Origin of the sequence: Sediminihaliea albiluteola (assembly GCF_014077625.1) — a bacterium.
GTDB lineage: Bacteria > Pseudomonadota > Gammaproteobacteria > Pseudomonadales > Halieaceae > Sediminihaliea > Sediminihaliea albiluteola.
Map to the genome: position 1 here is coordinate 56,550 of NZ_JACFXU010000015.1, position 48,451 is coordinate 105,000.

The 48,451-nt window shown below is 53.5% G+C and carries 46 protein-coding genes and 1 tRNA gene (1 of these 47 running past the window's edge); 37 read left to right on the forward strand and 10 right to left on the reverse strand.

Annotation, left to right across the window (positions count from 1 at the left end; translation table 11 throughout):
- Together H2508_RS11435 and H2508_RS11440 are read right to left on the reverse strand one after the other, a co-directional pair.
- Positions 1-700, reverse strand: partial view of an SDR family NAD(P)-dependent oxidoreductase gene (locus tag H2508_RS11435; RefSeq protein ID WP_182173626.1) — the 5' portion only. Its footprint begins 74 nt before the window's first position; only the first 700 of its 774 coding nucleotides appear in the window; the start codon lies at positions 698-700; its stop codon lies beyond the left edge, outside the window.
- 31 nt (positions 701-731) lie between these two features.
- Positions 732-1,952, reverse strand: a complete 1,221-nt coding sequence (locus H2508_RS11440) for an acyl-CoA dehydrogenase family protein (protein ID WP_182173629.1) — start codon at positions 1,950-1,952, stop codon at positions 732-734.
- Positions 1,953-2,200: 248 nt separating this feature from the next.
- Here H2508_RS11440 and H2508_RS11445 point away from each other — a divergent pair, with 248 nt between their 5' ends.
- From H2508_RS11445 to H2508_RS11465, 5 genes are all read left to right on the forward strand, one after another.
- Entirely contained in the window at positions 2,201-2,704 is a 504-nt protein-coding gene (locus H2508_RS11445; RefSeq protein ID WP_182173632.1) for a nuclear transport factor 2 family protein, read from the forward strand.
- 130 nt (positions 2,705-2,834) lie between these two features.
- On the forward strand, positions 2,835-4,070 hold the full coding sequence (locus tag H2508_RS11450; protein WP_182173635.1) for an acetyl-CoA C-acetyltransferase: 1,236 nt from the start codon (positions 2,835-2,837) through the stop codon (positions 4,068-4,070).
- A 232-nt stretch (positions 4,071-4,302) separates the two neighbouring features.
- On the forward strand, positions 4,303-6,543 hold the full coding sequence (locus tag H2508_RS11455; protein ID WP_182173638.1) for a lipopolysaccharide kinase InaA family protein: 2,241 nt from the start codon (positions 4,303-4,305) through the stop codon (positions 6,541-6,543).
- 139 nt (positions 6,544-6,682) lie between these two features.
- On the forward strand, positions 6,683-6,946 hold the full coding sequence (locus H2508_RS11460; RefSeq protein ID WP_235965302.1) for a DUF3144 domain-containing protein: 264 nt from the start codon (positions 6,683-6,685) through the stop codon (positions 6,944-6,946).
- A gap of 19 nt (positions 6,947-6,965) precedes the next feature.
- The gene (locus H2508_RS11465; protein ID WP_182173641.1) at positions 6,966-8,480 is read left to right on the forward strand and encodes a pyridoxal phosphate-dependent decarboxylase family protein; all 1,515 of its coding nucleotides are present in this window, start codon (positions 6,966-6,968) and stop codon (positions 8,478-8,480) included.
- A gap of 66 nt (positions 8,481-8,546) precedes the next feature.
- On the opposite strand, the gene H2508_RS11470 is transcribed toward H2508_RS11465, so the two are convergent.
- Positions 8,547-10,061 (reverse strand): FMN-binding glutamate synthase family protein, encoded by a 1,515-nt coding sequence (locus H2508_RS11470; protein ID WP_182173644.1) that lies wholly within the window; start codon positions 10,059-10,061, stop codon positions 8,547-8,549.
- 179 nt (positions 10,062-10,240) lie between these two features.
- On the opposite strand from H2508_RS11470, the gene acnA reads away from it, so the two are divergent.
- The 7 genes from acnA to H2508_RS11505 all read left to right on the forward strand — a co-directional run bounded on the left by acnA (position 10,241) and on the right by H2508_RS11505 (position 16,684).
- Positions 10,241-12,967, forward strand: a complete 2,727-nt coding sequence (gene acnA / locus H2508_RS11475; protein ID WP_182173647.1) for an aconitate hydratase AcnA — start codon at positions 10,241-10,243, stop codon at positions 12,965-12,967.
- Positions 12,968-13,328: 361 nt separating this feature from the next.
- Positions 13,329-13,565, forward strand: a complete 237-nt coding sequence (locus H2508_RS11480; protein WP_408014941.1) for a CPXCG motif-containing cysteine-rich protein — start codon at positions 13,329-13,331, stop codon at positions 13,563-13,565.
- Positions 13,566-13,674: 109 nt separating this feature from the next.
- The gene (locus H2508_RS11485) at positions 13,675-14,103 is read left to right on the forward strand and encodes a PaaI family thioesterase (RefSeq protein WP_182173650.1); all 429 of its coding nucleotides are present in this window, start codon (positions 13,675-13,677) and stop codon (positions 14,101-14,103) included.
- Between the two features lie 46 nt (positions 14,104-14,149).
- A complete protein-coding gene (locus H2508_RS11490) occupies positions 14,150-14,380 on the forward strand; it encodes a hypothetical protein (RefSeq protein ID WP_182173653.1) in 231 nt (76 codons plus the stop codon).
- 219 nt (positions 14,381-14,599) lie between these two features.
- Positions 14,600-15,340: an SDR family NAD(P)-dependent oxidoreductase gene (locus tag H2508_RS11495; protein ID WP_182173656.1), complete on the forward strand. Its 741-nt coding sequence runs from the start codon at positions 14,600-14,602 to the stop codon at positions 15,338-15,340.
- Positions 15,337-15,780 carry an acyl-CoA thioesterase gene (locus H2508_RS11500; RefSeq protein WP_182173659.1) on the forward strand — a complete coding sequence of 148 codons (444 nt, stop codon included), beginning with the start codon at positions 15,337-15,339 and terminating at the stop codon, positions 15,778-15,780. Before H2508_RS11495 ends, H2508_RS11500 begins: the two co-directional genes overlap by 4 nt.
- A gap of 217 nt (positions 15,781-15,997) precedes the next feature.
- Positions 15,998-16,684 carry a DUF3592 domain-containing protein gene (locus H2508_RS11505; RefSeq protein WP_182173662.1) on the forward strand — a complete coding sequence of 229 codons (687 nt, stop codon included), beginning with the start codon at positions 15,998-16,000 and terminating at the stop codon, positions 16,682-16,684.
- A 106-nt stretch (positions 16,685-16,790) separates the two neighbouring features.
- On the opposite strand, the gene H2508_RS11510 is transcribed toward H2508_RS11505, so the two are convergent.
- Positions 16,791-16,877, reverse strand: a tRNA-Leu gene (locus H2508_RS11510).
- A gap of 191 nt (positions 16,878-17,068) precedes the next feature.
- Here H2508_RS11510 and H2508_RS11515 point away from each other — a divergent pair.
- From H2508_RS11515 to H2508_RS11545, 7 genes are all read left to right on the forward strand, one after another.
- Complete coding sequence (locus H2508_RS11515; protein WP_328799362.1) at positions 17,069-17,299, forward strand: hypothetical protein; 231 nt, start codon at positions 17,069-17,071, stop codon at positions 17,297-17,299.
- 88 nt (positions 17,300-17,387) lie between these two features.
- The gene (queA, locus tag H2508_RS11520; protein WP_182173665.1) at positions 17,388-18,470 is read left to right on the forward strand and encodes a tRNA preQ1(34) S-adenosylmethionine ribosyltransferase-isomerase QueA; all 1,083 of its coding nucleotides are present in this window, start codon (positions 17,388-17,390) and stop codon (positions 18,468-18,470) included.
- Positions 18,471-18,484: 14 nt separating this feature from the next.
- Positions 18,485-19,588 (forward strand): tRNA guanosine(34) transglycosylase Tgt, encoded by a 1,104-nt coding sequence (tgt, locus tag H2508_RS11525; RefSeq protein WP_456238870.1) that lies wholly within the window; start codon positions 18,485-18,487, stop codon positions 19,586-19,588.
- Positions 19,589-19,590: 2 nt separating this feature from the next.
- The gene (locus tag H2508_RS11530; RefSeq protein ID WP_182173760.1) at positions 19,591-19,917 is read left to right on the forward strand and encodes an NGG1p interacting factor NIF3; all 327 of its coding nucleotides are present in this window, start codon (positions 19,591-19,593) and stop codon (positions 19,915-19,917) included.
- A complete protein-coding gene (locus tag H2508_RS11535; RefSeq protein ID WP_182173671.1) occupies positions 19,914-20,498 on the forward strand; it encodes a CoA pyrophosphatase in 585 nt (194 codons plus the stop codon). The genes H2508_RS11530 and H2508_RS11535 overlap by 4 nt, the downstream gene beginning before the upstream one ends.
- A gap of 56 nt (positions 20,499-20,554) precedes the next feature.
- The gene (locus tag H2508_RS11540; RefSeq protein WP_182173674.1) at positions 20,555-21,079 is read left to right on the forward strand and encodes a gamma carbonic anhydrase family protein; all 525 of its coding nucleotides are present in this window, start codon (positions 20,555-20,557) and stop codon (positions 21,077-21,079) included.
- Positions 21,076-21,267, forward strand: a complete 192-nt coding sequence (locus H2508_RS11545; protein WP_182173677.1) for a DUF1289 domain-containing protein — start codon at positions 21,076-21,078, stop codon at positions 21,265-21,267. Before H2508_RS11540 ends, H2508_RS11545 begins: the two co-directional genes overlap by 4 nt.
- Positions 21,268-21,291: 24 nt before the next feature.
- Here H2508_RS11545 and H2508_RS11550 read toward each other — a convergent pair whose 3' ends face one another.
- Entirely contained in the window at positions 21,292-22,545 is a 1,254-nt protein-coding gene (locus tag H2508_RS11550; RefSeq protein ID WP_182173680.1) for an HlyC/CorC family transporter, read from the reverse strand.
- An 87-nt stretch (positions 22,546-22,632) separates the two neighbouring features.
- Complete coding sequence (locus H2508_RS11555; protein WP_182173683.1) at positions 22,633-23,433, reverse strand: cytochrome C assembly family protein; 801 nt, start codon at positions 23,431-23,433, stop codon at positions 22,633-22,635.
- A gap of 122 nt (positions 23,434-23,555) precedes the next feature.
- Here H2508_RS11555 and ffh point away from each other — a divergent pair, with 122 nt between their 5' ends.
- The 14 genes from ffh to H2508_RS11625 all read left to right on the forward strand — a co-directional run bounded on the left by ffh (position 23,556) and on the right by H2508_RS11625 (position 38,378).
- Entirely contained in the window at positions 23,556-24,935 is a 1,380-nt protein-coding gene (ffh, locus tag H2508_RS11560) for a signal recognition particle protein (RefSeq protein ID WP_182173686.1), read from the forward strand.
- Positions 24,936-25,118: 183 nt separating this feature from the next.
- Complete coding sequence (gene rpsP, locus H2508_RS11565; protein WP_182173689.1) at positions 25,119-25,364, forward strand: 30S ribosomal protein S16; 246 nt, start codon at positions 25,119-25,121, stop codon at positions 25,362-25,364.
- A 14-nt stretch (positions 25,365-25,378) separates the two neighbouring features.
- Complete coding sequence (gene rimM, locus H2508_RS11570; protein WP_182173692.1) at positions 25,379-25,930, forward strand: ribosome maturation factor RimM; 552 nt, start codon at positions 25,379-25,381, stop codon at positions 25,928-25,930.
- A 38-nt stretch (positions 25,931-25,968) separates the two neighbouring features.
- Complete coding sequence (trmD, locus tag H2508_RS11575; RefSeq protein ID WP_182173695.1) at positions 25,969-26,727, forward strand: tRNA (guanosine(37)-N1)-methyltransferase TrmD; 759 nt, start codon at positions 25,969-25,971, stop codon at positions 26,725-26,727.
- A 59-nt stretch (positions 26,728-26,786) separates the two neighbouring features.
- The gene (gene rplS, locus H2508_RS11580) at positions 26,787-27,143 is read left to right on the forward strand and encodes a 50S ribosomal protein L19 (protein WP_182173698.1); all 357 of its coding nucleotides are present in this window, start codon (positions 26,787-26,789) and stop codon (positions 27,141-27,143) included.
- Between the two features lie 136 nt (positions 27,144-27,279).
- The gene (gene xerD, locus H2508_RS11585; protein WP_328799364.1) at positions 27,280-28,188 is read left to right on the forward strand and encodes a site-specific tyrosine recombinase XerD; all 909 of its coding nucleotides are present in this window, start codon (positions 27,280-27,282) and stop codon (positions 28,186-28,188) included.
- An 83-nt stretch (positions 28,189-28,271) separates the two neighbouring features.
- Positions 28,272-29,021, forward strand: coding sequence for a DsbC family protein (locus H2508_RS11590; RefSeq protein WP_182173701.1), 750 nt, complete (start codon positions 28,272-28,274; stop codon positions 29,019-29,021).
- 151 nt (positions 29,022-29,172) lie between these two features.
- On the forward strand, positions 29,173-30,363 hold the full coding sequence (alaC, locus tag H2508_RS11595) for an alanine transaminase (RefSeq protein ID WP_182173704.1): 1,191 nt from the start codon (positions 29,173-29,175) through the stop codon (positions 30,361-30,363).
- Positions 30,364-30,415: 52 nt separating this feature from the next.
- The gene (locus H2508_RS11600) at positions 30,416-31,723 is read left to right on the forward strand and encodes a homoserine dehydrogenase (RefSeq protein ID WP_182173707.1); all 1,308 of its coding nucleotides are present in this window, start codon (positions 30,416-30,418) and stop codon (positions 31,721-31,723) included.
- Between the two features lie 15 nt (positions 31,724-31,738).
- Entirely contained in the window at positions 31,739-33,136 is a 1,398-nt protein-coding gene (thrC, locus tag H2508_RS11605; protein ID WP_182173710.1) for a threonine synthase, read from the forward strand.
- A gap of 33 nt (positions 33,137-33,169) precedes the next feature.
- On the forward strand, positions 33,170-34,918 hold the full coding sequence (recJ, locus tag H2508_RS11610) for a single-stranded-DNA-specific exonuclease RecJ (protein WP_182173713.1): 1,749 nt from the start codon (positions 33,170-33,172) through the stop codon (positions 34,916-34,918).
- A gap of 159 nt (positions 34,919-35,077) precedes the next feature.
- Positions 35,078-36,176 (forward strand): peptide chain release factor 2 gene (prfB, locus tag H2508_RS11615; protein WP_182173716.1). Its coding sequence is split into 2 segments (ribosomal slippage): positions 35,078-35,152 and positions 35,154-36,176, totalling 1,098 coding nucleotides; the frame shifts between segments, so codons are not numbered across the junction.
- Between the two features lie 11 nt (positions 36,177-36,187).
- Entirely contained in the window at positions 36,188-37,684 is a 1,497-nt protein-coding gene (gene lysS / locus H2508_RS11620; RefSeq protein WP_182173719.1) for a lysine--tRNA ligase, read from the forward strand.
- A gap of 58 nt (positions 37,685-37,742) precedes the next feature.
- Positions 37,743-38,378, forward strand: coding sequence for a hypothetical protein (locus H2508_RS11625; RefSeq protein WP_220463758.1), 636 nt, complete (start codon positions 37,743-37,745; stop codon positions 38,376-38,378).
- Here H2508_RS11625 and H2508_RS11630 read toward each other — a convergent pair.
- The 3 genes from H2508_RS11630 to H2508_RS11640 are packed head-to-tail and all read right to left on the reverse strand — an operon-like array spanning position 38,329 to position 41,701.
- Positions 38,329-39,858: a sensor histidine kinase gene (locus H2508_RS11630; protein ID WP_182173722.1), complete on the reverse strand. Its 1,530-nt coding sequence runs from the start codon at positions 39,856-39,858 to the stop codon at positions 38,329-38,331. The genes H2508_RS11625 and H2508_RS11630 overlap by 50 nt on opposite strands.
- The gene (locus H2508_RS11635) at positions 39,855-40,229 is read right to left on the reverse strand and encodes a response regulator (RefSeq protein ID WP_182173725.1); all 375 of its coding nucleotides are present in this window, start codon (positions 40,227-40,229) and stop codon (positions 39,855-39,857) included. The genes H2508_RS11630 and H2508_RS11635 overlap by 4 nt, the downstream gene beginning before the upstream one ends.
- On the reverse strand, positions 40,226-41,701 hold the full coding sequence (locus tag H2508_RS11640; RefSeq protein ID WP_328799365.1) for an adenylate/guanylate cyclase domain-containing protein: 1,476 nt from the start codon (positions 41,699-41,701) through the stop codon (positions 40,226-40,228). Before H2508_RS11640 ends, H2508_RS11635 begins: the two co-directional genes overlap by 4 nt.
- 199 nt (positions 41,702-41,900) lie before the next feature.
- Between H2508_RS11640 and H2508_RS11645 the strand changes: the two genes are divergently transcribed.
- Positions 41,901-42,548, forward strand: a complete 648-nt coding sequence (locus H2508_RS11645; protein ID WP_182173729.1) for a Crp/Fnr family transcriptional regulator — start codon at positions 41,901-41,903, stop codon at positions 42,546-42,548.
- Between the two features lie 194 nt (positions 42,549-42,742).
- Here the strand turns inward: H2508_RS11645 and xseA are convergent, their stop codons facing one another.
- Positions 42,743-44,137, reverse strand: coding sequence for an exodeoxyribonuclease VII large subunit (xseA, locus tag H2508_RS11650; protein ID WP_328799366.1), 1,395 nt, complete (start codon positions 44,135-44,137; stop codon positions 42,743-42,745).
- Between the two features lie 90 nt (positions 44,138-44,227).
- On the opposite strand from xseA, the gene guaB reads away from it, so the two are divergent.
- From guaB to H2508_RS11665, 3 genes are all read left to right on the forward strand, one after another.
- The gene (guaB, locus tag H2508_RS11655; protein WP_182173733.1) at positions 44,228-45,697 is read left to right on the forward strand and encodes an IMP dehydrogenase; all 1,470 of its coding nucleotides are present in this window, start codon (positions 44,228-44,230) and stop codon (positions 45,695-45,697) included.
- Positions 45,698-45,771: 74 nt separating this feature from the next.
- Positions 45,772-47,349 (forward strand): glutamine-hydrolyzing GMP synthase, encoded by a 1,578-nt coding sequence (gene guaA / locus H2508_RS11660; RefSeq protein WP_182173736.1) that lies wholly within the window; start codon positions 45,772-45,774, stop codon positions 47,347-47,349.
- A gap of 111 nt (positions 47,350-47,460) precedes the next feature.
- Positions 47,461-48,451: transposase zinc-binding domain-containing protein (locus H2508_RS11665; protein WP_182168459.1), on the forward strand; the 991-nt coding region annotated here is incomplete at its 3' end.

The window sequence follows — 48,451 nt, forward strand, 5'->3', positions numbered from 1 at the left end:
CCAGCAATATAATGGGCCCCAGCAACTCCTCCAACTGCCCTAGACGTTGCGCAGGCATTTGTTCAATGTAAGCTTGACCGGCGGGTGAATCGAAATAGTCACTGTTAATTTCGGTTTTAAACCAGCCAGGTGCAATGGCATTGACGCGTATGTTGTGACGCACCAAGTCCAGCGAAAGACTTTTAGTGAGCTGAATAACTGCGGCTTTGGAGCTGCAGTAGCTGGTCTGCCCAGGGTGAGCGGCTAGACCAAGTACTGAGGCAATATTGATTATGCTGCCAGGTAGCTGGGCGGCAAGCAGCCGACGGGAAGCTTCTTGCGCTACATGCCAGACACCTTTGAAATTGGTGTCCATGACAAAGTCCAGCGAGTCATCATCAATCTTCAAGAAGTGTTTGGGGTCGGCCACGCCAGCGTTATTGATAATCACATCGACAGTGCCGAGGGCTACCTCGGCCTGATTAAAAGCTGCTTCAATACTCGCTTTGTCAGTGACATCCATGGTGACGGCTAAAGCTTTGCCGCCTTTGTCTTCAATCTCTCTCACCAGTGACTCAAGTCGTTCCACACGGCGAGCAGCCACCACGACGGAGGCCCCAGCCTCTGCCAAGCCTTTTGCTACGGTATAACCAATACCGCTTGATGCGCCAGTCACCAGGGCTATGCGCCCTGTTAGCGAGAACTGTGCCATTACACTCATACTTTGCCTCCTCTAACTCTGGTATTGATCTTTAAGCGCTGTAGCGTTTGATGACTTGTTTACCAAGGGCCATTTGATGTACTTGATCTGGGCCATCGGCTTGCCGGCACCAGCGAGCATAGTTGAAGGCCTCTGCCATACAGTAGTCCTCGGTTAACCCTCCGGCGCCGTGCATTTGCATGCATCGGTCGATAATGGTCTGGGCCATTAAGGGCACGGATATTTTACTGGCAGCGATAAGGTCCATGGCAGCCTTAGGGCCCACTTCATCCATGCGTTTGCAGGTTTTAAGAACTAGCAAACGAGCCATCTCAATTTCGGCGAAGCTTTTGGCAATGTCTTCACGTACCGACTGGTGTTGGCTGAGTTCGCGACCAAAAGTGCTGCGCGATGTCACACGCTGACAGGCCAGTTCCAGCGAGCGCTGGGCAGCGCCAATCAGGCGCATGCAGTGGTGAATACGGCCAGGGCCGAGACGCCCCTGGGCAATTTCAAATCCCCGGCCAGGTCCTAATAAAATATTCTCTAAGGGAACGCGGACATTGTCGAAGAGCAATTCTGCGTGGCCGATAGGGGCATCGTCATAGCCTAATGTGGTAAGTGGGCGCACTATGCTTAAGCCGGGCGTGTCTCGAGGGACCAGAACTTGAGACTGCTGCTTATGACGGTTGCTGTTATGGGGGTCAGATTTTCCCATCACGATAAAAATAGCGCAGCGCTCGTACATGGCCCCGGTAATGAACCATTTACGGCCGTTTAAAACCCACTCATCACCGTCTTGTTCGATGCGCAGTTCAATGTTGGTGGCATCGCTAGAGGCGACCTGTGGTTCAGTCATTGCATAGGAGGAGCGAATATCACCTGCTAGCAGAGGCTTGAGCCAGCGCTCTTGCTGTGCAGGTGTTGCGTACTTCATGAAAACTTCCATGTTGCCGGTGTCGGGCGCATTGCAATTGAAGACCTCGGGGCTCCACAGCACGCGGCCCATCAGTTCAGCCAGTGGCGCATAGTCAAGATTGGATAAACCTTGGTGATCACAAAACTCGGCAAGCGAGGGAGGAATAAACAAGTTCCAGAGTCCCGCATCTTTTGCCTTTGCCTTTAGCTCATCGATCAGCGGTATAGCAGCAAAGCGAGAGGGTGATTGTTGTAGTTGTCGTGCGTAGTGTTCTTCGTTGGGGTAGATGTGCTGATCAAAGAACTCTGACAAGCTATTTTGGTATTGTTGGGATGCTTCACTGAAACTGAACATGGGGGCTCCAAGTGGCTGAGTCAATGCGATGCATGACAGCATAGAGCTGAAGCGTCTGTCTTCCAAATTTATTATGCTGAGGGCTCGTATTGATGCTAAATGACCTTGTCCTGAGCTTTGAAGCGAGGGTTCAGCTTTAGAAAAGCTTGCTTTGGCTCAGTGGGTGCTGATACTAGATGCCTATAAAACTAAGGGCTGCAGCTATGGGGCCTTTCTTACACAATAACATCTATGGAGTTGAAGTTAATATGTCAGAGCAAGTAATACGATCTGCATTAGCGGATGAAGCAGCAATCCGCCAAGTACTGGCGCGTTACTGTCGCGGTTTAGATCGCATGGATAAAGCCATGGCTTATGCAGTTTGGCACGAGGGTGGCACCGCAAATTACTATGATATTTTTCAGGGTAGTGGCCGCGGTTTTGTTGATTGGGTTTGGGAAGCACATGCTGAAATGGAGCGCCACTCCCATCAAATTGCTCAATCGGTGATTGACTTAGATGGCGATACCGCATGCAGCGAAACCTACGTCACCGTTGCGCTTTGGACCAATCCCGATGAGCAGGGTGAGCAGCAAGAAATTATTGGTCGAGGTCGCTACTTGGATATGTGGTCCCGTCGTGAGGGGCGCTGGGCGATAGATCACCGCGAGCATGTGCTTGATATGCAAACAGTGCAGCCATTACGGCGAGGCTATGTCAGTGATGTGTCGCAGCGTGATAGCACTGACCCTTCATATAAAGTGCTCGGCTAAATAAAAACTTAGGCCATGCTTTAGTGCTTGTTTTACATTTGCACAGTGCCGGTCTCGGCTGTTGTGCGATTGCCTAGAGTTCATTGTAATATCTCTGCTCCGAATACAACGATAATAGGAAGGAAGTAGTATGAGTGAAGCTTGGATCATAGATGCCTGTCGCAGCCCGAGAGGTATTGGTAAAGCAGGAAAGGGGGCCCTGGCCTCATTTCACCCGCAGCAATTGGGGGCTACTGTTTTGAAAGCCATCGCCGAGCGAAACAGTATTGATACGGCGGCGGTGGATGACATTATTTGGGGAACCAGTTCCCAGCGCGGCGACCAGTCAGGTGACTTGGGCCGCATGGCGGCCTTGAGCGCTGGCTATGATGTGCGCTCTTCGGGGGTCACCCTAGATCGCTTTTGTGGCTCAGGCATCACCGCCGTCAATCTAGCGGCAGCAACTCTGATGTCGGGTATGGAAGATCTGGTGATTGCCGGTGGCACCGAGATGATGTCGCACTACGGGCAAGACGGCAGTCAGCCATCCATGTTCCTCGATAACGGTAATCTAGCACTGCGTGCTATCCATCCACAGCCGCATCAGGGTGTTTGTGCCGATGCTATTGCCAGCCTAGAAGGCATTGATCGCCAAGCCTTAGATGAACTCGCTCTGCTATCACAGCAGCGCGCGGATCATGCTATACGCAATGGTCACTTTGCTAAGTCTCTGGTGCCGGTCTACCACTCCGATGGCAGTTTGGCACTTGATCAGGAGGAGTTTCCGCGACCGGAAACTACCCTTGAGGGCCTGTCGCAGCTAAAAGCCTCTTTTGCCCCAGTGGCGGACTACCCTCTCGACGAAGAGGGTACGACCTACCGCAAATTAGTGCAGATGAAGTACCCCGACTTGCAGATCGAGCACGTTCACCATGCCGGTAACTCTTCCGGTGTGGTAGATGGCGCTGCAGCACTTTTATTGGCATCCCCAAGTTATGCTCGATCTCAGGGCTGGAAGCCTCGAGCACGAGTAGTGGCAATGGCCAATATGGGCGATTCTCCGACCCTGATGCTGAATGCGCCAGTGCCGGCTGCCCGCAAGGTCTTAGCAAAGGCTGGCTTGACTGTGGCGGACATTGATTTGTTTGAAATTAATGAGGCCTTCGCCGTCGTGGCAGAGAAGTTCATTCGTGACTTAAAGCTGGATCGCGATAAGGTCAATGTGAATGGTGGAGCGATGGCACTCGGTCATCCCATTGGTGCTACCGGCTCTATTCTAATCGGTACCATGCTGGATGAGTTGGAGCGCCGCGACTTGCAGCGGGGGCTGATTACTATGTGCGCCGCCGGTGGTATGGCCCCAGCGATTATTATCGAGCGCTTATAGCGCTGCACTTACTCGGGTTTGTCTGCTTGTGCGCTAGACAAACTCGAGCAGTAGAGACATCAATAAAGCGAGTTTTACTCAGTTCTTAGGGCGGCTTGTTGTCAGCTCAGGCCCTGTGCCACTGCGGCAACAATACAATTGGCGCTGGATTGGCTGGGGCTAAGGACTGACGAGAGCAGCTCTTGGATGGTACACTCGCCGAAAATTCCCAAGCAGCGCCACTGAGCATCCCTTGAACAAGTATCTCCATCCCTTCTACGGCTACCCCCTAACCGTTCTGGAGCTTGGCCGCGCCATTCTCCAAATACCCCGCTGGTTATCACTTTCTAATCAGCCTTTGCCCAGTGTCACCCTTTCTAGCGACTGCTTTGGCGTGAATGTCGCCCCCGGAGAATCTGAGGCTGTTGATGACTACACATTAGCAGCTCTGAGCGAGCTCGGTGTGCGTCATGTGCGGCTCGATTTCAGCTACTGTGCTCAGGAAGCGCGTGCAGAGGAGTTTCTAGAGCGCTTGTTAGCAGAAGACTACCAAGTGCTACTCAGTGTGTTTCCGCCACTTAGCGCCGCTCAGAAACTACTCGAAGACCCAGCTGAGGCACAGCGCTGGCGTGATTTTCTACGCGCAACCTTCACGAAATATGCTGGCCGAATAGCCCATTTTGAAATTGGCAATACGCCGAATCGGGGCCGCTGGTCGGGGTTTTCGTCCCGTGCTTTTGTGGTGGCTTGGCAAATAGCTGCTGAAGAGGCCGCTACTTATCAACTTTGCTTAGCTGGCCCCAATGTGTCCGATTTTGAGCCGCTGTACAACGCCGCTTACTTGGGCATGTTCAAGCGTCTTGGCAGTATCCCGAGTTTGCATACGGACAATCTTTTTGTCGAGCGGGTGATGGAGCCAGAGGCGCTAGACCACCGCGCGATGGGCCGCGCTATGCGCGGTTTAACTAAATTAAACTTAATCAAGAAGGCTCGGGTACTACAGCAGATCGGTGCAGACCGCGGCAGCCCATTCCTTGTCAGTAGTTATACCTGCTGGACTATCAAACGGCTTTCACGTCGCGGTGCTTGGCCAGATATCAAACGGGTCGACTATTTGTTGCGCTACTTGGTGCTGGGGCTTTCCAGTGGTGCCTTGCAGCGGGTGTACTGGGGGCCTTTGATTTGTAATCGCGATGGCTTGGTGGATGACCAATGTAGGGATTACCCAGAAATAGACCAGGTAAGCTTTTATCAGCGGGTTCGTGGGCAGCTCGAGGATTTTTCAAAAACACCAGCATTCGATGCTTTGGCGCACAGTGTAAGGCGCCTGCAAAACGCTCAGCTAATTGCCGTACACCACAACCCCGCTGGCCTTAGTCTCTTTCGCCTGGATGATTTGTCCAACAGCCTGAACAGTCGTTATGTCGCATGGTGTCGCGATAGTCGTGCCTTGCCTCTGGCTGCTTTGTTCCAAGCGGAAGATCTGCAGCGGGCAAGCTTTGAAGACGCCACAGGGCAAAGCATAGCGCCGCCGTTGACGGTGACTGAGCACCCGATATTTATCAGTTTCGATGAGCGCCCAGTGGCCCTGCAGTGGCAGGAGCAAAACGAAGCGAAGTTCTTGCAGTGTCGACACTTAAGTACGCCGGAGCTGCAGTCCATCTATTGGCAGGACTTGCAGTGGCGCGGTGCTTTGACCCTGCGCAGCGATACTCAAGCGACTGATTTGAGTTTGGCTGAAAGGCTGGTGCCGGAGCGCATTATTCAGGCGCCGGAATTGCGCGTATTGCGGGATGTGCGCAACCGTCTGTGGAACATTGCGGATCCGCGTGGCCTATGCCAAGAAGTGACCGTCAAGCTCAATCGAGTAGCTGGACTGAAGAAACTGACTTATCGCTTTCGGCCTAGCAAAGGCCGCCGGCATTGGAATAATGCCTGCTTGATGTTGCATCGCGGTGTGCGTACGCCGACGCCACTGGCTTACTTTGAGCGGCACGACAGCCCAGGAAATCGTGACTCCTGGTACCTCTGTGAGTTTTTGCCCGAGGCTTACTCAGTGCGCGAAGTGTATGCCGCCTTCCGGGAGGGGGCTGAGCAGTTTCGCGGACTCAATAAGGCAAGCTGGCTGAGCTTAATCGCCGACTTTGTTTGTAATATGCACAATATGCAGATACTGCACAGAGATTTGTCCGCAGGTAATTTGTTACTGCAGGATAAAGATGGCTATCCGCAAGCTTGGTTAATTGACATTGGTAGGGCCAGGATATGGGAAGGGGCCGGCTCTCGCTTGCGCGATCGTCATCGCTTCCAAGATTTAATTCGCATTGCCTATAAGTTGAACTGGGCAGACCGCGAACTGTTTTTGGCGGCCTACGAAAAATCCTTGGGAAGAAAGCTCTCTTCTTTATGGCGAATACCTTTTCATTACTATGACAACAAGCAACGCTTTAAAAAATCACTGAAGGGCAAACGGCGCAAACGCACCCAGCGTTAAGCCAATTGATTAGTGCCAGAAAACTGCAAAAGCGAGTGCTTTTAAGCTTTCTTCCTCACTGATGGGGCTGCTTTGCAGTCAACAAGCGATACCCGAAGGTGTTAGAATTTCGGCCATTCAATCTAAATGGAGTCTAATGATGTCTGATCAACAATCTGAGCAAGAGCAACATCAGCAGTGCATGCAGCGCTTTATTGATGTTGCCAACACGCTGAAGAATGAAGGAGTGTCAACGCGGGTTATTTCTGCGGCACTGATGACAGCTTCAGGTGTTTACACAACCTACACCGTGGCCGGAAATGCTGGCGGGCTTAATGAATCAGGCGTAGAGAAAGTGACTGAAGCCTATCGCCAGAGCTTGCAGAATATTCAGCGAGCTAAGCGTGAAGAGCAGGGGCAGTAAGAGCCTTGGGTCTATACATATGAGCAATACTTTGCTGGATCTGGATGCACCTTCACTGCTGGATCCTGAGGACTGGGCTGATTTTCGTGCACAAGCTCACGCCGCACTTGATACGGCGCTAGAGTTCATTGAACAGCGTCAGCAGGGCGCTGTATGGCAGGAGCTGCCAAGCTCTGTCACAGCGCTGGATCAGCCGCTGCCCCGCAAAGGCGCGCCGCTCGATTCGCTGGTGAGCGATGTGCAGAAGAAGATCATGCCTTATACCCTGGGCAATACCCATCCGAGGTTTTGGGGCTGGGTGCACGGCAGCGGAACCCCCAGTGGGCTGGTAGCGCAAATGATGATGGCCGCTATCAATGCCAATATGGGTGGCCGCGAGCACGCTCCTATCTATGTTGAGCGGCAGGTCATTCGCTGGTTGGTAGAGTTGTTTGCCCTTCCTGAAGGGGCCAGTGGGGTGATCTGTACTGGTACTTCGACGGCGACGCTATTGGGCCTGTCTGTTGCTCGGCACAAGAAAGTTGGCCAAGTGCTGCGCAGTGCAGGGAATGCTGCGATGCCGGGTTTGCGCGCCTACGCCTCTGGTCAAGTGCATGTTTCCGTCAGTAAAGCACTAGAGCTCATGGGCTTAGGCACGGAGGCGCTTTGTGCTGTACCGGTGGCATCTAACTACAGCATGGATGTGAATGCCCTAGAGGCCCAGCTACAGGCTGATATTGCCGAGGGCCTAGAGCCTTTTGTTGTTGTATCTTGCGTCGGCAGTGTTAATTCTGGTGCCATCGATGACCTGCAAGCGATCAACCGCCTGTGCCGAAAGTATGGTGTTTGGCATCATGTAGATGGCGCTTTTGGTGCTCTGAGCATATTGTCAGAGTCCTTGCGCCCGCGTATCGCGGGGATTGAAGAGGCCGACTCGATTGCCTTTGATTTTCATAAGTGGATGCATGTGGGCTACGCTGCCGGCTGTTTACTAGTGGCAGATGGGGAGCAGCATCGAGCCACATTTGCCACCTCGCAAGCCTATCTTAAGGCTGAGTCCCAGGGCGAGCGTGTAGGGATGAGTGGCGGTGCGCCTTGGCCCACAGATTTTGGTGTGGAGCTATCCCGCGGGTTCTCAGCCTTGGCAGTGTGGTTTCAATTGCGCGAGATGGGCACCGAGCGTCTTGGACGTGCGATCTATCGCAACTGCTTGCAAGCAAGCAAGCTGGCCGAGGCTGTTACTGAGCAGCCGGAGCTGCAATTATTGGCCCCGGTCTCGCTCAATATTGTGTGTTTCCGCTACGCGCCGCAGTTCCTGTCGGAAGAAGCCTTAAACGACTTAAATCGACGTATAGTGATTGAGTTGCAATGTCGCGGGATAGCGGCGCCGTCCTCCACAGTATTAGATGGGCGAACTGTTATCCGGGTAGCCATTACCAATCACCGCACTAGATGGAGTGATTTGCAAGCGCTACTAAATGAAACCCTAGCACTAGGTGCAGAGTTGCAAGCGGATGCTGGCCTGACAAGTTCAGTCTTATCGGCGAATTTTTAAGGTCAATCAAATGCCGCCAAGTACTGCGCCTGATTGAAGGCGAAGCATTTGGCGGCTGTCGTTTCTTTAATGCCGATACTGTGACTGTGTTTCTTTGTCTGGGTAAAGGTTGCTGAGAGGTTCAGGTAGCCCCTGCTCGCTAATGATTTGGGCGTGACTGCGATTGAGTAAGCGCGGTTCGGCGACGCCGCAGGAATGGGCAATTATCTCCACTTCGTGCATCAGGTTTTTCGCGTAGTTAGCGACTCGCTCTGCTTTGTCGGTCGGGTCGAGCCCTTGCTGCAAGTCAGGGTCGTGGGTGGTTACACCTGTGGGGCAGGTGTTCTTATTACATTGCAAGGCCTGTATGCAACCGAGAGCAAACATAAAGCCGCGGGCTGAGTTAACACAGTCGGCGCCCAGACAAAGCGCTGCAGCGACCCCTGAGGGGTTGATCATTTTTCCAGAGCAAATCACTCGAATGCGCTCGCGCAAACCGTACTCGATTAATTTATCTACCACCAAGGGCAGACTGCGCCTCACTGGCAGCCCCATCAGGTCGATAAGGCTTTGCGGTGCGGCGCCAGAACCGCCATCAGCGCTATCGATAGTAAAGAAGTCCGGGGCGTACTCTAGGCCCAGCTCGTGGATGCGCTGGCAAAACTCATCCAGCCATGCGATTTGGCCGATTGCGGCCTTAATGCCGACCGGCTTGCCACTGACCTCGCGCACATGGTGAATCATGTGCAACAGGTCGTTGATGTTGTGAATCTCGCGGTGCCGATTGGGGCTGATGGAGTCTTCACCAGCGGGAATGCCTCGGGTTGAGGCAATGACATCGGTCACCTTGTTGCCAGGCAGGATTCCGCCCTTACCAGGTTTGGCGCCTTGGGAGAGTTTAATTTCAAACATTCGAACTTGCTCGTGACTAGCGATTTCGCGCAGCCGCTCATCGCTTAGCCGGCCCTGAGCATCACGGACACCGTACTTAGCTGTGCCAATCTGAAAAACGATGTCGCAGCCGCCCTCATAATGAAAGGGCGAGATCCCGCCTTCACCGGTGTTAAGCCAGATGCCCGCTTTTCTTGCGCCACGTGATAGAGCACTGACGGCCGGGGCTGATAGCGCTCCATAGCTCATAGCCGAGATGTTGAAGAATGAACTACTTGAGTAGGGGGTGCGGGCAAAGCCATCGCCAAAGCTAATGTGGCTGCGTACGCCGACCTCTTCCTCTAGGGGCGGAAACAGGCTATTGAGAAACAGAAAGTCGCCGGGTGTATTCAAGGGCTGGGTCGAGCCAAACGCGACTGTCGAGTCGACATTTTTGGCTGCGCGATACACCCATGTACGTTGAGCTCGGTTGAAAGGAAGTTCTTCACGGTCTAAGGCGAAGAAGTATTGACGAAAAAATTCGCCCATGTGTTCAAAAAAGTAACGAAAACGCCCGATCACTGGATAATTGCGGCGAATACTGTGCCGAGTTTGCCTGATATCCGTCACATACATCCAAAGCACCACGCCGATAAGCCCTACAATGAGCAGCGCGATAACGACTGAGCTGACTCCTAGGAAGCCAATGGTGAACTGTTGCAGGGGGGTCATCTATTATATCTCCGATTAAATATCCGTTAATCCACAGCGCATTTTCGCATAGTCTATTGCGATAGGAAGGGCTGAGATCACTAGGAAGATGTTTTCTACAGCTGCTATAGTGTCAGACATAATTAAGCGAGTAAGCAAAGCTCGCATCGTCTTTCTATTTAAATTGCCTGGAGGTTCGAATGAGCACTCGTCACAGTAAAACCCAGACTCTGGAAACAGCTGGTAAGCAGTACCAAATTTATCCTCTAGAGCATCTTTCGAGTCTCGGCGATGTCGAGAGCTTGCCCTATTCGCTGAAACTTCTGCTTGAGAACCTTTTGCGTCACGGCAAGGAGCAGTATGTCACCGACGATGATGTAGAGGCGCTAGTCAATTGGGACCCCAAGGCCGAGCCGAGTCAGGAAGTGGCCTTTGTGCCGGCTCGTGTGCTGTTGCAGGATTTTACTGGTGTGCCGGCAATTGTCGACCTAGCAGTGATGCGCGACGCGATGGTAGAGCTTGGTGGTGAAGCAGGGCAGATTAATCCCTTGTCACCGGTGGAGTTGGTCATTGACCACTCAGTGATGGTGGATCACTTTGGCAAGGAAGGCTCGCTGGAGAAAAACACAGATATCGAATTACAGCGCAACCTCGAGCGCTACAAGTTTTTGCGTTGGGGACAGGATACCTTTAGCAACTTCCGCGTGGTTCCACCGGGTACAGGTATTGTCCACCAAGTTAACTTGGAGTACTTGGCTCGCGGTGTATTTGCCGGCGAGCAGGATGGCAAACCCACAGCCTATCCGGATACTTTAGTTGGGACGGATTCGCATACCACCATGATTAACGGCCTTGGTGTGCTCGGTTGGGGGGTTGGTGGCATCGAGGCCGAAGCCGCAATGCTCGGCCAACCGGTTACCATGCTGATACCCCAAGTGGTTGGCATGCGTCTCGATGGCCGCTTGGCCGAAGGCGCGACAGCTACCGACCTAGTACTGACTGTTACTCAGCTGTTGCGTGAGCACGGCGTGGTGGGCAAGTTTGTTGAGTTCTTTGGCCCAGGCTTGAAGCACCTGACGCTGGCTGATCGGGCCACCATTGCCAACATGGCGCCAGAATACGGAGCTACCTGTGGGATTTTCCCTGTCGACGCCCAGACCATTGAGTACTTGAAGCTCACCGGGCGTGATGAGGAGCAGTTGGCCTTAGTAGAAGATTATATGAAGACCATGGGGCTGTGGCACGATGACGACACCAAGCCGGCCCGTTATAGCGCGACACTGGAGTTGCAACTTGACACAGTTGTACCTTCACTGGCGGGGCCTCGGCGCCCCCAGGACCGCATTGCGCTCACTGATAGCAAGGAAAACTTTAGCCGCGTCTTGCGAGAGTACAAAGAGCTGTCGGTGGTGACTAAGACAAAAGATGACTGGGAAGATGAGGGCGGTCAGCTGAATGAACACCTAGAAGCCGTCAACGGCATCCATATTGAGCGTCCAGAGGGCAACTTTAGTTTGCGCCACGGTTCAGTGGTGATCGCGGCGATTACCAGTTGCACCAACACCTCCAACCCCGAGGTGCTGATCGCTGCTGGCCTGGTCGCTCGTAAGGCAAGAGAACTGGGCTTGGTCTCCAAGCCTTGGGTGAAAACGAGTTTGGCGCCGGGTTCCAAAGTTGTTACCGGCTATCTAGAGCGCACTGGCTTAATGGAAGACCTTGAGGCGCTGGGCTTTTATCTGGTGGGCTACGGTTGCACGACCTGTATTGGTAACTCTGGGCCACTGCCCGACGATATCAGCGATGCCATTCGCGAAGGCAACCTCATGGTGGCCTCAGTCTTGTCAGGTAACCGTAACTTCGAGGGCCGAATTCACCAAGACGTGCGGGCGAATTACCTCGCATCGCCGCCCTTGGTAGTGGCCTATGCGATTGCCGGGCGAATGGATATTGACCTCTATAATGAGCCGATGGCAGAAAGTGCTGATGGCAAGCCAGTGTTCCTGGCTGACCTGTGGCCTGACAATAAAGAAATTAACGAGATCCTAGTCGGTGCACTGGATACAGAAATGTTCCGCGAGCGCTATTCCGATGTCTACACCGGCAACGAGAGCTGGAATAAACTGCCCGTTGAGGGTGGCGAGCGCTACCCTTGGCCCGAGTCGACCTATGTACGCAAGCCGACCTTCTTCGAGGGTATCGCCGATACCAAGCCCGGCGTTAGCGGTATCCAAAATGCTCGTTGCTTAGTGAAGGTTGGCGACAGTATCACCACTGACCACATTTCCCCAGCCGGTGCGATTGCGGCTGATAGCCCGGCGGGTAAATATCTGCAAGAGCAGGGTGTTGAAGTCAAAGACTTTAACTCCTACGGCTCGCGCCGAGGTAACCACGAGGTGATGATGCGCGGTACCTTTGCCAACGTGCGGATGAAAAACCAGTTGGCGCCGGGCACTGAGGGTAGCTGGACGACTAACTTGCTCAATGGCAATCAAGAGTCCATTTATGATGCCTCGGTGGCTTACCGCGAGCAGGGGATCCCTCTGGTCGTGTTGGCAGGGCTAGAATACGGCACGGGCTCATCCCGTGACTGGGCAGCAAAAGGCCCCTCGCTGCTCGGTGTTCGCGTTGTGATTGCGCGTAGTTACGAACGTATTCACCGCTCCAACCTAATCGGTATGGGTATTTTGCCGCTGCAGTACAAAGAGAATGAAAGTGCTGAGAGTCTCGGCTTAGATGGCACAGAATCCTTTAGTATCGAAGCCGTGAAACCCGGTCAGGAATGGGCAGAGGTTGTCGCAGTGAAACAGGGCGGAAACACCACCCGTTTTGATGCATTGATACGCATCGATACGCCCAATGAGTTTTCCTATTACGAAAACGGTGGCATCCTGCACTACGTACTGCGTCGTATGGCTGGAAGAATTTGAGCTCAGTCTATTCTAAGCAGTGAACCGCCATCACCTCTGTGATGGGCTGATAAATGCCGCTACTTGAGTTGTCTTTTCAAGTGGCGGCATTTTAGTTTGTGCCACTCGTTTTTCTTCTCTCGACGAGCCCGATTCCAGCTATCCATTTGTGACACAGAGCCGCCTGCTCGGCGTTTTTCACTGTAGTTTTCAATTTCTGTTTTGAGCTTTTGGCAGCGCTGCACACGCTGCTCATCCTGGGCAAGTACTGCTGTGATAGACAGTGAGTATAAGAGGCAGCATAGTGTAGTGAAGCGCATGATTCATCTCTAAAGTACTGTGTGCCTTCAAGTCTAGCGTCTGGGACTAAGTGCAGTGGAAGATGAGCAAATATGACCAAATGCATGAACAAATGGGAGATTGTCCTATGTTGGGACTAGCAGAGCGCAAAGTGGCTTGCCCTTATTGTGCTGAGCTCATAGTGGTATTGATTGATACATCAATGGCCGAGCAGCAGTACATTGAAGATTGCCAAGTGTGCTGTAGCCCGATTGAATTTACTGTGCAGGTTCACAGTGAGGAGGCTATTGACTTGTGGCTGAGGCAGGAAAACGAGTAGTTATCTCTCAGGCCTCGCTGGAGCAATAGCCTTGCGCAGCGAGGCTGGTTGCTTTGTAATGGCCGGTGTTAATATTCCAAGCCCTAATATAATTAGCTAAGGATCTGCAGTGAGTAAGCAAGATGAAATTGATCAACTGAATACATTGATTCCGCCCTGCCTGGAAGTGCTTAATGGGCGCTTAGTTGATTTTGACCTCGAAGAACAAAGCTGTGAGATGGCCTTCGATGTGTCCGAACAGTACTGTCACTCGATTAATGTCGTTCAGGGAGGCAATGTCACAGTCATGCTGGATGCAGCTATGGCTCACGCAGCCTTTATCGTAGACAGAGATATTGTTGCTTTGCCCTCACTGGAAATCAAAGTTAGCTTCTTAGAGCCCACACTAGCTGGTCCGCTGCGCGCTCGGGGCAAGGTTATTAAGCTTGGTAATAGCATCGCCTTTCTCGAAGGCAGCTTGATCAATGGCGCTGGTGAAGTGTCTGCTCGTGCGACTTCCACTGCCAAGTTAGTTCGGCGCACTAAAAAACTATCTTAAGGCTGCAATTGAACGGCCTATCTCTATGCCAAAAAAGGAAATTAAGTTGAGCGGAAATAGCGAACAGCGGCGCCGAGGGCAGGAGCTTGCTGCCGATGAGCGCTCCGCTTATCAGCAAGCTCAAGCGGCAGGCGCTAGGGATAATCCTCTGGAAGCGATTAAAAAAATGCGCCTGAAGCAGCTGGCTGCCTGTCGTTTGAGCTCAGAGAAAGAGATGCAGCTGAGGCGGCATAAGCGCGATTCAAGTGACAGTGACGAGGAGGTCGCAGCTAAATAAGCGCTGCTTTGGCTTAGCATTTATTCGCTACTTTTAGCTGCCTAATCTTAGCCTGAGCCGCGGTGTTCTTTTAGGGAGTTCCAATGGCTCTTATTGTAAGGCAGCTAATAAAAAGCACTTATCAAGCTTTGCCACTTTCGTATTAGCTACGCGCCTTAGAGATCACAAAAATTCTATAGTTAAAATCTAACTTAATAATTCTTTTTTAAGGAGTAACCGGTGGCTTTGCAGTTTGGCTTTACAGCAGGCGATAGCATTCTCATCACTGGTGCGGCCAGTGGCATTGGTCGCGCCACAGCGCTTGCGGCGGCAAGACAAGGCTTAAATGTTGCCGCTTGGGATCTACAGGCAGAGCCTCTCGATACGCTAGTCGAAGAAGTTCGCGAGCTGGGAGTGCTTGCTCATGCTGAAGTAGCTGATGTGTCTGAACAAGAGGCCGTACTTGAAGCTATGGCGGCAACAGTAAGGGCTCTTGGACCGATTCGCATGCTGCACAACAATGCAGGGCCGCCATCGAGCCTGCCATTGGATTTTAGCGAAGGCTTGCGCATCTCAGTAACCAGCATGCAGATGGTGACGGAGGCCTGGATACCTCATCGTCCCGACGCTGAGTCCGCGATGGTGCTGACCTCTTCGGTGGCCGGTAATCTTATCGGTACTGACAATAGCTGGTACTCGGCATCTAAAGCGGCACTGGTTGGATACGTTCGGCACCTTGCGGCCTATCGCTCGGCAGAGTTTCGCAGCAATGCGCTTGGTCCTGGCATGACTTTAACACCGCGTATAGCTACTTTTGCTGACAGCGAGATAGGGCAGCAAGTACTTGAGCGGATTCCCCTGCGGCGCATGGCAAGTCCCGAAGATATTGCCAACGCGGCGCTTTTTTTGCTGTCGCCCTCGGCGGCTTACATCAACGGCGTTTTCCTTCCTGTAGATGGTGGCTGGGGGGTTACGCAATGACAAAATCGCCAATCCTTCACGTGCAGCATATCCGGCTTAGTTACGCTGATACGGACCCAGCAGGGATTCTTTATTTCGCCGCTTGGTTCCCCAAAATGGAGGGGCTTCAATCGGAGTTCATGTACTTGCAGGGCTTGCGGCAAGACACACTAAAAAAAGAGCGAGGTTGGTGGACGGTTACTCGGGCTACCGAGTGTGAGTATCTAGCTGCGGCAGAGCTCTATGACCTGATTCGAATGGAGCTCAGTATTGGCAGAATTGGTAATTCGTCTTTCGCCTTTGAGTACCAGATGTGGCGTGAAAGCGATGACTTGCTTGTGGCGCGTGGCTCGATAACGATAGTGGCGGTGTCACCTGAACAGGAAACGGTTCCTCTGCCTGGGGACCTTCGAGCGCTTGTTGAACGCTGGGCAAGCGAGGGCGCGCTTAGGCCTAGCTAAGCTCCTTTCGGGAAGTCCAAATCTAGCGGCCTGAGCCAGTGGGGCCGCTAGCAGCCTGTACTGCGCTGTGCGCAGGCTCCTATTGGCTGCTTACTTTGAGGAACTGGGTTATGCTTAACTAAGAGATGCTCTACATTGCAGATTCAGGCCTAGGCTGTGTTGGCTGCTTATCTCATGTGACGATAAATACTATTAATTGCATGTGCTGAGGCTGTTCATGGGAAAGATCGCTTCTGTTCTTAGTGCCCTGTCTACCAAGTGGTCCTCGGACCTGGGGGCGCGTGGTGCTGCTAAAATGGCAATGGGCGGCGCCTTGGTAGCTGAAGGTTTATTCGGTGTTGTGCGAGGTGGCAGTAAAGGTGGAGGCTTAATGGCTGCTTTTATTCCATTGATCGTGGGCGCTGTTTTTACCGCTATTGGTGTTTTCATGGCGCCTAAGGAATACCCAGATGCTGTGCACATTACGGGGAGCATAGTTGATGTGGTGCCCGTTCGAGACTCCGATGGTGACTCAATGTATTCAGCCATCTATAGTTACCGTGTCGATGGTGAGGATTACAGCTTAAGGTCCTCAGGCCGTTCGAGTAGTCGCTCCACAATCGGCGCCCCCATTAAGATTGTTTATTCCGCCTCTGAGCCGCGCAATGCTTATCGCAGCGACGGTATCGACGGCAACTTCCATTACATTTTTTTAGGCTCAGGTATCCTTGCTCTCATTCTAGGTGGTTGGGCCTTATTGATGAGCATCGTATTGGTTGCTATCGGTATCTGGTTATTCCAAAGTGGCCGCAGAGACCGTGCCAGTTCGGGCAACAACACTGGTTTTTTCCGCGACTTGATCTCTTTTGTCGCCAGCAATAAGAAGCCAGATGCCGCCCAAGAGCAAGTGGCTCCAGAGCCATAGAGGCGCAGCATCACTTTGGGCTGCTCTTCCTAAAGCCCAGCAGGGCTCTGTGCTTGTGGTGTTTCTAGGAGTTTTAGGTGCTGGCTTATAAGCTAGCAGAAGGGGATGGTACCGGTGGGCGGACTCGAACCGCCACGCTTTTAAAGGCGGGGGATTTTGAATCCCCTGTGTCTACCAATTTCACCACACCGGCACAACATATAGCAGGGAGATCAAGCCTCCCCGTTTGAAGCGCGCGATTATAGCAACCGCGGAACAAACTGCAACAGTTTTACACTTAACCCCGCTGCTGATTCCCTGTAAACTGCGCCTCGGCCCACTTATAGTGGCAGAATTGAACAGGTCGCCACGGTGGCGATTTCTGAGTATCGAAGGAGAAAAGATATGGCGATGAAGCTGGTTAAGAAGACAGCCGAATACAGCATTTACAAGCGTGGTGATGAGCGTTACGCAGTTAAGGATGCCAATAAGAAGGCTATTAATGGCGAAGAGAAGGCGAAAATTCTGGCTGCAGAAGGCTTGATCAAGCTGACAGCCCCTTCACCGAAAGCTGAAGAGCCTGCCGAAGACGCAGCAGAAGAAGCTGCTGAAGCCGCTGAAGACAGCGCAGAGTAAGCTAAGCTTTACGCAGTACGATGGAGCCGGCCCCTGCGCCGGCTTTTTTATTGACAGGCAATGCCTGCCAGGGCAGTGGCACTAGAGTATGAAACGCAGCGACTTTTTTTATGACCTTCCCCCCTCACTGATTGCCCAGCACCCACTGGCCCAGCGCAGTGATAGCCGTTTGCTGTGCCTTGACGGTTCAAGTGGGGCGATCGAGCACAGTTATTTTCATTCGCTTCTGAATTACCTCCGCCCTAATGACTTGTTGGTATTTAATAATACCCGGGTGATTCCAGCTCGATTGTGGGGGCAGAAAGAAACTGGTGGCCGTTTAGAGATTTTGATTGAAAGGTTGACTGGGATCGACACAGCCCTGGCACACATTCGCAGTAGTAAGTCTCCCAAGCCTGGCAGTCGAATCTTATTATCTGCCGAGCAGGGCGCTGAGCCCGGTCCTTTCTCGCTGGAAGTGATCGACCGAGTGGGCGCATTGTTTGCACTGCGTACGCCTGAGGGGCAGCCCCTGAGTGAAGTGCTACAAGTGATTGGACACATGCCTTTGCCGCCCTATATCGAGCGCAGCGATGAGGCCTTTGATCAAGACCGCTATCAGACCGTATATGCCGAGCGTGAAGGAGCGGTGGCGGCGCCAACGGCCGGATTACATTTTAGCGATACACTTTTGCAGGCCTTGGAGCAGCAGGGTATTCGCCGCAGTTTTGTGACTTTGCATGTGGCGGCAGGGACTTTTCAGCCAGTGCGCGCTGAACAGATTGAGGATCACCACATGCACGCTGAATATCTGGAAGTTGATGCTGAGGTCTGCGAGGCGGTGGCCCAGACCCGTGAGCGGGGGGGCCGGGTGATTGCGGTGGGCACTACGGCGGTGCGGGCCTTAGAGACCGCTAGTGCCGAGACCGGCCTGCCTCAGCCCTATTGTGGCGACACTGATATCTTTATTTACCCAGGCTATGACTTTAAAGCGGTAGATGCCTTAGTGACTAACTTCCATTTGCCTGAGTCCACTTTGTTGATGCTAGTCAGTGCCTTTGCCGGCCGCGAGGCTATTATGGCGGCTTATTCAGAGGCAATAGAGCAGTCTTATCGCTTTTTTAGTTACGGCGATGCCATGTTTATCACTGCAGCAAAGCATGCCGCAGTTAAAGAGGAAATGCGCTCATGAGTCGCGAATGCGGGATGCGCTTTGAACAGTTCGCCACAGATGGCAGTGCGCGCCGTGGGCGCTTACATTTTGCCCGCGGTACGGTGGAAACACCGGCCTTTATGCCGGTGGGTACCTACGGCACAGTGAAAGGCATGTTGCCGCGTGATATCCGCGAAATTGGTGCTGAGATTGTGCTCGGCAATACCTTTCACCTGTGGCTGCGTCCAGGCACAGAGATTATTGAGCAGCATGGTGATCTGCATGACTTTATGGGCTGGGATGGTCCCATACTGACCGATTCAGGTGGTTTTCAGGTTTTTAGTCTGGGCGAAATGCGCAAAATTTCAGAGCAGGGGGTGAAGTTTAAGTCCCCGGTTGATGGTTCGCCGGTTTTTCTGGATCCAGAAAAATCCATGGCTATTCAGCGCAGCCTAGGTTCTGACATCGTGATGATTTTTGACGAATGTACGCCCTATCCCGCTACTGAAAAAGAAGCGCGTGACTCCATGGAGTTGTCTTTGCGTTGGGCCGCTCGCAGTAAGGCCGCCCACGGCGACAGCCCCTCTGCTTTGTTTGGTATTGTGCAGGGCGGGATGTACCCGAACTTGCGCGCAGAGTCTCTGGCTGGGCTTAGGGATATAGGCTTTGACGGCTATGCCATTGGCGGTCTTTCGGTGGGAGAACCCAAAGAAGATATGCTGGCGGTGCTCGAAACCATGCAGCCCATTATGCCGCAGGATAAGCCCCGCTACTTGATGGGGGTGGGAACACCTGCTGACCTGCTTGAGGGAGTGCGTCGGGGTGTTGATATGTTTGATTGTGTGATGCCAACCCGCAATGCACGCAATGGCAATATCTTTACTTCGCGCGGTCAGTTGAAGCTGCGCAATGCGCGGCATAAGACTAGTACTTTACCACTGGATGAGGATTGTACTTGCTATACCTGCAGTCACTTCAGTCGCGCTTATCTACACCACTTGGATAAGTGCAATGAAATTCTCGGGTCACAGCTCAATACCATCCATAACCTGCACTTTTACCAGCAGCATATGGCGAGCATACGCAGTGCCATCGAGCTGGGTCAGCTGGATCAATTTGCCGAGCAATTTTATGCGCAGCAGGCAAGGGGGGTATAAGACTGTATAAGTTATGTTTTTATGTGCCCGAGAGTCATCTTGAGGCGGTTAAAGAGGCGGTGTTTGCTGCCGGTGGTGGGCGTATAGGCGATTATGATCGCTGCTGTTGGCAGGTGCTCGGCGAGGGTCAGTTTCGCCCGCTAGCCGCTGCCAAGCCTTTTATCGGTGAAGCTGGACAGGTGGAGCGAGTCAGTGAATACCGAGTCGAGCTGGTCTGTGATGCAAGCAGTATTGCGGCGGTTGTTGCGGCATTGAAGTCTGCGCATCCCTATGAAGAGCCAGCATTTGATATTTTACAGGTGATCACTAGTTTGCCGGAGGCTCCTTGAGGGCAAGTGAGCTGCTCGCTGCTTTGGCGCAGCGTTTTCCGCCGCGGGTTGCTGCCTGGCAAGGTCAGGGCCGCCAAGCTGGGGTGCTGGTTGCTCTGACCGATGAGAGTCAGCCTCAGGTGGTGCTAGGGCGTCGTGCGCTGCACCTGCCCTTGCATCCGGGGGAAGTGGCTTTTCCCGGCGGCAAGCGTGAACCCCAAGATCGAAGTATTTGGGATACTGCCCTGCGTGAATCGCATGAGGAAGTGGCACTGCCACCCAGTCAGGTCAACGCTCTTGCCCAGTTGCCACCCCTGCAAACCCGCAGTAGCTATCAAGTGCACCCCTGTGTGGGCTTGATACCCCCAGAGCAGCCACTGATGGCGGACCCGGCGGAGTTCGACAGCGTATTTACGCTACCTCTGTTACAGTTTGCCGAGCGCGATAGCTTTCGCTTAGAGCTGATGGGCTATCAGGGTAGCGAGGTATATGTGCCGCATTACGAGATTGCTGATGTTCTGGTCTGGGGGGTTACTGCCACAGTATTGGCCCAGATAGTGAACGTTGTTTACGATGCCGGCTTGGATCTCAAGCGCGCTTAGCTTCGGCTTCTGTTGGGTAGAAGTGAGGGTGAGTGCTAAAGATATGAGGATTGACGATGAAGTACAGCTTAGGTGACAAACAGGTACAGCTGCAGGGTGAGGGGCATTTTATTGCTCCTAACGCCGCAGTGATTGGCGATGTGAGCTTGCATGAGCGAGTCAGTATTTGGTTTAGCTGCGTTCTACGCGGTGATGTGGAGCGTATCGAAATAGGTGCCGGTAGTAATATCCAAGATGGCACAGTGATTCACGCAGATCCAGGCTTTCCCACTGTGGTGGGGCGCAATGTCACCGTTGGGCATAATGCTATGCTGCACGGCTGTACTATTGGCGATGGCTCATTAGTGGGGATCGCTGCAGTGGTGCTCAATGGTGCCAAGATAGGCAAGAATTGTTTGATAGGCGCCAATGCTTTAGTGACTGAGGGTATGGAGATCCCCGATGGCAGTTTGGTGCTCGGTGCGCCGGCTAAAGTGCGTAAGACCTTGAGCGAAGACGAGCAAAAAATGTTGCAGCTCAATGCCGAATACTACGTAAAAAATGCTGAGAATTTCAGCGCCAATCTAAGTCCGCAGCAGTGAGTGAGTCAGAGCCCAAGTCACCCTGCATCTCGGTCTGCGTGCTGAATGCAGAAGATGTCTGTCTGGGCTGTTATCGCAGTGCAGAGGAGATTACTGATTGGTTTATGGCCAGCGCCGAGGACAAGCGGGCCATTATTGAGCGTGCGCGCCAGAGAATGCTAAAAGACAAGCCTGTGCGCCTCAGTTAGCGCTATAGCGCTAGGGCTTGGCTTTTAGTGAACAGAAGCCCTGACGGTCTGTACGACATTGCCCTGTAATTCCAGAATCTCCAAGTGATAGCCATCCAGCGATAGTCCGGCATTGGCATCGGGGAAGGACTCGAGATACTCGAGAATCAAACCGCTCATCGTTTTAGGGCCGTCAGTGGGCAGTTCCCAGTCCAGTGTTTTGTTGATCTCACGAATATTGGCGTTGCCGGTAATGATGTAACTGCCGTCGCGCTGTGGGAAAATGGTGTCAGCGGTATCCACGAGGTTGGAGGTGAACTCACCAACAATCTCTTCGAGAATATCTTCTAGCGCCACCAGGCCCATAATCTCGCCATATTCATCGACCACTACGCCCAAACGCAATTTATTCTTCTGGAAGTTCAGCAGTTGCGTGTGCAGAGGAGTGCTCTCGGGAACAAAGTAAGGGCTTTCCATTTCCCGCTCTAGGGCCGCACGGTCTAAGCCTTGCTTGTCGATGATACGGCTGATATTGCGCATATGCAGTACGCCAACGATTTCGTTGATGTCATCGCGCCATACTGGCAGGCGAGTATGAGAGCTGTTTTGGATGGTGCGCAGAATTTCTTCGTCTGAGTCGTCCAAGTCAATCCCGTAGACATCGTTGCGCGGCACCATGATGTCATCGACGGTGACTTCTTCTAAGTCCAAAATGTTTAGCAGCATGCCCCGGTGTCGCGTGGGAATAAGGGCGCCGGCTTCGGTAACGATGGTGCGCAGCTCTTCGCTTGAAACGTGCTCATCGCCGCCGCTAGTGGGGTCAACCCCCATCAGGCGCAGCAGGCCATTGGTTATGGTGTTTACCAGCCATACCAGCGGATACATCACGCGCATTAGGGGCAGCAGGATGATACTGGCCGGGAAGGCGACTTTTTCCGGGTGCAGGGCAGCAATGGTCTTGGGAGTGATCTCAGCAAAAATTAGAATGACCATGGTCAGGCCAGCAGTGGCGATTGCAATACCTGCATCGCCCCACAGCCGAATAGCGATTACCGTGGCAATGGCTGAAGCCAGAATATTGACTAAGTTATTGCCGATCAGGATCAGGCCAATCAAACGGTCGGGGCGTTGCAGGAGCTTGCTGGCTCTGCGGGCGCCGCGATGTTTGTTTTTCCTGAGGTGTTTCAGCCGGTAGCGGTTAAGGGACATCATGCCGGTCTCAGAACTTGAGAAGAAACCGGAAAGCAATATAAGGGCTACGAGAACTGAGCTTAAAAGACCCAGCGGTGCTTCGTTCAAATCAGGATAGAACCTTTGAAGTGCGAGAAGTCGTTATCTTGAAGAAAAATTGCAGGCGGGGCAAGCCCGCATTTCAGTGATTTTCCCCTAGTTTAGGATTAGCTCCAGTACTAGTTTGGAACCGAAAAAGGCCAGCATTAAGGCTAGAAAGCCTGCCAGTGTAAAGCGCACAGCGGTCTGACTGCGCCAGCCGAGCTGGTAGTGTCCCCACAGCAAGGTAGTAAAAGTAATCCAAGCGACGATGGTGAGCGCTGTTTTGTGGACCAGGTGCTGGGCGAACAGGTCATCTACAAAGATGAAGCCGCTAGCAATAGCGAGAGTGAGGAGGATGACTCCGGCCCACAGCAGCTCAAAGAGCATAGTTTCCATGAGCTGTAATGGGGGCAGTAGGCGCACAATGCCGCCTGGATGGCGGTGACGTAACTGGTAGTCTTGAATGGCCACCAGAGCGGCCTGAATCGCGGCGAGACAAAGGACGGCATAGGCCAGCACTGAGCTGCCGATGTGAGCTAGCAAGCCCGGGCTCTGTGACCCACCTTGAATATGGGTCTGTGGCCCAAAAGTTGACACCAGCACCGCCAGCGCGGACAGCGGAAAAATAATGAGCAGTAGGTTCTGTAGCGGCCGGCGTAACAGGATGCTGGCCAAACAGAGGATATTAGTAGCCAAGAAGATAAGCGCCGATATTTTATAGAAGCCAAGGTGTAAGCCAGTCCCTGAGGCTATGCTGTCCCAGGCGACGATGGCATGACAAGCAAGCGCTGCCACACAGAGCGCAATTAAAGGGCGACTGATGTGTTTGCGGCGCTGCAGCATATTCAGTAATTGCAGCCCGGTTGCCACGAGATAGAGGAGTGCGGCCAGGGTGGCGATAAAAGGAATAGGCATGGGTTTGGGAGATGAGCTCGGGTGACGTATACTGCGTTCCTTTGTACCGACTTGTCTCTCTGGAATCAATAGCAGAGGGGCAGTCTTAAAGCGCAATGGCCTGTAAGTAAGAGTTATTCCTCATGTTTGAGAGTCTGTCAGATCGTCTGTCTCATAGCCTGCGCAGCGTCACCGGCAAAGCGCGGCTAACTGAAGACAATATTCAAGATACCCTGCGCGAAGTGCGTATGGCGCTGCTGGAGGCCGATGTTGCCCTGCCGGTAGTCAAAGACTTTGTCGACGCAGTAAAAGTGCGCGCGCTGGGTCAGGAGGTTATGAAGAGCCTCAGCCCAGGCCAAGCCTTCCTGAAAATCGTCCAGACCGAGCTCGAATCGGTAATGGGCAGCGCCAACGAAGGTCTCAACCTGTCAGTGCAGCCGCCAGCGGTGATTCTGATGGCTGGCCTACAGGGTGCAGGTAAGACCACCTCGGTGGCTAAGCTCGCCAAGCTGCTTAAAGAGCGCGATAAAAAGTCAGTGACCGTGGTGAGTGCCGACGTCTATCGTCCTGCCGCGATCAAGCAGCTGGAAACATTGGCGGCTGAAGTAGGGGTTGATTTCTTCCCCAGTGATATCGCACAAAAGCCAGTAGACATTGCTCGAGCGGCTATCGACCACGCGCGCATCAAGTTCTCCGATGTGGTCATTGTTGACACTGCCGGTCGTCTCGCCATCGATGATGCGATGATGAAAGAGATTGCCGAGTTGCACCGTGCGATCAATCCGGTGGAAACGCTGTTTGTGGTTGATGCGATGACCGGTCAGGATGCCGCGACTACAGCTAAAGCCTTTGGCGAGGCGCTGCCACTGACCGGCGTGATTCTAACCAAAGTGGATGCCGACTCCCGCGGTGGTGCTGCGCTCTCTGTTCGCACCGTAACCGGAAAGCCAATCAAGTTCCTAGGTGTGGGTGAAAAGACGACTGCATTAGACCCTTTCCACCCGGATCGATTGGCCTCGCGTATTCTCGGTATGGGCGACGTCATGTCGCTGATCGAAGAGGCCGAGCAGAAGGTCGATCGCAAGAAAGCTGAAAAGCTGGCGCGCAAGGTCAAAAAAGGCCAGCGCTTCGATTTGGAAGATTTTCGCGATCAGTTGCAGCAAATGAACAATATGGGCGGCATTACCAGTCTGTTGGATAAGCTGCCAGGCATGGGCAATATGGCCCAGGTGGCTCAGCAGAATCTGGATGTGAAGATGTTTGCCCGCATGGAGGCAATGATTAACTCCATGACGCCCCTAGAGCGACGCAAGCCCGAGTTGATCACCGGTGGCCGCAAGCGCCGTATTACTGCCGGTTCGGGGACCCAAGTACAGGATTTGAATCGACTGTTGAAGCAGCACAAGCAGATGCAGAAGATGATGAAAAAAATGAAAGGCGGCGGCATGGAAAAAATGATGCGCGGCCTTGGCGGTATGATGCCACCAGGCGGTGGCGGTGGTGGAGGTTTCCCCTTCCGCTAGAAGATTTAGTGTTGGGCGCTGTGAGCGCCCGGTAAGAGTGAGGAAAAAGCGGTCTTTGGGCTTTCCATAAGGCGGCTTTTTCCGTATGATACGCCACCTTTCCGGCCCCTGTGTCGGTATTTGTCGTGGATTGCTTGCTATTTTGCAGCGGTTTCCCACTATTTTTTTAGGAATTTACGGAATATGGTAACAATTCGTTTGTCACGTAGCGGCGCCAAGAAACGCCCTTTCTACCACCTGACAGTGACTGATAGCCGCAAACCACGCGACGGTCGCTTCATTGAGCGAGTGGGCTTCTTTAACCCTGTTGCTCGTGGTCAAGAAGAGCGTCTGCGTATCGACACTGACCGTATTGAGTACTGGCAAGGTCAAGGCGCGCAGCTGTCTGAGCGCGTTGCTAAGCTGTTGAAGGCTGCTGCTGCCGTTTAAGCTGGTACGGCCTGATGGGTGAACAAGCCGCTAAAGAGCTCCTGACAATTGGTAAGTTTACCGCTTGTTATGGCCTTAAAGGCTGGCTCAAGGTTCATTCTTACACCGATCCCGAGGAAAACTTCCTCGACTATGGTGGTTGGTTAGTGCAGCGTCGAGGCAAGCTCGAGCCGATTGAGATAGATGCCGGCAAGCGCCATGGCAAAGGCTTGGTGGTTCACATAAAAGGTGTGGATGACCGTACAGCGGCTGAGGCTTACGAAAAGCTTGAGGTGGCAGTGCCGGCGGATAGCCTGCCAGAGCTGGAAGAAGGTGACTTCTACTGGCGCCAGCTGGAAGGCTTGGAAGTGTGGTGCCGGGTTGAGGGTGAGGCTGTAGAGCGGGTGCTGCTCGGTACGGTCGACTACCTGATCGAAACCGGCGCCAATGACGTGCTAGTGGTTAAGGCCAGTGAGCACAGTATTGATGAGCGGGAGCGGTTGATCCCATATCTACCTGGTGACGTAGTGACTCATGTAGATATAGAAGCCGCCAGAATAGAGGTAGACTGGTTCATTGACGACTAGTCTTTGAACTGGTTAGCGGGCACGCAGAGGCGGGCATCATGCAGATTGCAGTAGTGAGCCTGTTTCCAGAAATGTTTGACGCAGTCACTGCCTATGGCGTGACGGGGCGAGCGGTTAAGCTGGGGCTGGTGAGAGTATCGCACAGTAACCCGCGAGACTTCACTGTTGATAAGCATCGCACGGTGGATGACCGGCCCTACGGCGGCGGCCCGGGCATGTTGATGAAGATTGATCCGCTGCGGCAGGCTATCGCTGCAGCGAAAGAGCAAGTCAGAGCTCAGGCTCGGGTGGTATACCTATCGCCCCAGGGGCAGCGTTTTGATCACCGCAAGGCGGTGGAGATGGCGCAGGAGGAAGCTCTGATTTTGGTCGCCGGTCGCTATGAGGGTGTGGATGAGCGCCTGATAGAGACCGAGGTGGATGAGGAGCTCTCCATCGGTGACTATGTGCTCAGTGGCGGTGAGTTAGCCGCTATGGTGGTCATCGATGCGGTGACTCGCCAATTGCCCGGAGTGTTGGGTCACGGGGCCTCGGCAGAGGAAGATTCCTATGTCAACGGCCTTTTAGATTGCCCACACTACACTCGGCCAGAGGCCTTTGCTGGACGTGTGGTGCCGGATGTATTGCTCAGTGGTGATCACGAAAAGATTCGCCGCTGGCGCTTGAAGCAGGCACTGGGCAGGACCTATGAGCGGCGCCCAGATTTGTTGCAAGGCCGGGTGATGACGCCCGAGGAACAAGAATTACTGGCCGACTACCTCAGTGAGAAAGCAGCCACTGAAACAGGCGGCCACTAGTACAAACTTTGATTATCGCTAGCTGTGAAGCTACGAAACTGAAACGACAGGAGCGCACCATGAGCACCAACAAAATTATTGCTCAGCTTGAAGCTGAACAGATGCAAAAAGAACTGCCTGAATTTGGCCCCGGTGATACCGTGGTAGTTCAGGTTAAAGTGAAGGAAGGTACCCGCGAGCGTCTGCAGGCATACGAAGGAGTGGTTATCGCTAAGCGTAACCGCGGCCTGAATTCAGCTTTCACTGTGCGCAAAATCTCACACGGTGTGGGTGTTGAGCGTACTTTCCAGTCTTACAGCCAGCAGGTCGACAGCATCACTGTGAAGCGTCGCGGTGATGTGCGTCAGGCTAAGCTCTACTACTTGCGTGATCGCAGTGGTCGTGCAGCTCGTATCAAGGAAAAGCTGGGCAAATAAGCCAGTCTGTCTGAATACTAAAAGCGGCTTTTTAGCCGCTTTTTTCGTTGATAAGCTTTTTATCTCTGAGCCGCGCCACGCTGTCAGTGGCTCTGCTGGAGTTCTACCTTGGTGCTGGGCGTGCTAAAATCTTCCGGTGCCAAAACCTGCCCTTCCAGATCATCCCGAAATCGAACGCTATATCGACGCTATGTGGATCGAGAAGGGCCTCAGTGACAACACTTTGAGCTCATATACTCGCGATCTGCGGCAGTTTAATCAGTGGCTTATCAATGAGCGTGGCGTCAGCATATTGGCAGCGGAGCGCGCCGATTTAGAGCGTTACCTAGGTGCTCGCTTGCAGCAGGGGCAGTCACCCCGGTCTAGCGCACGTTTCCTGTCATGCGTGCGTGGCTTTTATCGCTTTTTATTGCGTGAGGGTCGCCTGCAGCTTGATCCTACCCTTGATATTGATAGCCCCAAAATTGGGCGGCCTCTACCTAAGTCACTGTCAGAGGCTGATGTCGAGCGACTGCTGGAGGCGCCTGACCTGGAAAGCCCACTGGAGTACCGTGACCGCACTATGCTCGAATTGCTCTATGCCTGTGGTTTGCGGGTCAGCGAGTTGACTAGCTTGCAACTGGTTCAGGTCAGCATCAACCAGGGGGTGGTGAGGGTGTTTGGTAAGGGCAGCAAAGAGCGCTTGGTGCCGATGGGAGAGGAGGCCCAAGCATGGTTGCAAAGCTATATGCGCGGTGCCCGGGTAGACTTGCTAAAAGGTGTGCCGAGTGAAACCTTGTTCCCCAGTAAGCGGGGCACTACTATGACTCGCCAGGCCTTCTGGTATCGTATTAAACTGTACGCCCAGCGGGCTGGTATTAGCAAAGCACTGTCGCCCCATACCTTGCGTCATGCCTTTGCCACCCATTTGTTAAATCACGGTGCTGATTTACGCGTGGTGCAGATGCTTTTAGGTCACAGCGATCTCACCACGACCCAAATTTATACTCACGTGGCTAAAGCTCGGATGCAGGAGTTACACGCCAAGCACCACCCTCGGGGTTGAGGAACTAAAAGCAGTGCAGGAGCTCCAACCCTGCGTAATTCACAGATTGATCCGGGCTCGGCTCCGGAAACAGAGGACATACAATGACGAATCGATTTATGGCTTTACTTTTGTCGCTAGCAACGGCTTTGTTTGTTGGAGCTGTTAGTGCCGGAGAGCCAGTCGAGAAGGCTGCAGTGGATAAGCTGCGGGCTACCATGGAGGTGCCGGGTACTGGCATGGTGATCGATACGGTGTCCCAGAGTGAAATGCCTGGCATGTATGAAGTGCAGTTTAAAAATGGCCCGCTGGTGTATGCCACCAAAGGGGGCGACTTCTTTGTGGTCGGTGACTTGTTTACAGTGGGCCCCAAAGGCTATGTTAATTTAGCAGATATGCGCCGTGCTGAGCAGCGCCTTGAGCGCCTTGCCGATGTCAAAAGCAGCGATATGATTGTGTTCCCAGCACAGGGTAAAGCAAGGTCTCACATTACGGTGTTTACCGATGTCAGCTGTTTTTACTGTCAGAAGTTGCACAAAGAAGTACCCGAGTTGAATAAACGCGGTGTGGAAGTACGCTACCTAGCCTACCCCCGCGCCGGTATTGGCAGTCCGGTCTATCGTCAGATGGCCAGTGCTTGGTGTGCCGATGACCGCCAAGCTACTTTGACCAAACAGAAGAATCGTCAATCTGTTCCTGACAACGTCTGTGCCGGCAACCCGGTGGCAAGTCAGTATCACTTAGCGCAAGAGCTGGGTGTGAATGGCACCCCTGCTATCGTGACGGAGTCTGGAAAGATGATACCGGGCTACCAGTCGGCGGATGAATTAATGCTGTCTTTGGGGCTAGAATAAAGTCCTAGAGATAGCTTTTACGGGTAGTGGGATAGTGTGAAGAGCGATTTGCAAACACTGCGTTGACAGCTTCTACTCTACTCCAGTACTGTTCCCCACCTTTTTTGATAGTCTGGCCTTAATTAGGGCCGACCAAACGGACTCATACGACGTGGATAAGCAATTCCAGCGCATTCAGCGCCTGCCTCCCTATGTTTTTAATATCATTGGTGATTTGAAGCAAAAAGCTCGCGCGGCGGGTGAAGACGTCATCGACTTCGGGATGGGCAACCCAGACCAGCCCACGCCTAGCCATATCGTCGATAAAATGATTGAAACTGCTAGGCGCAGTGATACTCACCGCTATTCTCAGTCCAAAGGTATTCCGCGCTTACGTAAAGCCATTTGCGACTGGTATCAGCGACGCTACGATGTCACCTTAGATCCCGAAACAGAGGCCATTGTTACACTGGGTTCAAAGGAGGGTTTGGCGCACTTAGCTTTGGCCACGACCGGCCCCGGGGACGCTATTCTGGTTCCCAATCCATCCTATCCTATCCACCCCTATGGTTTTGTCATCTCGGGCGCTGATATCCGCCACGTGCCTATGGCGGATAGCGGCGAGCAGTTTTTTGAAGAGCTCGAAAATGCTATTCGCAATAGCTGGCCGCGGCCCAAGATGTTGGTGTTGAACTTTCCCTCGAACCCCACCGCGCAATGCGTCGAACTAGAGTTCTTCGAGAAGATAATTGCGGTGGCGCGGGAGCACTCGATCTGGGTTATACAGGATCTGGCCTACGCCGACCTCTGCTTTGATGGCTATCAGGCGCCTTCTATCTTGCAGGTGGAAGGGGCTCGCGATATCGCGGTCGAGTTCTTTAGTATGTCAAAGAGCTACAATATGCCCGGTTGGCGTGTTGGTTTTTGCTGTGGCAACAGTGAGCTGGTGGGCGCTCTGGCACGCATGAAGTCCTACTTAGATTACGGCATGTTCACGCCGGTACAGGTGGCCGCTATTGCAGCACTAGAGGGTGACCAGAGCTGCGTGGCTGAAATTAACGCTATGTACAAGTCGCGCCGCGATGTTTTATGCGCCGGATTGAACGCTTCTGGCTGGCCAGTTGAGCCGCCCAAAGCTACCATGTTCGTTTGGGCGCAGTTGCCATCGTTTTACAGAGAAATGGGTTCTATAGAGTTCAGCAAAAAGCTGTTGAAAGAGGCTCATGTGGCCGTGTCACCAGGTGTTGGTTTTGGTGAATATGGTGAGGGCTATGTGCGCTTTGGCCTGATTGAAAACGAACATCGCACACGCCAAGCGATTCGCAATATCCGCCGTATGTTCAAACAGGACGGTGCCATTTAAGAGCAGGCGCCGAGTCATTTTCACTCTAGCTTGATACAAGAGAAGGTGTAGATTGAAAGCAGTCAGAATAGGAATCTGTGGCTTAGGTACGGTGGGCAGTGGCACTTTTAATGTGCTGCGAGACAACGCCGATGTGATTGCGGCACGAGCTCAAGCACCTTTAGTTGTGTCTGTAGTGGGTGCCCGACGCGATAACCCCCTGTGCGATTTGTCTGGCACGCGTGTCAGCCGCGATATTTTTGAGGTTGCCAAGGACCCAGACGTAGATATTTTGGTGGAGCTGATTGGTGGCACCACCGTGGCCAAAGAATTAATTGAAACGGCGATTCTCAATGGCAAGCACGTGGTCACTGCCAATAAAGCCCTGATCGCTGAGTTTGGAAATGAGATTTTTGCATTAGCTGCTAAACATGGCGTGACAGTGCGCTATGAGGCGGCTGTCGCAGGTGGCATACCCATTATTAAGGCCTTGCGCGAGGGGCTTGCGGGTAACCGCATTGAGTGGCTGGCCGGTATCATCAATGGCACAGGCAACTTTATCTTGAGTGAAATGCACGACCATGGTCGTGAGTTTTCTGAGGTCCTAGCCGAGGCCCAAGCGCTGGGTTATGCCGAGGCCGATCCCACTTTTGATGTGGAGGGCATCGACGCCGCGCACAAGCTGGTTATTTTGGCTTCCTTAGCATTTGGTATTCCGCTGCAGTTTGAGTCGGTCTATACCGAGGGTATTTCTAAGCTGACGCCGCAGGATATGGACTACGCTGAGGAACTGGGCTATCGCATCAAGCACCTCGGTGTAGCAGTTCAAAGTGATGCCGGCATTGAATTGCGCGTGCACCCAACATTAATTCCTAAAGACCGCTTATTAGCCAATGTAAATGGCGTTAAAAACGCAGTATTGGTCGAAGGCAGTGCTGTAGGACCAACCTTGTATTACGGCGCTGGTGCTGGTGCTGCTCCAACTGCTTCAGCAGTGGTCGCAGATTTAGTAGACCTCGCTAGAGACTTTAGTGCAGGTCAGAAAAACCGAGTGCCAGCGCTGTCTTTTGTCAATAAAGCGCTGCAGGACTTGCCGATCGTGCCGATGTCCGATGTCGTCACCCCCTGGTACCTGCGTATGGAAGCTGAAGACAAGCCCGGCGTGCTGTCTCAGGTGGCAAGAATTTTAAGTGAACAGGGGATCAGTATTGAAGCGCTGATCCAGAAAGCGCCTGCAGCAGGCGCGATACGCGTCCCGGTCATTGTACTGACCAATCGGGCGCCGCAGGGCAAAATGGATGAGGCGGTAAGGCAAATCGAAGCTCTGGACAGTATTAACAGCAGTATTTCGTGCATCCGCGTAGAAATGCTGGACGGATAACATAGGTAGCTATTAGTGAAATACATTAGTACACGGGGCAAAGCCCCAGCGCTCGATTTTGAACAGGTGCTGCTCACCGGTCTGGCATCAGACGGCGGCTTATATGTGCCTGAACACCTGCCGCGTTTTAGCGCCCAGGATATCCGCGATATGGCAGCGCTGGACTATCCCGCACTGGCGCATAAAATTATCGCGCCTTTCGTGGCCGGGAGTATCCCCGACGCCGATCTTAAAACACTGATCGACGATACTTATGCTGAGTTTCGTCATGATGCCGTTGCGCCATTAGTTCAGTTGGACTCCAACCAGTGGGTGCTAGAACTGTTTCACGGCCCCACTTTAGCCTTTAAAGATTTTGCCCTGCAGTTGTTGGGGCGCCTGCTGGACTATGTGCTAGAGCGCCGCCATCAAAAAGTAGTGATTATGGGCGCCACCTCCGGTGATACTGGTTCGGCTGCGATTGAAGGCTGTAAGCGCTGCAAAAATATCGATATCTTTATCTTGCACCCGCACCAGCGCGTGTCCGAAGTGCAGCGTCGCCAAATGACCACAGTAGTGGGCGACAACATTCATAACCTGGCCATTGAGGGTAACTTCGATGACTGTCAGGCGATGGTGAAAGCCAGCTTCGCCGATCGCAGTTTTCTGCCAGAAGATCGCAGTTTAGTCGCGGTCAACTCGATTAACTGGGCCCGTATCATGGCTCAGATTGTGTACTACTTTTATGCCGCGGTGGCTCTTGGGGCTCCAGAGCGCTCCGTCGCATTCTCTGTGCCAACGGGTAACTTTGGCGACATTTTTGCCGGATATTTGGCGCAGGGCATGGGCTTGCCGATAGAGCGCCTGATCATTGCCACCAACACCAATGATGTTCTGCATCGGGTGATGACAACTCGCAGCTATGATCGTCAGCCGCTAGTGCACACACTGTCGCCGAGCATGGATATCACCGTATCTAGCAATTTCGAACGCCTGCTATTTGATCTCTATGGTCGCGACGGTGCTGCTATTGCAGATTTGATGCAGCGTTTTGATAAAGGCGAAATCAAACTCTCTGACAGTGCTATGGCCCGTGCCGCTGAGTTGTTTTCCAGCTACCGTGTGTCCGACGAGGAAACCTGTGCGCAGATTGCTTCGACTTGGGAGCGCTGTGAATACCTGCTTGATCCGCATAGTGCAATTGGTGTCCGGGCTGCAATGCAAACCAAGTTGCCAGCCCATGTGCCAGTAGTGACCTTGGCAACCGCCCACCCGGCCAAATTCCCCGATGCAGTGGCCAAGGCCGGTGTTGAAGATCGTCCGGGCCTGCCCTTACACCTCAGAGATCTCTACGACAGGCCCGAGCGCAGTCAAGTGCTGCCTAACGACTTTGCCGCAGTGAAGGACTTTATGGCGGCTAACCTTAGCGCCTAATGTCGCTCCAGGGAGTTATAGAGGAGTTTGCCGGTGCTTAAAACGATTCGCCGCCGGCAAGCTTCTTCCAGCTCGGCATTGGCCGCTGCTGATTTACCCCCTTTGTTGCAGCGCGTTTACTGCAACCGCGGTATACGTGATATCAGTGAGTTGGATCTGGGCTTGGAGCATTTACTGCCGCCAGCTACGCTGCATGGCGCAGTACAAGCCGCAGAGCTGCTGGCCGATAGTTTAGCAGCGCGCCAGCGAATTCTGATTGTCGGTGATTTTGATGCCGATGGCGCGACCAGCACCGCCCTAGGGATGAGTGTCCTGCAGGCCTTCGGCGCGGCTCATGTCGACTACCTGGTGCCCAACCGCTTTGATTACGGTTACGGCTTGACGCCAGAAATTGTTGAACTCGCCCTAGAGCGATCCCCGGACCTGATCATTACCGTCGATAACGGCATATCCAGTATCAGTGGTATTGCGCTGGCGCGCCAGCATGGCATTGCCACCTTAGTAACCGATCATCACCTTGCTGGGGCCGAGCTACCGGCCGCTGATGTGATTGTGAATCCCAACCAGCCGGCTTGTCAGTTCGCCAGTAAGAGCTTGGCGGGAGTCGGGGTGATCTTTTATGTGATGCTGGCACTGCGTGCCGAGTTGCGCCGCCGCCAGTGGTTTGCTGAGCAGGCTATTGCTGAACCCAATCTCGGGCGCTGGCTCGATTTGGTGGCCTTGGGCACGGTAGCCGATGTGGTGCCCTTAGATCGCAATAACCGTATTTTGGTTGATGCTGGTTTGAAGCGTATTCGCGCCGGTCAAGCACGGCCGGGTATTCTGGCTTTGTTAGAGGTGGCTGGCCGTCAGCTGCACACTGTCGTCGCTTCAGACTTGGGCTTTGCTGCTGGACCACGGCTCAATGCGGCGGGGCGTCTCGATGATATGAGTGTGGGGATTGAGTGCCTACTCAGTCAGGATGCTGAGCGGGCGCGGGCTATTGCTGCCCAGCTACAGCAGCTAAACCAAGATCGCCGCAGCATTGAACAGGGCATGCAAGATCAAGCGCTTAACATGCTGGCAGAACTCGACTTAGATGGCAGTGGCCCCACCGAGCTGCCTCTTGCCGTGACACTCTATGAGCCAGACTGGCATCAGGGTGTGATCGGTATCTTGGCTTCCCGAGTTAAGGATCGTCTACATCGCCCAACGATTGCTTTTGCCAATGCTGATGATGCTGGTGAAGAGATAAAGGGCTCGGCTCGCTCTATACCTGGCATCCACATTCGCGATGTGCTGGACGCCGTTGCCACACGCTATCCGCATTTGATTAGTAAGTTTGGTGGTCATGCTATGGCTGCAGGCTTGAGTATACAGCGAGCACATTACGATCAGTTCAGCGAAGCATTTAGCCAGGAAGTAGCGCGGCATGCCGATGCCGTGGATCTGCAAGCTGTGGTGGAGTCTGATGGCGCTTTGAGTCAGGCAGATTTTGCTTTAGACAATGCCACTGCATTGCGCTTTGCTGGCCCCTGGGGGCAGCACTTCCCTGAACCAGTGTTTGATGGCCACTTTCAAATTGTCAGTCAACGCCTAGTCGGCGAGCGACACTTAAAGCTAGTGCTATCATTGCCTGATAGCGATCACTTGGTGGATGCCATTGCCTTTAACATTGATCCACAAGAGTGGCCCAATGAGCGGGTCGAATATATCGAAGCTGCCTACCGCCTCGACGTGAATGAATTTCGTGGTCAGCGTAGCCTGCAATTGATGATTGAGTTTCTCCAGCCAAGTTCTTGATAGTCCCTTCAAAGTGAGGGCTGCTGTTCAATCTGAGTGATCAGTAGCTGTCGCTAGGCAAAATAGCAGGGGCTTTAGCCTCTTGGGATCGGGCCTGCCATTTCATCGCGCTCGACGCTACTGTAAAATGACTCACTTTTAACAGGAAAATTCTAGCAAATGCTCGAAATTAATCCGCTGCAACAGGCTCTCAATGACATTGAGTCACGTACTGACGTGCTTAGGGGGTATCTTTGACTTTGATAACCGCAAAGACCGCCTCGCTGAAGTTGAGTTAGAGTTAAGTGAGCCCAGTGTCTGGGATGACGCTGAGCGAGCTCAGGCCCTAGGCCGAGAGCGATCCTCCCTTGAGACTATCGTTCACACCATAGAGAATCTAAAGTCCGGTGCCGCTGATGCCCGCGACCTGCTAGAGATGGCAGCTGCGGAGGACGATGAAGCCACAGTGGCTGAAATATCCGCTGATATCGATGCCTTGCAGGCCATGCTGGGGCAGCTCGAGTTTCGTCGCATGTTCGACGGCGAGATGGATGAGAATAACGCCTTTTTGGACATTCAGGCAGGCTCAGGTGGTACCGAGGCTCAAGATTGGTCCGAGATGTTGCTGCGCATGTATTTGCGCTGGGGGGAGTCGAAAGGCTTTAAGACCACTCTGATAGAGTGCTCTGGCGGTGATGTGGCGGGTATTAAGAGCGCTACTATTCAGTTTGAGGGTGATTATGCTTACGGCTGGCTGCGCACCGAAACGGGGGTGCACCGCTTAGTGCGTAAGTCGCCCTTTGATTCAGGCAACCGCCGACATACCTCTTTCGCCTCGGTGTTTGTGTCCCCTGAAATTGACGACAATATCGAAGTGGATATTAATCCGGCAGACCTGCGCGTTGATACCTACCGTGCCAGTGGTGCCGGGGGGCAGCACGTCAACAAAACCGATTCCGCCGTGCGTTTGACTCACAATCCGAGTGGGATTGTGGTGCAATGTCAAACTGAGCGCTCCCAGCACCAGAACCGTGATAACGCGATGAAGCTGCTGCGAGCTAAGTTGTATGAGATGGAAGTACTCCGACGCAATGCAGAAAAGCAGGCTATGGAAGACAACAAGGCGGATATCGGCTGGGGCAGTCAAATTCGCTCTTACGTACTGGACTCTTCGCGTATCAAAGACCTGCGAACCGGGGTGGAAACAAGTAATACACAAGCAGTGTTGGATGGATCCATCGACCAATTTATCGAAGCTTCGCTGAAAAGCGGGCTGTGAGTGAGATCATTATGAGCAATGAACAAGCGGGCCCATTGGCGGCAGAAGATGAAAACAAACTGATCGCAGAGCGCCGCGGCAAACTGGCTGAGCTGCGTGCCCAGCGCAACCCTTTTCCCAATGATTTTCGCCGTACGGCACTGGCAGCTGATTTGCTCAGTGAGTACGGGGAGCGAGATAAGGCCGATCTAGAAGCGTTGGATAAGCACTACGCTGTCGCCGGCCGATTGATTCGCAATCGCGGTGCCTTCTTGTTGATACAGGATGGCTCTGATCAAATCCAGCTTTACGTGAATCGCAAAGCCTTAAGCGAAGAAGAGCTGGCTGAAATCAAAAGCTGGGATCTAGGCGATATCGTCGGTGCTAAGGGGCCCATTCATAAGTCCGGCAAGGGCGACCTGTATATCAACATGGAGGAGGCGCGTTTACTGACCAAGGCGCTGCGTCCGCTGCCCGATAAATATCACGGCCTGGCCGATCAGGAGATTCGCTATCGCCAGCGCTATGTCGATCTCATTGTGAATCCAGAGTCGCGCGAAGTGTTCCGTATCCGCTCGCAGGTGATTACCTTTATTCGGGATTACATGAATGCCAAGTCCTTCATGGAAGTGGAAACCCCGATGATGCAGGTGATTCCCGGCGGTGCGGCAGCTAAGCCCTTTGTCACGCATCACAACGCTTTAGATTTAGATATGTATTTGCGTATTGCGCCAGAATTGTATCTCAAGCGTTTGGTCGTTGGCGGATTTGAGCGGGTTTATGAGATCAATCGAAACTTCCGCAATGAAGGCCTGTCGACTCGCCATAACCCAGAGTTCACCATGCTGGAGTTTTACTGGGCTTATGCCGACTACAAGGATGCCATGGACCTGACTGAAGACATGCTGCGGCAACTGACCACGACTGTGCTCGGTAGCACGGTCGTTGAGTATCAAGGCAGCCGCTATGACTTTGCTCAGCCTTTCACCCGCATCTCGGTATTTGACTCTATTTTGCAGTACAACCCACAGATCAGCGCTGAGCAGCTCTCCGATGAGCAGGCGGCCCGTGAGATAGCGAAGGGGCTCGGTATTGAGCTCAAAGATAGCTGGGGCCTGGGCAAGGTACAGATCGAAATCTTCGAGAAAACCGTGGAGCATAATTTGGATCAGCCGACATTCATTACGGCTTATCCGACCGAGGTCTCGCCATTAGCCCGGCGCAGCGACCATGACCCCTTTGTCACTGATCGTTTTGAGTTCTTTGTTGGCGGGCGGGAAATCGCCAATGGTTTTTCAGAGCTTAACGATGCCGAAGATCAGGCAGAGCGTTTCCGTGAGCAAGTGGCAGAGAAAGATGCCGGTGATGAAGAGGCAATGCACTACGATCACGATTATGTGCGCGCTTTAGAATACGGCATGCCGCCAACAGCGGGTGAGGGCATTGGTATCGACCGCTTGGTGATGCTGTTGACTAACTCACCCTCGATTCGTGATGTGTTGTTGTTCCCGCATATGCGGCCCGAGTAAGGCGCCTTAGCAGGCGGCTCAACGCTGTTACACTGCAAACCCCCAAGGGGTAAGGACTATGGCAACTTTGACTAAAGCGCTGTCTACGATCGCACTATCGGTGATGGTGGGCGGCCTGCTATCGGCTTGCGCGCCGCTGTCGCCACAAGATGCCGGGTACGGCGCTGCTCAGCCCGCCGAAGCGGGCTCCGGCGCCGATACAAATGCCGAGCAAAAAGTGCCCGAGCTGACATTGAATCTGCCGGCTAATCGACACTATCAGTGCGTGGCTCCAGAGGCGGCGCCAGACTACACATTTTTAGAGCGCGGCTATATGGCACTGGCGCAGAACGACTACATCGAGGCGGTGCAGCACTTTCAGCGTTACCAGCGTCTGGAAAGCTCTCCGGAGTCTGACTGGGAGTCTGGCATCGCCATCGCCTACATCAGTATGTTGCCCAGTAGCCCTTTCTTTGATGCCGAAGCTGCACGTAAAACCTACCGCCAGCTCAACAAGCAGCTGAACCCTCAGATGCAGGTGCACGAAAAAAGCTTGCTGATGCGACAGTCACTTGAAACCTTTGTAATACTCGATCGTCACATTGCTGACCTAGAAGCCAGCAATAGCACTTTGAAAGACGATTTGCATAAGCGCGAGGAAGCCCTCAAGCGTTTGCGAGAGTTGACCTTGGGGCAGAGGGCAGGGCGACAGTAAAGCTTGAGCCCTCGCCAGGTTTGCTGCTGACAGTGATACTGCCGCCCATTAGATTGCAGTAATCTCGACAGATCGCCAAGCCCAAGCCAGTGCCGCCATAATTGGCGCTGGTCGAAGAATCGGCCTGGACAAAGGCATCGAACACTTTAGCTTGCTGCTCTTGGCTCATGCCAATGCCGTTATCGCTGACCTTAAACTCTAGCCAGCCGGGACGCCCTTTGGCTGCTCGCGCCGACAGTTTAATATCACCCCCATCAGTAAATTTACTGGCATTACTCAGCAAGTTGAGAAAAATCTGCCGGAACTTGGTGGCGTCGTTATACAGCGTGGGGACTTGTTCGAGCCCCTCTAAGTGCAGGCTATTGCCCCGCTCCTTCAGCAGGGGCTCCATGGAGTCACAGACCTGCTGAAGTACCTCAGTTGGTGAGAAATCTTCACAGTACAAAGACATCTTGCCAGTTTCGATCTTCGACAAATCTAAAATATCGTTGATCAGCGACAGTAGTTGCCGACCCGATAGAACAATCTTTTCCAAGTCATTCTGAAATTGCGCCCGGTCAATCTCAGTGCCGTCCTCGAGCTCATCCTGAAGCATTTCGCTATAGCCAATGATGGCATTGAGGGGGGTGCGCAATTCATGGCTGACATTCGCCAGGAATATACTTTTGGCGGCGTTAGCCTCGTCGGCGGATTCTTTGGCTTGGCGCACATCGTTAATGGCATTGCGCAATTTATCTGACATGTCGTTAAAGGCTTTAGCGAGGTCGCCCAACTCGCCCTTGTCTTCGATATTTTCGATGCGGTAGTTCAGGTCGCCACTACCAATGCGCCGGGTGCCAGTTTTTAAGCGTTTCAGAGAGCGGTTGGCGTAGCGCACCAGAAAAAAGCCGAGCGTGGCGGTGAGAAAGATAGAGGCGACAAAACCAATGACCGTAATACGGTCGGTCAGGGCGATTGTGCGGTCGATAATATTGGCCCGCTGCACCGCAATAAATGCTTGGCGCTGCTCCAGTTCTTTGAGGCGCTGATTTGCCTCTAGAAAGGGAATCGGGTCGTCTATATCAACTTTAAATTCGAGGTCATTGTAATTGCGGTAAAAAGCCAGCCAGTCATCGAGTAGCGCATTGCTGCTCTGCCACAGCTTTTGATAGTGGTGCTGTGTCACCTCGTGACTCAGTTCGCCAAGCTGGCGCACATTGTCGCGAACTCTACTCAGTTCGGCCTCGGCCTGAGAAAGCTCTTGTGGGTCAAGTTGGTCTTGGGTGGTTTCACGCAAGGTGGCCAAGATGAGAATTTGCTGTCGCTGGTTTTCCAGCTCCTGCTCAATTTCGGCGGACAATTGCGCCGCAGTAACCGAATTGCGGTAGGCAATCATACTCTCGTTTCGCGCGTAACTGCCCCAAAAGTGGGTGCCGACGTTGGCTGCGAACAGAATTAAAATAGTGACTAATGAAAGGGTGAGTCGGCGTCGTAGGCTCATGCGTTGACCAGTCTCTCTATTTTAGCGAGCAGTTCGGGGAAGTCGATTGGCTTAGTAGCAAACTCATCACAGCCAGCTTCTAGGGCATTCAAGCGGTCAGACTCCATCGCGTGGGCGGTGAGCGCAATGATCGGTATGTGCTGAATCTGTTCATCTTGGCGGGCTTGGCGGCAGGCAGTCCAGCCGTCCATCACCGGTAGATTCATATCCATCAGCACGATGGCAGGAGAGTGCTCGGCCATCAACTGCAGCGCTTGCTGGCCATCACCGGCGGCTATTACCTCTAGCCCCGCGCGCACTAAGCGCCGAGTCAGCATGTCACGGTTCAGTTCGTTGTCCTCAACTAGCAGGATGGGACCATTAATATTCATGATTCGACCTCCAAGAGACGGTGTACCACTACCGCCTGATTGATGCCTTTGACTTGCAGAGAGCGACGGTCAGCCACCCGGTAGCGGCCGTCGAGCTTTTGCAAGGTGCTGTCGGAGAGTAAGATCTCGCCGCCAGCACAGTGGTCTTCGATGCGCGAGGTGACGTTCATCGGGTGGCCCACGAAGCCGTATTTACTGCGGCGCTCAGAGCCAATATTACCCGCGATGACCGAGCCTGTGTTGAGGGCGATCCCGGTCTCCACTTGCGGTAAGCCGTCGGCAAGATTCGCAGCGTTAATGTCTGCCATTGCAGCTTGCATAGCCAGTGCACAGCGCACCGCGCGGTCGGCATCATCCTCGCGCTGTAGGGGAGCGCCGAACACCGCGAGGATTGCGTCGCCAAGAAATTCGTCGATAGTGCCTTGGTGGGCCATGATGATGTCCGTCATGGCACCCAAGTAGCGGTTGAGCATCTTGACGACCTGGGCCGGAGCCAGTGTTTCACTGAGGGTGGTAAAGCCGCGAATATCAGACATCATGATGGTTACTTCACGCAGGTCGCCGCCTAGTTCGAGTCCTTCAGGGCGCTCGAGAATATCGGTGACGATCTCATCGGAGAGGTAGCGGCCAAAGGTTGCACGGATAAACTTTTCGTTTCTCTCCAGTTGCTGGCGATACTGTTCTTCGCGATCGTGCCAGCGTTTGCGCTCGATGCCGGCTTTGATTCGGGCTTGAAGGAGCACCGGATTAAAGGGCTTGAACAAGTAATCGTCGGCCCCGGCTTCGATGCACTCGATGATGCCTTCCATATCTTGTTGGCCGGAAATTACGATAACTGGCGTAGCGCGCCACTCTTCATGTTCCTTGATTCGCCGCAGTACCTCGCGGCCATCCATGCCGGGCATGATCAGATCGAGAAGCACAACATCCACATCGGCTTGCGCTAGGGTTTGCAAAGCTTCATCGCCACTAGCAGCGGTGACCACAAAATGTCCCGAGCGAGATAAATAGCGCGCTAGCAGCTCGCGGTTCTCAGCTCGGTCATCTACGGCCAGAATGAAGCCGGGGTCGGAGGCGATGGCACTATCGCTAATAGAGACTGCGCTGTGGCTGCCATTGTCAGCGGTTTGAATAGCCATTACCAATCGTGCCAAACTGTCAGTTATTGCTGTTTGCTCGACACCTAGGTCTTCTTGCAGCATTTCGGCATAGCCGCGTATGGCAGCTAGGATATTCATCAGCTCGTGGCGATCGACCGCTTCCTCAGTGATCTTGTTTTCTTGGCCTTGGGGCGAGTCGTAACCTAAACTTTGCTCAAGGCGCTCAGCGCCTTCAAAGAGTTTGCTGAAATCCTCCAGTGCTGAATTGTCCAAGCTGAGCTTATAATCCTGAAATAGCTGCCGCAACTCAAGCAGCGCTCGCAGGACGGCATCGCTCCAGAGGGACACAGATGGGTGGGAGGTAGTGCTCACGAAGTGGAAATTTCCTACTACTGGGTATTGTGTGTGAGTATAGCGATGGCGAAGCCACTGTGGAAACGGCTGATTTATAGCTTATAAAGAAAGATCTTAGTTGATTTGACTTTCACGGGTGCGCATCTATGGAAGTTTGGGTTACTATTGTGCACGTAGCTTCAGGGACCAGTTTAATCATGAGGCAGGTACAGAACGAATGTTGCAACAAGTAGAAATTTTTCAGGGGCTGTCTCGGGAAGAGTTGGAGGCTTTGGCTTCCAGCAGTACTAGTCGGTCATTTCCGAAAAACACTGTCGTCATTCATGAAAATGACCCAGCTGATTCACTGTTCATCATCGAGTCCGGTAAGGTCAAGGTGTACTGCAGCGACAAAAACGGCAAGGAGTTCATCATGAACACCCAGAGTGCCGGCGATTACTTCGGTGAGCTGGCCTTGCTGGATGACTCAGTGCGCTCTGCCTCAGTGCGAACGGTCGAGAAGTCGAGCTTTTGCATTATCTATAAAGAAGAGTTCAACCGGGTGCTGGATGCCTATCCAAACATTACTCGTAAGTTGATTCGCAATCTTGCCCAGCGCGTGCGCAAGCTCACCGCCGACGTGAAGAGCTTGGCTCTGCAGGATGTCTATGGCCGAGTGGCCAATGTTCTGATGGACCTCTCTGAAGAACGCGGCGATGGCACGCTCTATATTCCGGAAAAGCTCACTCAGCAGGATATTGCCGACCGAGTAGGTGCCTCCCGAGAAATGGTAGCTCGTATCCTCAAAGACCTCACCATTGGTGAGTATATACGCTTTGAGGGTCGCCATATCATCATTAACACGCGCTTACCGGCTAAGTACTAGCTATCAATATCTAAGCTGCTAGCTCGGCTCGCTTAAGCATGGCGAGCCGCTGCCATCATCTCCCTAAAAATTCTGGCGAATTGCCAACCAAGTGCTACGCTCAAAGTGTGGCCTTGATGGGAGGGCTTCATATGTTACACAAATATGATGTGGCAGAGCGTTTTCTACTGGCGACGGCTTCGCTGACCTTGTTTTTAGTTTTTGCGGTCTTCTTCGGGGCTTGATATAGCCTCTACGCTCAGGCTAAGCGAGCCGCGAGCAAGGCGAGCTGTTAGTCGATCGCCGACCTCTACCGTACTGCTGTCGCGCAGTACTGAGCCCTCTGCAGTGGTGATAAGCGAATAACCCCGATCCAGCGTAGCAAGGGGGCTTACTGAGTCCAGCAGTTTTGCCAGCTGCGACAGCTGTGTAGCCGCCTGTTGCAGCTTGCGTTGCATGGCTGCCTCAAGGGCCTGTCGAAGCTTAGCCACTTCGCCCTGTAACTGAGTAACAGCAGTCTGCGGTGAATTGGCCATTAAGCGGCTTTCCAGTAGCTGTAATTGGCTGCGACGCCTCTCTAGCTGCTGATGTTGTGCCCGAACTAAGCGCTGCTCCATCTCGTCGAGACGCTGCGCTTGCTCTCGCAACTGTTGGCCGGGGTGGCGCAGGCGCTTGCGTAACTGCTCGAGCTCTCGTTTAGCATCCATTATCTTGCGCTGTATTTGGCGCTGTAAATTCAGCTCCAAATTGCGCAGCCGTTGTAGCCACTCGTTTTGATCAGGGCTCAGTAATTCAGCGGCTGCAGAAGGCGTCGCCGCGCGTGCGTCGGCCGCCATGTCAGCGATAGTGAAATCTACCTCATGGCCCACAGCACTGACGATGGGCAGCTGGCTAGCAACGATGGCTCTGGCGACGATTTCTTCATTAAAGGCCCAGAGGTCTTCTAAGGAGCCGCCGCCGCGACCCACAATCAGCGCGTCGAAGTGGACTTTGCCGGCGCTGTGCAAGCGGTTAGCGCGTGCAATTGCTGCGGCAATTTCACCGGCCGCGGCTTCGCCTTGTACGGCCACCGGTAAAATATCGACTTCAATAGCCGGCCAACGTCGCGCAAGTACGGTGAGAATATCGTGAATAGCGGCGCCGCTTGGCGAGGTAATGATCCCTAGGCGTGATATCTGCTCCGGTAAGGCGCGTTTGCGCTCGGCAGCGAACAGCCCTTCGGCTAGCAGCTTTGCTTTGAGCTGCTCGAAAGCAGCTTGTAAAGCCCCCGCGCCAGCTTGTTCTATATGCTCGGCAATCAGTTGGAATTCGCCGCGCCCCTCATACAGCGAAACCCGACAACGCATCCGAATAGCGCTGCCGTTGCTGGGTCTAAAGCGGATGCGCTGGTTGCGATTGCGGAACATGGCGCAGCGCACTTGAGCTGCGCCGTCCTTCAGCGAAAAGTACCAGTGTCCAGAAGAGGGCTCGGCAAAGTTGCTGATTTCTCCCTCCACCCAAATGAAGTCAAAATTAGACTCCAGCAGACTGCGTACTTGCCGATTGAGCTGGCTAACGGTCAAGGTTTTGGGGGCGGGGCTCTGAAATGGGCTAATAGGAGAATTTGTCACTATTGCGAAACACTTAGCTTTGGTTTACCTAGGGTGGCTGTAGGATTTATAATTACACGTTTCCCTCTTACCTGCCAGCCGGAGAACCCTATGCTGCGTATTGCCCAGGAAGCCCTGACTTTCGATGATGTATTGCTATTGCCGGGCTATTCCGAGGTGGTGGCCACGGATGTTTCGCTCAAAACCCGCCTTACGCGTGAAATCGAACTGAATATTCCGCTGGTCTCTGCTGCCATGGACACTGTGACTGAAGCCCGTTTGGCTATTGCAATGGCTCAGGAAGGTGGTATTGGCATTATTCACAAAAGTATGAGTATTGCTGATCAGGCCGAGGAAGTACGTCGAGTTAAGAAATTTGAAAGTGGTGTGGTCAGGGATCCCATTACTATTCAGCAAAATGCGACCATTGCCGAGCTGAACGAGTTGACTGGCGCCCACGGTATTTCTGGTGTGCCAGTACTCGATGGCGATGATTTAGTGGGTATTGTGACGCGTCGTGATGTGCGCTTTGAGTCTGATCCCACTAAGTTGGTGTCAAGCATGATGACACCGCGAGATCAGCTAGTAACCGTGAAAGAGGGCGCCAGTGCCGATGAGGTCCAGGCTCTGCTGCATCAGCACCGTATCGAAAAGATTTTGGTGGTCAATGATAACTTCGACCTCTGCGGCATGATCACAGTCAAAGACTTCGATAAGGCCGAAAGCTTCCCCAATGCCTGCCGCGATTCCGACGGTCAATTGCGCGTTGGGGCATCGGTGGGCACTAGTCCCGACACCGATGATCGCGTAGCTGCGCTGGTGCGGGCGGGTGTCGATGTACTGGTCGTAGATACGGCTCACGGACACTCGCGCAATGTGATTGAGCGAGTGCGCAAAATCAAAGCAGACTATCCCAGCATGCAAGTGATAGCAGGTAATATTGCTACAGGTGAGGCGGCCTTGGCGTTGGCTGAAGCGGGTGCCGATGCGGTGAAGGTGGGCATTGGGCCAGGTTCTATTTGCACCACCCGTATTGTGACTGGCATCGGCGTGCCGCAGATCAGCGCTATCGCCAATGTGATTGCGGCGCTGAAAGATCATGATATTCCAGTCATTGCCGATGGGGGTATCCGCTTTTCGGGCGATATCGCCAAGGCGCTTGTGGCTGGTGCGCACGCTATCATGATGGGCGGTATGTTCGCTGGTACGGAGGAGGCGCCTGGTGAAGTAGAGCTTTATCAAGGCCGCACTTATAAGGCTTACCGAGGTATGGGCTCGTTGGGCGCGATGTCTCAGACCCAGGGCTCTTCTGATCGCTACTTCCAAGATGCCAGCAAAGGCGCTGAAAAATTGGTGCCAGAAGGTATTGAAGGTCGTGTGCCCTATAAGGGGCCAGTTTCTGCCATCATCCACCAGATGATGGGCGGAGTGCGCTCTGCCATGGGCTATACCGGATGTACCGTTATTGAAGAAATGCGTACTCGCCCGCAGTTTGTCCGTGTTACTGCTGCTGGTATGTCTGAAAGTCACGTTCACGACGTCTCTATTACCAAGCAAGCGCCTAACTACCCAGTAGGCTAAGGTACTTGCCAGTCTAAATCTTAGCCCCCGCTCGCAGGGGGCTAATCATGTAATGTCCATTGCAGAGCTTAACCATGACCCAGAACATTCACGCCAGTAAAATTCTTATCCTCGATTTTGGCTCGCAATACACCCAGTTAATTGCCCGCCGGGTACGAGAAGTGGGCGTATACAGCGAGATCCGCGCTTGGGATATGAGCGATGAGGAGATCCGTGAGTTCAATCCCCGGGGGATTATCCTCTCCGGTGGGCCAGAGTCGGTCCCGGTGGCAGGCTCACCACGCGCCCCGCAGTTGGTGTTTGAGCTGGGCGTACCCGTGTTGGGTATTTGCTACGGCATGCAGACTATGGCCGAACAGTGCGGCGGTCGAGTGCAAGCCTCGCCTACTAGTGAATTTGGCTATGCCCAGATTCGACAAGTGGGCAACGGTGGCTTATTGCACGACATTCGCGACCACATCTCTGAGCAAGGCAGGGCTCTGTTGGATGTATGGATGAGTCACGGCGATAAAGTGGTTGAGCTGCCGCCTGGCTTTGAGTTAATAGCCGAAACCGATAGCTGCCCGATCGCCGGTATGGCGCATACAGAAAAACCTTGGTTTGGAATTCAGTTCCACCCCGAAGTGACACACACCCTGCAAGGCAAGCGCATTTTTGAACACTTTGTGCTGGAGCACTGTGGCTGCCAAGCGCTGTGGACGCCGGCTAATATTGTCGAAGATGCTATTGCACGAGTTCGCGAAACAGTCGGCAGCGACAAAGTGCTCTTGGGTTTATCGGGCGGTGTGGATTCATCAGTCGTAGCGGCATTGCTGCATAAAGCGATTGGCGATCAGTTGACCTGTGTGTTCGTAGATAATGGCCTGCTGCGCTTGCATGAAGGCGACCAGGTGATGGAAATGTTCGCTAACAACATGGGCGTTAAAGTTATCCGTGTCGATCGCGAGCAGCTGTTTTTAAGCAAGCTAGCTGGCGAAGCAGACCCCGAGCGCAAGCGCAAAATTATCGGCAACACCTTCATTGAAGTTTTTGATGAAGAGGCAACTCGCATTCAAGATGTGAAGTGGTTGGCCCAGGGCACTATCTATCCTGATGTGATTGAGTCAGCTGGGGCCAAGACCGGCAAAGCCCATGTCATTAAATCCCATCATAACGTGGGCGGCTTGCCCGATGATATGGCGCTAGAATTAGTCGAGCCCTTGCGAGAGCTATTTAAAGACGAAGTGCGGCAGATCGGTCTCGAGTTGGGCTTGCCCTACGATATGGTCTATCGCCACCCCTTCCCAGGGCCAGGTTTGGGCGTGCGGATACTCGGTGCGGTCAAAAAAGAATATGCTGATTTACTGCGTGAAGCCGATGCGATCTTTATCGAAGAGTTGCGTGCGGCGGGCTGGTACCACAAAACCAGTCAGGCCTTCGCTGTGTTCCTGCCAGTTAAATCAGTCGGCGTAGTGGGTGATGGTCGGCGCTACGAGTGGGTTATTGCACTGCGCGCAGTAGAAACCGTGGATTTTATGACCGCGCGCTGGGCACACTTGCCTTACGACTTGCTAGAGAAAGTCTCCAACCGCATCATCAATGAGCTCTCAGGTGTCTCTCGCGTGACCTATGACGTGAGCTCTAAACCGCCGGCGACGATTGAGTGGGAGTGACTGGCACTCACAGGCAATGTCTGGCACTGGCTGGCATCACAGCTGAGACTTCAATATCTCGCAGCTGAGCGATAAACTGTATAAAAACACAGTATCGCAAGGATGCGGATCATGCCCCAAGTGGCGGCCAGGATGGCCAGCCGGGACGAGAACACTGGTCGTTACCAGCGTCACCGGCCCGAGCAAACCCTGCTCTATCGGATCGTCGAAGAATACTACCCGACGTTCGCTGCCCATTTGGCGGCGCAGGGCAGGGAACTGCCCGGTTATGTGCAACGCGAGTTTGACGCCTACCTCAAATGCGGCCGTCTCGAACACGGCTTTCTGCGGGTGCGTTGTGAGTCGTGTCACGCTGAGCACCTGGTTGCGTTCAGCTGCAAACGTCGGGGCTTCTGTCCTAGTTGTGGCGCACGGCGTATGGCCGAAAGCGCCGCGCTACTGGTCGATGAGGTTCTGCCCGTACAGCCCATGCGCCAATGGGTACTCAGCTTTCCCTTTCAATTGCGCTTTCTGTTCGCCAGCCGGCCGGAGGTCATGGGCCGGGTGTTGGGCATCGTTTACCGCGTCATCGCCACGCATCTGGTCAAGAAAGCGGGCTATACCCACCAAGCGGCCAAGACCGGTGCCGTCACCCTGATCCAGCGCTTCGGCAGTGCACTGAACCCCAACATTCACTTTCACATGCTGTTCCTCGATGGCGTGTACGTTGAGCGTCCCAATGGAACAGCCCGGTTCCTCTGGGTCAGGGCGCCGACCAGCGCCGAACTCACCCAACTGGCGCACACCATCGCCCATCGGGTCGGCCGCTATTTGGAGCGGCAAGGCCTACTGGAGCGGGATGCTGAAAACAGTTACCTGGCCTTGGATGCGGTGGATGAAGATGCGATGACTCCACTGCTGGGGCATTCCATCACGTATCGCATCGCCGTGGGGCCACAGGCAGGGCGCAAGGTGTTCACCCTGCAGACACTGCCCGCCTGCGACCCGGAAGATCAGTTTGGTGACATGCCCGGTAAGGTTGCCGGTTTCTCGCTACATGCCGGCGTAGCGGCCAAGGCCCATGAGCGCAGCAAACTCGAACGGCTGTGCCACTACATCAGCC

What these genes read in the sequence shown, in the direction of transcription:
- H2508_RS11445 (WP_182173632.1), top strand. Translation starts at nt 2,201, where the DNA reads ATGTCAGAGCAAGTAATACGATCTGCATTAGCGGATGAAGCAGCAATC.
- H2508_RS11505 (WP_182173662.1), top strand. Translation starts at nt 15,998, where the DNA reads ATGGGAAAGATCGCTTCTGTTCTTAGTGCCCTGTCTACCAAGTGGTCC.
- H2508_RS11540 (WP_182173674.1), top strand. Translation starts at nt 20,555, where the DNA reads ATGAAGTACAGCTTAGGTGACAAACAGGTACAGCTGCAGGGTGAGGGG.
- H2508_RS11630 (WP_182173722.1), bottom strand. Translation starts at nt 39,858, where the DNA reads ATGAGCCTACGACGCCGACTCACCCTTTCATTAGTCACTATTTTAATT.
- queA (WP_182173665.1), top strand. Translation starts at nt 17,388, where the DNA reads ATGAAACGCAGCGACTTTTTTTATGACCTTCCCCCCTCACTGATTGCC.
- H2508_RS11645 (WP_182173729.1), top strand. Translation starts at nt 41,901, where the DNA reads ATGTTGCAACAAGTAGAAATTTTTCAGGGGCTGTCTCGGGAAGAGTTG.
- H2508_RS11440 (WP_182173629.1), bottom strand. Translation starts at nt 1,952, where the DNA reads ATGTTCAGTTTCAGTGAAGCATCCCAACAATACCAAAATAGCTTGTCA.
- H2508_RS11555 (WP_182173683.1), bottom strand. Translation starts at nt 23,433, where the DNA reads ATGCCTATTCCTTTTATCGCCACCCTGGCCGCACTCCTCTATCTCGTG.
- H2508_RS11515 (WP_328799362.1), top strand. Translation starts at nt 17,069, where the DNA reads ATGGCGATGAAGCTGGTTAAGAAGACAGCCGAATACAGCATTTACAAG.
- H2508_RS11480 (WP_408014941.1), top strand. Translation starts at nt 13,329, where the DNA reads ATGAGCAAATATGACCAAATGCATGAACAAATGGGAGATTGTCCTATG.
- H2508_RS11635 (WP_182173725.1), bottom strand. Translation starts at nt 40,229, where the DNA reads ATGAATATTAATGGTCCCATCCTGCTAGTTGAGGACAACGAACTGAAC.
- tgt (WP_456238870.1), top strand. Translation starts at nt 18,485, where the DNA reads ATGCGCTTTGAACAGTTCGCCACAGATGGCAGTGCGCGCCGTGGGCGC.
- H2508_RS11625 (WP_220463758.1), top strand. Translation starts at nt 37,743, where the DNA reads ATGGCAACTTTGACTAAAGCGCTGTCTACGATCGCACTATCGGTGATG.
- H2508_RS11470 (WP_182173644.1), bottom strand. Translation starts at nt 10,061, where the DNA reads ATGACCCCCCTGCAACAGTTCACCATTGGCTTCCTAGGAGTCAGCTCA.
- ffh (WP_182173686.1), top strand. Translation starts at nt 23,556, where the DNA reads ATGTTTGAGAGTCTGTCAGATCGTCTGTCTCATAGCCTGCGCAGCGTC.
- H2508_RS11465 (WP_182173641.1), top strand. Translation starts at nt 6,966, where the DNA reads ATGAGCAATACTTTGCTGGATCTGGATGCACCTTCACTGCTGGATCCT.
- acnA (WP_182173647.1), top strand. Translation starts at nt 10,241, where the DNA reads ATGAGCACTCGTCACAGTAAAACCCAGACTCTGGAAACAGCTGGTAAG.
- trmD (WP_182173695.1), top strand. Translation starts at nt 25,969, where the DNA reads ATGCAGATTGCAGTAGTGAGCCTGTTTCCAGAAATGTTTGACGCAGTC.
- H2508_RS11460 (WP_235965302.1), top strand. Translation starts at nt 6,683, where the DNA reads ATGTCTGATCAACAATCTGAGCAAGAGCAACATCAGCAGTGCATGCAG.
- H2508_RS11450 (WP_182173635.1), top strand. Translation starts at nt 2,835, where the DNA reads ATGAGTGAAGCTTGGATCATAGATGCCTGTCGCAGCCCGAGAGGTATT.
- rpsP (WP_182173689.1), top strand. Translation starts at nt 25,119, where the DNA reads ATGGTAACAATTCGTTTGTCACGTAGCGGCGCCAAGAAACGCCCTTTC.
- guaB (WP_182173733.1), top strand. Translation starts at nt 44,228, where the DNA reads ATGCTGCGTATTGCCCAGGAAGCCCTGACTTTCGATGATGTATTGCTA.
- H2508_RS11500 (WP_182173659.1), top strand. Translation starts at nt 15,337, where the DNA reads ATGACAAAATCGCCAATCCTTCACGTGCAGCATATCCGGCTTAGTTAC.
- lysS (WP_182173719.1), top strand. Translation starts at nt 36,188, where the DNA reads ATGAGCAATGAACAAGCGGGCCCATTGGCGGCAGAAGATGAAAACAAA.
- H2508_RS11590 (WP_182173701.1), top strand. Translation starts at nt 28,272, where the DNA reads ATGACGAATCGATTTATGGCTTTACTTTTGTCGCTAGCAACGGCTTTG.
- guaA (WP_182173736.1), top strand. Translation starts at nt 45,772, where the DNA reads ATGACCCAGAACATTCACGCCAGTAAAATTCTTATCCTCGATTTTGGC.
- rplS (WP_182173698.1), top strand. Translation starts at nt 26,787, where the DNA reads ATGAGCACCAACAAAATTATTGCTCAGCTTGAAGCTGAACAGATGCAA.
- rimM (WP_182173692.1), top strand. Translation starts at nt 25,379, where the DNA reads ATGGGTGAACAAGCCGCTAAAGAGCTCCTGACAATTGGTAAGTTTACC.